The sequence below is a fragment of the Streptomyces sp. CRN 30 genome (genome assembly GCF_034105845.1).
The window spans coordinates 1-54,994 of sequence record NZ_JAVRHI010000218.1 but is presented as its reverse complement, the minus strand read 5'-3'; the positions used below and the strand labels follow the sequence as shown (position 1 = coordinate 54,994).

General features: G+C 70.7%; 49 protein-coding genes, 1 tRNA gene and 1 pseudogene. 29 read left to right on the top strand and 22 right to left on the bottom strand.

Translation table 11 applies throughout. The features are described from left to right. The 4 genes from UW392_RS23530 to fxsT all read left to right on the top strand — a co-directional run. A partial coding sequence (locus UW392_RS23530) for an SAV_2336 N-terminal domain-related protein (protein WP_320777076.1) occupies positions 1 to 2,923 on the top strand: 2,923 nt, incomplete at its 5' end. Between the two features lie 91 nt (positions 2,924 to 3,014). Beyond that, entirely contained in the window at positions 3,015 to 3,287 is a 273-nt protein-coding gene (locus UW392_RS23525) for a hypothetical protein (protein WP_320777075.1), read from the top strand. Continuing rightward, positions 3,284 to 4,573: an aKG-HExxH-type peptide beta-hydroxylase gene (locus UW392_RS23520; RefSeq protein WP_320777074.1), complete on the top strand. Its 1,290-nt coding sequence runs from the start codon at positions 3,284 to 3,286 to the stop codon at positions 4,571 to 4,573. Before UW392_RS23525 ends, UW392_RS23520 begins: the two co-directional genes overlap by 4 nt. Before the next feature lie 79 nt (positions 4,574 to 4,652). Next, positions 4,653 to 7,655 (top strand): FxSxx-COOH system tetratricopeptide repeat protein, encoded by a 3,003-nt coding sequence (gene fxsT, locus UW392_RS23515; RefSeq protein ID WP_320777073.1) that lies wholly within the window; start codon positions 4,653 to 4,655, stop codon positions 7,653 to 7,655. 94 nt (positions 7,656 to 7,749) lie between these two features. Here the strand turns inward: fxsT and UW392_RS23510 are convergent, their stop codons facing one another. The 4 genes from UW392_RS23510 to UW392_RS23495 all read right to left on the bottom strand — a co-directional run bounded on the left by UW392_RS23510 (position 7,750) and on the right by UW392_RS23495 (position 14,744). Beyond that, positions 7,750 to 11,595 (bottom strand): multifunctional oxoglutarate decarboxylase/oxoglutarate dehydrogenase thiamine pyrophosphate-binding subunit/dihydrolipoyllysine-residue succinyltransferase subunit, encoded by a 3,846-nt coding sequence (locus tag UW392_RS23510; RefSeq protein ID WP_320777072.1) that lies wholly within the window; start codon positions 11,593 to 11,595, stop codon positions 7,750 to 7,752. A gap of 364 nt (positions 11,596 to 11,959) precedes the next feature. Beyond that, positions 11,960 to 13,096: a HAMP domain-containing sensor histidine kinase gene (locus UW392_RS23505; RefSeq protein WP_320777071.1), complete on the bottom strand. Its 1,137-nt coding sequence runs from the start codon at positions 13,094 to 13,096 to the stop codon at positions 11,960 to 11,962. 111 nt (positions 13,097 to 13,207) lie between these two features. Further along, the gene (locus UW392_RS23500; RefSeq protein ID WP_320777070.1) at positions 13,208 to 13,945 is read right to left on the bottom strand and encodes a response regulator transcription factor; all 738 of its coding nucleotides are present in this window, start codon (positions 13,943 to 13,945) and stop codon (positions 13,208 to 13,210) included. Between the two features lie 121 nt (positions 13,946 to 14,066). Next, a complete protein-coding gene (locus UW392_RS23495) occupies positions 14,067 to 14,744 on the bottom strand; it encodes a spermidine synthase (RefSeq protein ID WP_320777069.1) in 678 nt (225 codons plus the stop codon). Positions 14,745 to 14,898: 154 nt separating this feature from the next. Here UW392_RS23495 and lon point away from each other — a divergent pair, with 154 nt between their 5' ends. After that, complete coding sequence (gene lon, locus UW392_RS23490) at positions 14,899 to 17,307, top strand: endopeptidase La (protein ID WP_320777068.1); 2,409 nt, start codon at positions 14,899 to 14,901, stop codon at positions 17,305 to 17,307. Positions 17,308 to 17,391: 84 nt separating this feature from the next. Here lon and UW392_RS23485 read toward each other — a convergent pair whose 3' ends face one another. Next, positions 17,392 to 18,255 (bottom strand): lysozyme, encoded by an 864-nt coding sequence (locus tag UW392_RS23485; protein WP_320777067.1) that lies wholly within the window; start codon positions 18,253 to 18,255, stop codon positions 17,392 to 17,394. A 453-nt stretch (positions 18,256 to 18,708) separates the two neighbouring features. Here UW392_RS23485 and UW392_RS23480 point away from each other — a divergent pair, with 453 nt between their 5' ends. Further along, on the top strand, positions 18,709 to 19,140 hold the full coding sequence (locus UW392_RS23480) for a MarR family winged helix-turn-helix transcriptional regulator (protein WP_320777079.1): 432 nt from the start codon (positions 18,709 to 18,711) through the stop codon (positions 19,138 to 19,140). Positions 19,141 to 19,182: 42 nt separating this feature from the next. Here the strand turns inward: UW392_RS23480 and UW392_RS23475 are convergent, their stop codons facing one another. Beyond that, the gene (locus UW392_RS23475; protein WP_320777066.1) at positions 19,183 to 19,968 is read right to left on the bottom strand and encodes a protein phosphatase 2C domain-containing protein; all 786 of its coding nucleotides are present in this window, start codon (positions 19,966 to 19,968) and stop codon (positions 19,183 to 19,185) included. Between the two features lie 368 nt (positions 19,969 to 20,336). Between UW392_RS23475 and UW392_RS23470 the strand changes: the two genes are divergently transcribed. The 6 genes from UW392_RS23470 to UW392_RS23445 all read left to right on the top strand — a co-directional run bounded on the left by UW392_RS23470 (position 20,337) and on the right by UW392_RS23445 (position 26,748). Then, the gene (locus tag UW392_RS23470; RefSeq protein ID WP_320777065.1) at positions 20,337 to 23,297 is read left to right on the top strand and encodes a nitrate- and nitrite sensing domain-containing protein; all 2,961 of its coding nucleotides are present in this window, start codon (positions 20,337 to 20,339) and stop codon (positions 23,295 to 23,297) included. Next, positions 23,294 to 23,860 carry a roadblock/LC7 domain-containing protein gene (locus UW392_RS23465; RefSeq protein WP_320777064.1) on the top strand — a complete coding sequence of 189 codons (567 nt, stop codon included), beginning with the start codon at positions 23,294 to 23,296 and terminating at the stop codon, positions 23,858 to 23,860. Before UW392_RS23470 ends, UW392_RS23465 begins: the two co-directional genes overlap by 4 nt. Further along, positions 23,857 to 24,360 carry a DUF742 domain-containing protein gene (locus UW392_RS23460; protein ID WP_320777063.1) on the top strand — a complete coding sequence of 168 codons (504 nt, stop codon included), beginning with the start codon at positions 23,857 to 23,859 and terminating at the stop codon, positions 24,358 to 24,360. The genes UW392_RS23465 and UW392_RS23460 overlap by 4 nt, the downstream gene beginning before the upstream one ends. After that, positions 24,341 to 24,997, top strand: coding sequence for an ATP/GTP-binding protein (locus tag UW392_RS23455; RefSeq protein WP_320777062.1), 657 nt, complete (start codon positions 24,341 to 24,343; stop codon positions 24,995 to 24,997). Before UW392_RS23460 ends, UW392_RS23455 begins: the two co-directional genes overlap by 20 nt. 67 nt (positions 24,998 to 25,064) lie before the next feature. Next, on the top strand, positions 25,065 to 26,324 hold the full coding sequence (locus tag UW392_RS23450; RefSeq protein ID WP_320777061.1) for a styrene monooxygenase/indole monooxygenase family protein: 1,260 nt from the start codon (positions 25,065 to 25,067) through the stop codon (positions 26,322 to 26,324). Between the two features lie 211 nt (positions 26,325 to 26,535). After that, positions 26,536 to 26,748, top strand: coding sequence for a hypothetical protein (locus UW392_RS23445; RefSeq protein WP_320777060.1), 213 nt, complete (start codon positions 26,536 to 26,538; stop codon positions 26,746 to 26,748). A gap of 103 nt (positions 26,749 to 26,851) precedes the next feature. Here the strand turns inward: UW392_RS23445 and UW392_RS23440 are convergent, their stop codons facing one another. The 6 genes from UW392_RS23440 to UW392_RS23415 form a co-directional block, all read right to left on the bottom strand. Then, positions 26,852 to 27,940 carry an NlpC/P60 family protein gene (locus UW392_RS23440; RefSeq protein ID WP_414496643.1) on the bottom strand — a complete coding sequence of 363 codons (1,089 nt, stop codon included), beginning with the start codon at positions 27,938 to 27,940 and terminating at the stop codon, positions 26,852 to 26,854. 181 nt (positions 27,941 to 28,121) lie between these two features. After that, on the bottom strand, positions 28,122 to 28,484 hold the full coding sequence (locus UW392_RS23435) for a hypothetical protein (protein ID WP_320777059.1): 363 nt from the start codon (positions 28,482 to 28,484) through the stop codon (positions 28,122 to 28,124). 10 nt (positions 28,485 to 28,494) lie between these two features. Then, entirely contained in the window at positions 28,495 to 29,220 is a 726-nt protein-coding gene (locus tag UW392_RS23430; protein ID WP_320777058.1) for a TetR/AcrR family transcriptional regulator, read from the bottom strand. Between the two features lie 89 nt (positions 29,221 to 29,309). Further along, positions 29,310 to 30,773: a penicillin-binding transpeptidase domain-containing protein gene (locus tag UW392_RS23425; protein WP_320777057.1), complete on the bottom strand. Its 1,464-nt coding sequence runs from the start codon at positions 30,771 to 30,773 to the stop codon at positions 29,310 to 29,312. A gap of 7 nt (positions 30,774 to 30,780) precedes the next feature. Next, positions 30,781 to 32,265: an FtsW/RodA/SpoVE family cell cycle protein gene (locus UW392_RS23420; RefSeq protein ID WP_320777056.1), complete on the bottom strand. Its 1,485-nt coding sequence runs from the start codon at positions 32,263 to 32,265 to the stop codon at positions 30,781 to 30,783. 156 nt (positions 32,266 to 32,421) lie between these two features. After that, a complete protein-coding gene (locus UW392_RS23415) occupies positions 32,422 to 32,940 on the bottom strand; it encodes a protein phosphatase (protein WP_320777055.1) in 519 nt (172 codons plus the stop codon). A gap of 99 nt (positions 32,941 to 33,039) precedes the next feature. Here UW392_RS23415 and UW392_RS23410 point away from each other — a divergent pair, with 99 nt between their 5' ends. After that, positions 33,040 to 33,843 (top strand): nuclease-related domain-containing protein, encoded by an 804-nt coding sequence (locus tag UW392_RS23410; RefSeq protein WP_320777054.1) that lies wholly within the window; start codon positions 33,040 to 33,042, stop codon positions 33,841 to 33,843. Between the two features lie 70 nt (positions 33,844 to 33,913). Here the strand turns inward: UW392_RS23410 and ligD are convergent, their stop codons facing one another. Beyond that, positions 33,914 to 34,813 (bottom strand): non-homologous end-joining DNA ligase, encoded by a 900-nt coding sequence (gene ligD, locus UW392_RS23405; RefSeq protein ID WP_320777053.1) that lies wholly within the window; start codon positions 34,811 to 34,813, stop codon positions 33,914 to 33,916. Positions 34,814 to 34,870: 57 nt separating this feature from the next. Here ligD and UW392_RS23400 point away from each other — a divergent pair, with 57 nt between their 5' ends. Continuing rightward, positions 34,871 to 35,911, top strand: a complete 1,041-nt coding sequence (locus UW392_RS23400) for a Ku protein (protein ID WP_320777052.1) — start codon at positions 34,871 to 34,873, stop codon at positions 35,909 to 35,911. A 525-nt stretch (positions 35,912 to 36,436) separates the two neighbouring features. Here the strand turns inward: UW392_RS23400 and UW392_RS23395 are convergent. Continuing rightward, positions 36,437 to 36,901, bottom strand: a complete 465-nt coding sequence (locus tag UW392_RS23395) for a hypothetical protein (RefSeq protein WP_320777051.1) — start codon at positions 36,899 to 36,901, stop codon at positions 36,437 to 36,439. Between the two features lie 110 nt (positions 36,902 to 37,011). Then, positions 37,012 to 37,392 (bottom strand): hypothetical protein, encoded by a 381-nt coding sequence (locus UW392_RS23390; RefSeq protein ID WP_320777050.1) that lies wholly within the window; start codon positions 37,390 to 37,392, stop codon positions 37,012 to 37,014. A gap of 178 nt (positions 37,393 to 37,570) precedes the next feature. Here UW392_RS23390 and UW392_RS23385 point away from each other — a divergent pair, with 178 nt between their 5' ends. The 7 genes from UW392_RS23385 (at position 37,571) to UW392_RS23355 (ending at position 44,120) form a co-directional block, all read left to right on the top strand. Further along, complete coding sequence (locus tag UW392_RS23385) at positions 37,571 to 37,867, top strand: hypothetical protein (RefSeq protein ID WP_320777049.1); 297 nt, start codon at positions 37,571 to 37,573, stop codon at positions 37,865 to 37,867. 194 nt (positions 37,868 to 38,061) lie between these two features. Then, entirely contained in the window at positions 38,062 to 38,445 is a 384-nt protein-coding gene (locus UW392_RS23380) for a TIGR03618 family F420-dependent PPOX class oxidoreductase (protein ID WP_320777077.1), read from the top strand. Positions 38,446 to 38,801: 356 nt separating this feature from the next. Then, positions 38,802 to 39,497, top strand: a complete 696-nt coding sequence (locus tag UW392_RS23375) for a hypothetical protein (RefSeq protein WP_320777048.1) — start codon at positions 38,802 to 38,804, stop codon at positions 39,495 to 39,497. Next, complete coding sequence (locus UW392_RS23370; protein WP_320777047.1) at positions 39,484 to 41,223, top strand: GH3 auxin-responsive promoter family protein; 1,740 nt, start codon at positions 39,484 to 39,486, stop codon at positions 41,221 to 41,223. The genes UW392_RS23375 and UW392_RS23370 overlap by 14 nt, the downstream gene beginning before the upstream one ends. Beyond that, a complete protein-coding gene (locus UW392_RS23365) occupies positions 41,220 to 42,095 on the top strand; it encodes an SAM-dependent methyltransferase (RefSeq protein WP_320777046.1) in 876 nt (291 codons plus the stop codon). The genes UW392_RS23370 and UW392_RS23365 overlap by 4 nt, the downstream gene beginning before the upstream one ends. Position 42,096: 1 nt before the next feature. Beyond that, complete coding sequence (locus UW392_RS23360) at positions 42,097 to 43,299, top strand: hypothetical protein (protein ID WP_320777045.1); 1,203 nt, start codon at positions 42,097 to 42,099, stop codon at positions 43,297 to 43,299. Next, the gene (locus UW392_RS23355) at positions 43,296 to 44,120 is read left to right on the top strand and encodes a DUF6182 family protein (protein WP_320777044.1); all 825 of its coding nucleotides are present in this window, start codon (positions 43,296 to 43,298) and stop codon (positions 44,118 to 44,120) included. The genes UW392_RS23360 and UW392_RS23355 overlap by 4 nt, the downstream gene beginning before the upstream one ends. Positions 44,121 to 44,338: 218 nt before the next feature. Here UW392_RS23355 and UW392_RS23350 read toward each other — a convergent pair whose 3' ends face one another. Both UW392_RS23350 and UW392_RS23345 read right to left on the bottom strand, forming a co-directional pair. Next, positions 44,339 to 44,743: a hypothetical protein gene (locus UW392_RS23350; RefSeq protein ID WP_320777043.1), complete on the bottom strand. Its 405-nt coding sequence runs from the start codon at positions 44,741 to 44,743 to the stop codon at positions 44,339 to 44,341. Further along, positions 44,743 to 45,078 (bottom strand): hypothetical protein, encoded by a 336-nt coding sequence (locus tag UW392_RS23345; RefSeq protein ID WP_320777042.1) that lies wholly within the window; start codon positions 45,076 to 45,078, stop codon positions 44,743 to 44,745. Before UW392_RS23345 ends, UW392_RS23350 begins: the two co-directional genes overlap by 1 nt. 151 nt (positions 45,079 to 45,229) lie before the next feature. Here UW392_RS23345 and UW392_RS23340 point away from each other — a divergent pair, with 151 nt between their 5' ends. Next, a complete protein-coding gene (locus tag UW392_RS23340) occupies positions 45,230 to 45,469 on the top strand; it encodes a winged helix-turn-helix domain-containing protein (RefSeq protein ID WP_320777041.1) in 240 nt (79 codons plus the stop codon). A 122-nt stretch (positions 45,470 to 45,591) separates the two neighbouring features. Here the strand turns inward: UW392_RS23340 and UW392_RS23335 are convergent, their stop codons facing one another. Then, positions 45,592 to 46,047 (bottom strand): ATP-binding protein, encoded by a 456-nt coding sequence (locus UW392_RS23335; RefSeq protein ID WP_320777040.1) that lies wholly within the window; start codon positions 46,045 to 46,047, stop codon positions 45,592 to 45,594. Between the two features lie 126 nt (positions 46,048 to 46,173). Between UW392_RS23335 and UW392_RS23330 the strand changes: the two genes are divergently transcribed. The 3 genes from UW392_RS23330 to UW392_RS23320 all read left to right on the top strand — a co-directional run bounded on the left by UW392_RS23330 (position 46,174) and on the right by UW392_RS23320 (position 50,622). Beyond that, positions 46,174 to 47,034, top strand: coding sequence for a helix-turn-helix transcriptional regulator (locus UW392_RS23330; protein ID WP_320777039.1), 861 nt, complete (start codon positions 46,174 to 46,176; stop codon positions 47,032 to 47,034). Further along, positions 47,031 to 47,225, top strand: coding sequence for a DUF397 domain-containing protein (locus tag UW392_RS23325; RefSeq protein ID WP_320777038.1), 195 nt, complete (start codon positions 47,031 to 47,033; stop codon positions 47,223 to 47,225). Before UW392_RS23330 ends, UW392_RS23325 begins: the two co-directional genes overlap by 4 nt. A gap of 781 nt (positions 47,226 to 48,006) precedes the next feature. Then, a complete protein-coding gene (locus UW392_RS23320; protein WP_320777037.1) occupies positions 48,007 to 50,622 on the top strand; it encodes an N-6 DNA methylase in 2,616 nt (871 codons plus the stop codon). 659 nt (positions 50,623 to 51,281) lie between these two features. Here UW392_RS23320 and UW392_RS67045 read toward each other — a convergent pair. Together UW392_RS67045 and UW392_RS23315 are read right to left on the bottom strand one after the other, a co-directional pair. Further along, complete coding sequence (locus UW392_RS67045) at positions 51,282 to 51,584, bottom strand: nucleotidyltransferase domain-containing protein (RefSeq protein WP_414496650.1); 303 nt, start codon at positions 51,582 to 51,584, stop codon at positions 51,282 to 51,284. A gap of 19 nt (positions 51,585 to 51,603) precedes the next feature. Continuing rightward, a complete protein-coding gene (locus tag UW392_RS23315) occupies positions 51,604 to 52,086 on the bottom strand; it encodes a hypothetical protein (protein ID WP_320777036.1) in 483 nt (160 codons plus the stop codon). Positions 52,087 to 52,352: 266 nt separating this feature from the next. Here UW392_RS23315 and UW392_RS23310 point away from each other — a divergent pair, with 266 nt between their 5' ends. Beyond that, on the top strand, positions 52,353 to 52,496 hold the full coding sequence (locus tag UW392_RS23310) for a hypothetical protein (protein WP_320777035.1): 144 nt from the start codon (positions 52,353 to 52,355) through the stop codon (positions 52,494 to 52,496). A 210-nt stretch (positions 52,497 to 52,706) separates the two neighbouring features. Here the strand turns inward: UW392_RS23310 and UW392_RS67040 are convergent. Next, positions 52,707 to 52,958: pseudogene (locus UW392_RS67040) on the bottom strand (HNH endonuclease); the annotation flags it as partial. Positions 52,959 to 53,397: 439 nt separating this feature from the next. Here UW392_RS67040 and UW392_RS23305 point away from each other — a divergent pair. Further along, the gene (locus UW392_RS23305; protein ID WP_320777034.1) at positions 53,398 to 53,676 is read left to right on the top strand and encodes a hypothetical protein; all 279 of its coding nucleotides are present in this window, start codon (positions 53,398 to 53,400) and stop codon (positions 53,674 to 53,676) included. Continuing rightward, on the top strand, positions 53,673 to 54,071 hold the full coding sequence (locus UW392_RS23300) for a PIN domain-containing protein (RefSeq protein ID WP_320777033.1): 399 nt from the start codon (positions 53,673 to 53,675) through the stop codon (positions 54,069 to 54,071). The genes UW392_RS23305 and UW392_RS23300 overlap by 4 nt, the downstream gene beginning before the upstream one ends. Before the next feature lie 151 nt (positions 54,072 to 54,222). Here the strand turns inward: UW392_RS23300 and UW392_RS23295 are convergent. Continuing rightward, a tRNA-Arg gene (locus UW392_RS23295) sits at positions 54,223 to 54,294 on the bottom strand. A 157-nt stretch (positions 54,295 to 54,451) separates the two neighbouring features. Between UW392_RS23295 and UW392_RS23290 the strand changes: the two genes are divergently transcribed. Next, a partial coding sequence (locus UW392_RS23290) for a response regulator (protein WP_414496636.1) occupies positions 54,452 to 54,994 on the top strand: 543 nt, incomplete at its 3' end.

The window sequence follows — 54,994 nt, the reverse complement described above, 5'->3', positions numbered from 1 at the left end:
CGCGGCCGGTGACCGGCGAGCGGGCACGGACCCTCCCTCCGCCACCGTGCCCCTGCACACGGCCGGCGGCACCCGGCCACCGGCGCGCCGCCCGCCCGGTGGCGGGCCCGACGGTACGCCGCCCGCCTTCCCGGTCCGCGTCCCCACCGCCACCGCGCTGCCGGGGCTCCTCGGCCTCGAGCGGGCGTTACGCATCCTCGGCCGCTACCGCGCCCCCTCCACGACCCCCCGGGACGACGGGATCGACGAGGAGGCGACCGCCGAGCGCGCGGCGGCGAGCGGCATCCTCCTGCCCGTCCCGCGCCACGGCCGCCGCCACCGCTGTGACGTCCAGCTGCTGGTGGACACGGGCCCCGCCATGGCCGTGTGGGAGGAGCTGGCCGAGGAGCTGCGGCAGGCCTGCCAGCAGTCGGGTGCCTTCGCCGCCGTCCGCGTCCACCACCTGTACGCCGACGGGTCCGGTGCCCCCCGCGTCGGCACCACCGCCGGCCCCGGCCGGCGCACCCGGCTGCGGACCGCCGACGAACTGCACGACCCGACGGGCCGCCGGCTGACCTTCGTCGTCAGTGACTGCGTCGGTCCCCTCTGGCGGAGCGGGAGCGCGCAGCGGCTGCTGCACGACTGGCCGCGCAGCTCTCCGCTGGCCGTCGTCCAGCCACTGCCACCCCGCCTGTGGGACCGCACCGCGCTGCCCGCCGAACCCGGACTGCTGGTCAGGGCCGCCGGACCCGGCGGGTCCGTCTCCTTCCAGCCGGACGAGGAGCCCTGGGACGGGCCCCTCGTCGGCGCCCGTCCCGTACCGGTGCTCCAGCCGACGCCGGAGGCCTTCGCCGCCTGGGCCCGGCTGCTGTCCGGCGCCGGTCCCACCAGCGAGCGCGCCTGGGCGGCCTGGACCACCCCCGGCGCCCTGCCGCCCGTCGACACCGCCCCGGCCGGCGACGAGGAACTGCTGCGCGCCTTCCGGGCCGACGCCTCGCCCGGGGCCCTGCGGCTGGCCGTGTACCTCGCCGCGGCACCGCTCACCCTGCCGGTCATGCAGCTGGTCCAGCGGGCCATGCTGCCGGACACCGGACCCATGGAGCTGGCCGAGGTGCTGCTGGGCGGAGTGCTGCGGCAACTGCCCGGGACCGAGGCGCAGCCCTGTTTCGCCTACCCGGGCCGGGTGCAGGAACTGCTGCTGAACTCCCTCGACCAGGACACGGCCTCACTGGTCCTCAAGCACTGCTCCGCCTACGTGGAACGCCATTTCGGCAAGGGCACCCGCAACTTCGCCGCGTTCGCCGCCGCCCGGCTCGCCGGCCACGGGCCCGCCACCGGCACCGGCGGTACGGCCGACGACCGCAGCGACGACACCGCCGGCGGCACCGAGGCCGAGCTGTTCGCGCGGGTGCCCGCCCGCGTCCTGCGCCACTACGTGCCCGACCTCGTCACACCCGAGCCCCTGGATGAGGCGGAGAGACTGCTCGGCCAGTGGCGGACCCTGGGGGACCCGGCGGTGCTGCACCGGGCGCGGGAACAGGCCGAGGCCGCCGCGCACGGCGCCCACACCGGCTCCGCACCGGACGACGGGAACCGCGGACGGGCCCGGCTGGTCCTCGGCCGGGTGCTGCGCGCCGAGGCCGGCACCGCGGTGGCACGCGCCGAAGGCCGCCGGACGCAGTTGCTGCGCGCGGCCGCCGAGGAGCTCGCGGCCGCCCACGGAGCCACTGCGGCGGACGGCCGCGAGCGGGCCGGCGCGGCACTGGAACTCGCCGCCTGCCGGCACGAGCTGGGCCGCCTCACCGGGGACGAGCGGCAGCTGACGGCCGCGCTCGAGGTGCTGGAGCGGGACGCCGCACACTGGCCCGCCGGCACGCACCCGGCCCGGCTGCTGCGCCGCGGGCAACTCCTCCTCGACCTCCGGCGGCCCGCGGAGGCCGCCCGGGAACTGCGCGACGCCTGCGCCCTCCTGGACCGGCAGGGCGCCCCGGCCGCCGTGCGCGGCCCGGCCCTGCTCGACCTCGTCCGGGCGCTGCGCGCCGCCGGCGCCGATGCCGCCGAGACGCGTGACACGCTCCTGCGCGCAGAGCGGGCCGCCGGTGACGATCCGGCGCTCCGGCCGGCCTTCCTCGCCGCCCGGGCCGCGTTCCACGACGCGGCGGGCGAGAGCCAGGAAGCCGACGAGGCGTACGGGACGGCCGTCGTGCTCGCGCCCGCCGACAGCCCCCGGCGGGGCGAACTCCTCATCGCCTGGGGGGAGTCGCTGCTCCGGCGTGCCTCCGCGCCGGACGGCGCGGGCACCGTCGACCGGGCCGAGAACGTGCTGCGCGAGGCGCTGCGGGCGGTGCCGGCGCGGTCCGCCCAGCGGGGCCGGCTGCAGGGGCTCGTCGGCAGCGCCCTCGCCCAGCGCTTCCGGCACCTGGGTTTCCTGCCGGACCTGTTCGAGAGCCGTCACCTGCTCGGCCAGGCGGCCCGGGTGACGGCCGACGCCGCCGTACGGGCCGAGACCTGGCTCCAGCTCGGGCGGGTCCGCCTCGAAGGGTGGCACCGCGCCGGCACACCGGTGCTCGTCGACGCCCTGCAGGCGTACCAGCAGGCGGAGCGGGAGGCACAGCTGGCCCACGGCACCGACCCGGGCTCGGTGACGGCGGCCAGGGCGCGGCACGGGTGCGGGGCGGTGCTCACCCTCATGGGGCGTCCCGGTGCGGCGCGGGCGGCGTACCGGTCGGCCGGGGAGCAGTGGCAGCGGCTGGCCGGTGAGCTGCGGGAGGCCGAACGGGACGACGCCGAGCTGACGCGCGCCAAGGAGGAGGAGCTGGCCGCGGGCTCAGGCCGGCCGGTGACGGCGTGGGCGCTGCCGGGGGAGGCGTGGGGCCGGACGGCACCGCCCTGGTACCCGTGGACGGAGTGGCGGGCCAACCAGGCCGAAGCTGACCGGAGTTGATCCGAACAGGGTTTCTGTTACCGGCGCGTCGGGAAGAACTGGGCAGCTACGGCGACTGCGCGGGGCGGGCGTCGGTGGGGAGGAGCGGACCGTGGGGGAGCAGGGGAAGAGGGCGGCCGGGAGCGGCGGACACGCCGGGCGGGCCGCGGCCACCTCGGGTGACCTCGCCGACGTCGACCTGCGGACCTTGCGTGCCATGAACGACCCGGAGCTCATCGACGCCGTCGACCGGGCGCTGGGGGACCCCCGCGCGTTGACGGACGTCTGGTACGTCGCCGGGGAGGTCGCCGGCGACGAGCCCGGCGACGGGTCGTTTTCGGCCGGACGTACGGCGCCCGGACATGGTGAGGACGCCCCGGGATGACTTCGGTGCCCGTCCCGCCCGCCGTCCTCGCGGAACTGGCGAGGACCCGGCCGACGCCCGGGTGCACCACGGCGCTGCGTGCCGCGCTGCACTCCCGTCGCCTGCTGCTCCTCAAGTCCCTGCTCGTCAGGCTCGCACGGATGAGCGATGTCACGCCGGGTGCGCGCCGGGAGTTCGCGGCGGACTGGGCCCTGCTGGAGCGGGCGGAACGGACCGACGCCGCCGCGGTCCGGGACGTCGTCGACTACCCGATGACCGGCTCCTGGCTCGCCGCGGCCCTCGGCGCGCCCGAGGGGCCGGCCTTCGAGAGGCATCTGGCGCACTTCCGCGGCGTCGCCGTCGCCGCGGCCGTCCGCGCGGGGTGCGTGGACGGGGACACCCGCACCGTACGGACGGGCGTGCTGTCCCTGCCGGGCCTCGGCGTACTGCGCTGCCCCACGGGCCGGGTCCGGATCAGCGGCCGGGCCGGTCTGGTGCGGATCGCGGACGCCGCCGGCCGCGATCACGTAGTACTGGCACCCCGTGCGGCACCGGCCGAGCCCCGGGCGCCCCGCCGGCCCGGCGGTGGTTCCGGATGGTCCGCGCTCCGCGCCCTGCCCGGCAGCGCGGTCGTCCTCGACGACCTGGACCCCTATCGGGTGCCGCCGCACGGTATCGGTCCCGGGGCCCTGCCCGCGGCCGGCCGTCCGCACTCCGCGGAGCGGGCCTGGGCCCAGCGATGGCGGGAGGCCCAGGCGCTGCTGACGGCGACCGACCCCGGGCGTGCGGCGGAGACGAGGACGGTGCTCCGGGCCGTCGTGCCGCTGGACCCGCCGACGTGCGACGGCGTCCCGATGAGCGCCACGCTCCGGGCGGCTCCGGGCGCCGTCCTGGCCCAGCTGCCGGCCGAGGCACCCGAGCTGACCGAGTCCCTGGTGCACGAGGCCCACCACACCAAGCTGGCCGCGCTCCAGGAGGTCCTGCCCCTGTGCCGCCCGGAGACGGGAGCGCTGCACCGTGTGGGATGGCGTCCCGATCCGCGCCCCGTCCCCGGGGTGCTCCAGGGGGTGTACGCGCACCTGGCCCTCACCGACCTATGGTCGCGTGCGGCGACCGGGCCGGGCATGCCCGCGGCGTGGCGGCGACGGGCCGACGAGCGGTTCGAGACATACCGAGGAGAGGTCGGCGAAGGCTTGTCGATCCTCCGTGAATCCGATGAACTTACCTCTGCCGGACGGGAGTTCGTCGGGGAGATGGGCAGGCGGCACGCACACCTCGGCAAGGCGGCGGCCCGGCACTCGCGGTGACGGTGGGTGGCGAGGTGGTTGCGCTACGTTGAGCAGGCGCGTGCGCGAGGGTGCGTGGACACGGGAACAGGGAGCGGCGATGGCGGAACAGCGGCGGTCGGGCGGGGACGGTGCGGCGGCCTCCGAGCACTTCCTGGTGGTCTTCCCCGGCTACCACCGCTCGTGGGCGGCGTGGATCGAACGGTTCCTGGAGCGGCAGGGCCACCGGGTCACGCTGCAACGCTGGGACCCACGGCGTGAGGTCCCGCTCGAGGACGCGCTCGGTGACCTGCTGCTGTCCAGCGGGCGGGTGCTGCTCGTGCTCAGCGACTGGTTCTTCGAACTCGGACCGCGTCCCGCGGGCGAGTGGAACGACGTGCTGCGCGGCCTCGTCGCCGCGCACGCCGACCGGTTCGCCGCGGTCAACCTCACCAACCGGCCGCTGCTGCCGGCCACCGCGGTCCTCGAGCCGGCCAGCCTCTGGGGCCTGAACGAGGGGGCCGCCGAGGAGCGCCTGCTGAGCCGGCTCGGCCTGGAGCGCCGCCGTGCCCCGCGGAACCTGCCCGGCCGGGCCCGCTACCCCGACACCCGCTGCGAGATCTGGGGCGAGGTCCCCCGCCGCAACCCGCGCTTCACCGGCCGCGACGACCTCCTCACCGAGCTGCACCAGCGCCTCGCCGACGCCGAACGCGACGCCTCCGTCTGCACGCTGCTCGGCATGTCGGGCATCGGCAAGACCCAGCTGGCGGCCGAGTACGCGCACCGGTTCAGCCCGGACTACGACGTCGTCTGGTGGGTCAACTCCGACGACCGCAACGTCCAGCGCGATCGCTTCGGCGAACTCGCCGTCGAGCTGGGCCTGCCCATCGGCAGCGAGCCGGGCGAGCGCATCCGCGCGGTGCGCGACGCCCTGCGGCGGGGCGAGCCGCACGGGAACTGGCTGCTGATCTTCGACGGCTGGGACGACACCGAGGGCATCGGTGCCCTGCTGCCGCAGGGCACCGGGCACGTCCTGGTGACCTCCCGCAACCGTGCCTGGAACGAGTACAGCGACATACTGGACATCCCCTCCTTCGTACGCTCGGAGTCCACCGGCTACCTGATGCGCCGGGCCCCCCACATCACGGCGGAGGAGGCGGACGAGGTCGCCGCCGAGTTCGGCGACGTTCCGCTGCCGCTCGTGCAGGCCGCCTCCTGGCTCGGCGAGTCCCGCATGGAGGTGCCCGAGTACCTGCGGATGGTGCGTGAGCGCAGGCTCTCCACCGTCGACGAACCCGCCACCGGCGAGGGCTTCCCGCAGTCCTCCATGACCTCGTGGTCGATACTGCTCAACCGGCTCCGCCGCGCCCAGCCGCAGGCCATCGACGTGCTCAGCCTGTGCACGTCCTTCGCCCCCGGCCGGATCCCGCTCGGCCTGATCCGCGGCTACCCGCGGGCGGACCTCCCCGAGGAGCTGCGGTGGATGGCCACCGACCTGCCCGCGTGGACCCGCGCCCTGGACACACTGGCCAACTACTCGGTGCTGACCCGTGAGACGCGCGGCCCCCTCGGCACCGAGACCGGCCCGCACCAGGACTCGGTGCACATGCACCGGCTGGTCCACGACATCGTCTCCAAGCTGACCAGCGAGGACAGCCGCGTCCTCCACCGCAGGGCGGTCCGTACGCTGCTCGCGGAGGCGGACCCGCGCAGCCCCGTGGACAGCCGCAGCTGGCCCCGGTACGCAGAGCTGCTGCCGCACCTGGAGCCGTCCGGCGCCCTGGACAGCAGCCAGCCCCGGGTGCAGGAGCTGGTGCTGAACTGCCTGCGGTACTGCTACCGCAGCGGCGAGTACAACGCCGGTCTGGAGCTGGCCCGGAAGATCCGCGACCGCTGGTCCCGCCTGCTGGATCCGCTCTCCCCGCCCATGCTCGAACTGAACACGCAGGAAAGCTACGTCCTGCGGGCCATCGGCAGGTTCCGGGACGCTTACGAACTGGACCGTTCCTATCTGCAGCGGCTCCAGGCCGCGCCGCAGCGCAACGAACTCGGCGAGCTGACCACCAAGAGCGCCATGGCCAACGGCCTGCGGCACCTCGGGCGGTACACGGAGGCCCACGCACTCCAGCAGGAGATCCTCGACGGCACCACCCGGCTCCTGGGCCCGGACGACGCCGCCACCCTGATCGCCCGGCACAACCTGGGCGTGGGGCTGCGTCTCCTAGGCCGGTACGCCGAGTCCTACGAGCTGGACCTGGAGACCCGCACCCGGCGGGAGAACGTGCTGCGGGCCCGGCACGTCAGCACGCTCAACTCGGGCAGCGCCGTCAACCACTGCCTGCGTCTGCAGGGGCGCTACCGGGACGCGCTCGCGAGCCAGGAGCCGGTGGTCCGCCTGCACGTACAGGTGCTCGGCGCGCAGCATCCGCAGACCCTGGAGGCGCGCGCGCAGCTGCTCATGTGCCGTCGGCGCGAGGGCAGCCACACCCAGGACACCGGGCCCGCGATGGCCGACCTGCTGGAACAGCTCGTGCGGCTGCACGGCCGGGAGCACTACCGCACCCTGGCTTTCCTCACGCAGTACGGCAACTACCTGCGCGAGCACGGCGACCTCAGCCAGGCGCGCGAGCTGATCGACGAGGCGGAGGCCGGTTACCGGGCGCTCCTCGGCCCCGCGCACCCCGTCGCCACCGGCATGGTCTCCAACACCGGGCTCGTCATGCAGTCCGCCGGGGAACGGGCCGAGGCCATGGCGATGTTCGAGGCGGCCCTCGCCGGTCTCACCGCGACCCTGGGCGAGGACCACCCGTGGGTCCTGGGCTGCGCGCTGAACGCCGCCAGCGCCCGGAACTTCAACGGCCGGATCGGCGACGCCGTCGAGCTGAGCCGGGACACCCTGCGCCGCAGCCGGCACATGCTGGGCGAGGAGCATCCGCTCACCCTCTCCTGCCAGGTGGCGCTCGCCGCGGACCTGCGGGCGGCCCGGGAGCAGGAGGAGGCGGGCAAGCTGGAGGAGGACGGGCTGCTGGCCCTGACCCGCACCCTCGGCGCCCAGCACCCGCACACCATCTCCGCCCGCCAGCGCACCCGGCCCTACTGGGACTTCGAGCCCTACCTGGCCTGACCGCCGTACGCCCGCGAGCCCGTACGCCCGTAACGCCAGGGGCCCGGTCCCGAGCCGAAGCTCGGGACCGGGCCCCTGGCCGTGCCGGTGGGACCTACGCCTCGAACACCTCACGCACCAGCTGCTCCTGCTCGGCCTGGTGGCGCTTCGCGGAGCCCACCGCCGGGGAGGAGGAGTGCGGGCGGGAGATCCGGCGCAGGCGCTCGCCGTGCGGGACGTCCGCGCCGACCGCCAGGTCGAGGTGGTCGATCAGGTTGAGAGCGATGAACGGCCAGGCACCCTGGTTCGCCGGCTCCTCCTGGGCCCACAGGTACTTCTCGGCGTTCGGGTACTTGGCGATCTCCGCCTGGAGCTCGGCACCCGCCAGCGGGTACAGGCGCTCGATGCGGATGATCGCCGTGTCCGTGACGCCGCGCTTCTTCCGCTCGGCGTCGAGGTCGTAGTAGACCTTGCCGGCGGTGAAGACGACCTTCTTGACCGCGGCCGGGTCGACCGACGCGTCGCCGATGACCGGACGGAAGCCGCCCGTCGTGAACTCCTCCGCCTTCGACGCGGCGGCCTTCAGGCGCAGCATCGACTTCGGGGTGAAGACCACCAGCGGCTTGTGGTGCGGGTTGTGCACCTGCCACCGCAGGAGGTGGAAGTAGTTCGCGGGGGAGGTCGGCATCGCGACCGTCATGTTGTTCTGGGCGCAGAGCTGGAGGAACCGCTCCGGGCGGGCGGACGAGTGGTCCGGGCCCTGGCCCTCGTAGCCGTGCGGGAGGAGCAGGGTGACGCCGGACGTCTGGCCCCACTTCTGCTCGGCCGACGAGATGAACTCGTCCACGACCGTCTGGGCGCCGTTGACGAAGTCGCCGAACTGCGCCTCCCACATGACGAGCGCGTCCGGGCGGGCCAGCGAGTAGCCGTACTCGAAGCCCATGGCCGCGTACTCGGAGAGGAGCGAGTCGTAGACGTTGTACCGGGCCTGGTCGTCCGCGAGGTAGAGGAGCGGGGTGAAGTCCTCGCCCGTCTCCCGGTCGATCAGGACCGCGTGGCGCTGGCCGAAGGTGCCGCGGCGGGAGTCCTGGCCCGAGAGGCGCACCGGGGTGCCCTCCAGGAGCAGGGAGCCGATCGCGAGCGTCTCACCCATGCCCCAGTCGATCGTGCCGTCCTCGACCATCGACGCGCGGCGCTGGAGCTGCGGCAGCAGGCGCGGGTGCACGGTGATGTGGTCGGGGATGTTGACCTGGGACTCGGCGATCCGCTTGACGACCTCCGTGGAGACCGCGGTCTGCACCGTGACCGGGAAGCCCTCCTGCGGGTCCCCGGAGTCGCCGGACGAGGGCTGCGAGGTGGTGGCCTCGCGGACCTCGGTGAAGACCTTCTCCAGCTGGCCCTGGTAGTCCTGGAGCGCCTGCTCGGCCTCTTCCAGGGTGATGTCGCCACGGCCGATGAGGGACTCGGTGTAGAGCTTGCGCACCGAGCGCTTCTTGTCGATCAGGTCGTACATCAGCGGCTGCGTGAACGCCGGGTTGTCCGACTCGTTGTGACCGCGGCGGCGGTAGCAGATGAGGTCGATGACGACGTCCTTGTTGAACGCCTGCCGGAACTCGAAGGCGAGGCGCGCGACGCGGACGACGGCCTCGGGGTCGTCGCCGTTCACGTGGAAGATCGGCGCCTCGATCATGCGGGCCACGTCGGTGGCGTACATCGAGGAGCGGGACGACTCGGGAGCCGCCGTGAAGCCGACCTGGTTGTTGATGACGACGTGCACGGTGCCGCCGGTGCGGTAGCCGCGCAGCTGCGACATGTTCAGCGTCTCGGCGACGACGCCCTGGCCCGCGAAGGCCGCGTCGCCGTGGATCGCCACCGGGAGGACGGTGAAGTCCGTGCCGCCCTTGTTGATGATGTCCTGCTTGGCGCGGGCGACGCCCTCCAGGACCGGGTCGACCGCCTCCAGGTGCGAGGGGTTGGCGGCCAGCGAGACCGTGATCTGCTCGCCGTCCAGGCCCGTGAAGGTGCCCTCGGCGCCCAGGTGGTACTTCACGTCGCCGGAGCCGTGCATCGACTTCGGGTCGAGGTTGCCCTCGAACTCGCGGAAGATCTGCGCGTACGACTTGCCGACGATGTTGGCGAGGACGTTGAGCCGGCCGCGGTGGGCCATGCCGATGACGACCTCGTCCAGGCGCGACTCGGCGGCCGAGTCGATGACCGCGTCGAGCAGCGGGATGACGGACTCGCCGCCCTCCAGGGAGAACCGCTTCTGGCCGACGTACTTCGTCTGCAGGAAGGTCTCGAAGGCCTCCGCCGCGTTCAGCCGGCGCAGGATGCGCAGCTGCTCCTCGCGCTCCGGCTTGGAGTGCGGACGCTCGATGCGGTCCTGGATCCACTTGCGCTGCTTGGGGTCCTGGATGTGCATGAACTCGACACCGGTGGTGCGGCAGTACGAGTCGCGCAGCACGCCGAGGATGTCGCGCAGCTTCATCATCGACTTGCCGGCGAAGCCGCCGACGGCGAACTCGCGCTCCAGGTCCCACAGGGTGAGCCCGTGTTCGGTGATGTCCAGGTCGGGGTGCTTGCGCTGCTGGTACTCCAGCGGGTCGGTGTCGGCCATGACGTGGCCGCGGACCCGGTAGGAGTGGATCAGCTCGAAGACGCGGGCGGCCTTGGTGACGTCGTCGTCGTGGCTGGCGTCGATGTCCTTGAGCCAGCGGACCGGCTCGTAGGGGATGCGCAGCGCCTCGAAGATCTCGTCGTAGAAGCCGCTCTCGCCGAGCAGCAGGTTGGCGACGATGCGCAGGAACTCGCCGGAGGCGGCGCCCTGGATGACCCGGTGGTCGTAGGTCGACGTCAGGGTCATCACCTTGGAGATGCCCAGCTTGTTCAGGGTGTCCTGGGAGGTGCCCTGGAACTCGGCCGGGTAGTCCATGGAGCCGACGCCCATGATGACCGACTGGCCGGGCATCAGACGCGGCACCGAGTGGACGGTGCCGAGGCCGCCGGGGTTGGTCAGGGAGACCGTGACGCCGGAGAAGTCGTCCATCGTCAGCTTGCCGTCGCGGGCGCGGCGGACGATGTCCTCGTAGGCCTGCCAGAACTCGAAGAAGTTCAGCGTCTCGGCCTTCTTGATGCCCGCGACGACGAGCTGGCGGTCGCCGTTGGGCTTCACCAGGTCGATGGCGAGGCCGAAGTTGACGTGCGCCGGCTTGACCAGGGTCGGCTTGCCGTCCTTCTCCGTGAAGGAGTAGTTCATCGACGGCATGGCCTTGATGGCCTGCACCATCGCGTAGCCGATCAGGTGCGTGAAGGAGATCTTCCCGCCCCGGGCGCGCTTCAGGTGGTTGTTGATGACGATGCGGTTGTCGAACAGCAGCTTTACCGGGACCGCGCGCACGGACGTGGCCGTGGGGACCTCGATGGAGGCGTTCATGTTCTTGGCGACGGCGGCGGAGGGGCCGCGCAGCGTCACGAACTCGGGGCCCTCGGGCGCCTCCTTCGCGGGCTCGGCCTTCGCCTTCGGCTTGGCCGGCGCGGCGGCCGGCTTGGCCGGGGCCGGCGCGGCCTGCTTGGGGGCGGGCGCGGCCTGCTTCGGGGCGGCGGGCTGCGCGGGGGCGGCGGCCTGGGCCGGAGCCTGCTGCGGAGCCGGTGCCTGCTGCGGCGCCGGGGCCTGGGCCGGGGCGGCCGGAGCGGCGGCCTGGGCCTGCTGCTGGGGCTGCGTGGTGGTCCCCGCGGCCCCCGCGGCCGTGGCACCCGCCGGAGCCGAGGAGGCAGCTGCCCCCGGCTTGTAGTCGGCGAAGAAGTCCCACCAGGCCCGGTCTACCGAGTTCGGGTCCTGGAGGTACTGCTGATAGATCTCGTCGACGAGCCACTCGTTGGCACCGAAGGCCGCCGCGGGGTTCTTGCCCGCTTGGTCGGTCTCGGTCGAGGTGCTGGAGTTACTGGGGGACTGTGGCGACACGGCGGCAACCGCCCTCTTCCGCTTCACAAGGTGATGGACAGCGGGAATAAAGGCTACGCCCCCGTGGCCGAGAAGGTCAGTCCGGGCCCGTTCATCGTCGTGTAAGTCACATCTCAGGCTGTGTTTCACGGCTCGAAATGGCGGGAAACAAGCGAGGTTCCGGTTGGGTGTGCGGATCCGGCGCATGCGTCGGAGGGGCCTGCGGCGACCCGCGCGCTGCCCTCCGCCCCACGACTGCCCCACGGCAGCCTGATCACACGTGTCCGGCGGCGCGGATCTCCGTCGATCTTGGTGCTCCGGTCGAACCCTACGTCAACCCGGCGTGCCGTGGAGCCCTCTCGGAGTGACGGATTCCGCCAGGCTCTCAGGACCGGACGGCCGAGGGGCGGCCCTGGCCGGTCCGCTGGTTCGGCGGGCCCGGCAGGGTGACCTGGATGCGGCAGCCCCGCGGGGACTCCGCCACGCCGATCCGGCCGCCGTGCAGGTCCACCGCCCAGCGGGCGATGGCGAGGCCCAGGCCGGTGCCGCCGTCGCTGCCCGGTCCGTGCGGGGAGCTGACCGCGCCCCGGTTGAAGCGCTCGAAGACGCGGTGCCACTCGGACTGGGGGATGCCCGGGCCCTCGTCCAGGACCTCCAGGCGCAGCGACTCCGGTGCGGTGCCGGGCCGCGCGGTGACCGTGACGCGGCCGTGCGGCGGGCTGTGCTTGACCGCGTTGTCGATCAGGTTGGCGACCACCTGGTGGATGCGCTCGGGGTCCGCGTGCGCGGTCAGGTCCGAGGGGTGCACGTCGAGGTGCAGGTGGACGTCGGTGCGGGTGTGCTTGCCGGACTCGGAGGCGACGCCCCCGCGCGCGGAGGCGACCATGTTGGCCTCCTTGAGGACGCCCGAGAGGTACGGCCACACCTCGAAGCGCCGTCTGCGCAGCGGGACGACGCCGTTGTCCAGCCGGGACAGGTCGAGCAGCGTCTCCACCAGGCGCCCGAGCCGTTCGGTCTGCTTCAGCGCCGTACGCATGGTCTCGGGGTCGGCGGCCGAGACGCCGTCGACGACGTTCTCCAGGACCGCGCGCAGGCCCGCGATGGGGGTGCGCAGCTCGTGCGAGACGTTCGCGACGAGTTCCTTGCGCTGGCGGTCCTGGGCCTCCAGCTCGTCGGCCATGAGGTTGATCGTGTGGGCGAGGTCGCCCAGCTCGTCCCTGCGGTTGTCGTTGACCCGGCGGGTGTAGTCGCCGTGCGAGATGGAGCGGGCGACCGCGTTCATCTCGTCCAGCGGCGCGGTGAGCGAATGGGCCACGAACTGTGTGATCAGCAGGGTGGCGATCATCGAGAAGATGGTGATGAAGCGCAGCTCGGTCTCGGTGCGCGCGGCGATCATCAGCAGACCGGTGGTGATGAGCACCGAGACGACGACGAGCGTGCCCAGCTTCGTCTTGATCGAGAAGGGGCGCACTCCACCCCAGGGATCCGCGCCCTTGCGCTTCCTGCCCGGACCGACCGTCACTGAGACCCCTCACGCACGCACTGGTTCGCCTGCCCGACGCGGACACCCGTCTGCCGCACGTCCGCGGGAGCGTCCGCCGCACCGGGGACGAGCCGGCCGTGCACGGGCTCCTCAGGGGTTCGGCGTCTCCAGCGCGTAGCCCACGCCGTGCACCGTGCGGATGCGCTCCGCGCCGATCTTCCGCCGGAGCGCCTTGATGTGGCTGTCCACGGTGCGCGTCCCGGACGCGTCCGCCCAGTCCCACACCTCGGCGAGCAGCTGCTCGCGCGAGAGTACGGCACGCGGGGTGTTCGCGAGGCAGACGAGGAGGTCGAACTCGGTGGGGGTGAGGTGCACGTCCTCGCTGCGCACCCGCACCCGGCGCTGCGCGTGGTCGATCTCCAGCTCGCCGAGGCGCAGGATGCCGCTGCGGGGCGTCGCGGCGGCCAGCGCGGCGCGCTCCATGCGGCGCAGCAGGACGTGCACGCGGGCGGCCAGCTCACGCATGGAGAAAGGCTTCGTCATGTAGTCGTCGGCGCCGACGCCGAGCCCGACCAGCATGTCCGTCTCGTCGTCGCGCGCGGTGAGCATCAGCACCGGCACCGGACGCTGGGCCTGCACCCGGCGGCACACCTCCAGGCCGTCGAAGCCCGGCAGCATGATGTCGAGGATCAGCAGGTCGGGCTGCCAGGCCTCCGCCGTGTCGACGGCCGCGGGGCCGTCGCCCGCGGTCTGCACGAGGAAGCCCTCCGCGCGCAGGCGGGCCGCGATGGCGTCGACGATCGTCGGGTCGTCCTCCACCACCAGCACCCGGCGCTGGGCGCCCGGGGTTGCCGTCGTGCCGTTGTGGGAGGTGTGTGTCTGCTCCATCGCCCGCCCCTGTGTTGCTTTCCGGAATCCGTGGGGTGATCCCTTGACTACGCATGACTGCGATTGACGCTTGAATGATCGGCGTCAGAGCAGCAGCGTACGGGCACTCACCGCGCCTTAGCTATCCAGGCCGGACCGCGAGGTGCACGACGTCCGGAACTCCCCGGGCAACCGGGATCTCTTCGGTACGCACCTGCTGGAACCCGGCATTCCCCAAGGTTTCCTCGAAATCCGCGGAAGGCCGGGCGGACCACACCGCGAGCACTCCGCCGGGCTTCAACACCCTTGCGCAGTTCGCCAGTCCGGTGGGCGCGTAGAGGCTCCCGTTGCCCTCGGTGACGGTCCAGCCGGGACCGTTGTCGATGTCCAGGCACAGGGCGTCGTACGTGGCGGATGTCTCATTGACGTACGTGATCAGATCCGCTTCGACGATCTTGGTGCGGGGGTCCGCGAGCGCGTCCGCGGACAGCTCGGACAGGGGTCCGCGCCGGTGCCACTCGATGACCGCCGGCTCGCGCTCCACCACCGTGACGCGCCCCCAGCGGGGGTTCGCGGCGGCGTGTGCGAGCGAGAAGCCCACCCCCAGCCCGCCGATGAGCACGCTCGGCCCCGGACGGTCGTCCAGCGCCCGCAGCGCCGCGTCGACGAGCAGCCGCTCGGAGCGCCCGTCGGAGGTGTCCATGAGGAAGCAGCCGTTGGCGATGATCTGCAGCAGCTCCCCGTGGCGCCGCAGCACTACCTCGCCGTACGGCCCCTCGCGCCGGTCGATGACTTCGGGGATCTCGTAGGTGGGGCTCATGAGGTCATCCTGGCAGTCGCGGTGCCGCATCCGAGGGGCCTTGCGGCCGGTCCCGTTTCCGTGATCGCTCACAGCGAACGGCCTCGGGGGAACATTCGGCGGCTCAGGGGCATTGAGTCGGCATAGCTCAACTTGACTGCCGAGGGAGAGACTCATGGCATCGACGTCCACACCGCTCACCTTGCCCGTGCTGCCGCTCGACGACGAGGTCGTGCTCCCGGGGATGGTGGTGCCGCTGGACCTGAACGACGCCGATGTGCGGGCCGCCGTGGAGGCCGCCCAGGCCGCCGCGCGGGCGGAGCCGGGCAAGCCGAGGGTGCTGCTGGTGCCCCGGATCGACGGGACGTACGCGAGCACGGGTGTGCTCGGCACCGTGGAACAGGTGGGCCGGCTGGCCGACGGCGACCCCGGTGCCCTGATCCGCGGGCGCGGCCGGGTGCGCATCGGCGCCGGGACCACCGGGCCGGGTGCCGCGCTGTGGGTGGAGGGGACGCGGGTCGACGAGACCGTGCCCGACCCCCTGCCCGGGCACGTCACCGAACTGGTGAAGGAGTACAAGGCCCTCGCCACCGCCTGGCTGCGCAAGCGCGGCGCCTGGCAGGTCGTGGACCGGGTGCAGGCCATCGACGACGTCTCCGCGCTCGCCGACAACTCCGGGTACTCCCCCTTCCTGACCACCGAGCAGAAGGTCGAGCTGCTGGAGACCGCCGATCCGGCGGCCCGCCTGAAGCTCGCCACCCAGCAGCTGCGCGACCACCTCGCCGAGCAGGACGTCGCCGAGACCATCGCCAAGGACGTCCAGGAGGGCGTCGACAAGCAGCAGCGCGAGTTCCTGCTGCGGCGCCAGCTGGAGGCCGTGCGCAAGGAGCTGCGCGAGCTCAACGGCGAGCAGGAGGGCGAGGAGTCCGACGACTACCGGGCCCGCGTCGAGGCCGCCGACCTGCCCGAGAAGGTCCGCGAGGCGGCCCTCAAGGAGGTCGAGAAGCTGGAGCGGGCCTCCGACCAGTCGCCCGAGGGCTCCTGGATCCGCACCTGGCTCGACACCGTGCTCGAGCTGCCGTGGAACGAGCGCACCGACGACAGCGCCGCGTACGACATCCAGGGCGCCCGGGCGGTGCTGGACGCCGAGCACGCGGGCCTGGACGACGTGAAGGAGCGGATCACCGAGTACCTCGCGGTGCGCAAGCGGCGCAGCGACCGGGGGCTCGGGGTCGTCGGCGGGCGGCGCGGCGGTGCCGTGCTCGCGCTCGTCGGGCCGCCCGGCGTCGGCAAGACCAGCCTCGGCGAGTCCGTCGCCCACGCAATGGGGCGCAAGTTCGTGCGCGTCGCGCTGGGCGGTGTCCGGGACGAGGCGGAGATCCGCGGCCACCGGCGCACCTACGTGGGCGCGCTGCCCGGCCGGATCGTCCGCGCGATCAAGGAGGCCGGGTCGATGAACCCGGTGGTGCTCCTGGACGAAATCGACAAGGTGGGCTCCGACTTCCGCGGCGACCCCGCGGCCGCCCTCCTCGAGGTCCTCGACCCGGCCCAGAACCACACCTTCCGGGACCACTACCTGGAGGTCGAGCTGGACCTGAGCGACGTCGTCTTCCTCGCCACGGCCAACGTCCTGGAGGCCATCCCGGAGGCGCTGCTCGACCGCATGGAGCTGGTCCGGCTCGACGGGTACACCGAGGACGAGAAGGTCGTCATCGCCCGCGACCACCTGCTGCCGCGCCAGCTGGAGCGGGCCGGGCTCGGCGCGGACGAGGTCACCCTCGACGAGGGCGCGCTGCGCAAGCTCGCCGGCGAGTACACGCGCGAGGCGGGCGTACGGAACCTGGAGCGCTCCGTCGCGCGGCTGCTGCGCAAGGTCGCGGCCCAGCACGAACTGGGCGAGCGGGAGCTGCCGTTCACGGTGACCGACGCCGACCTGCGCGGACTGCTCGGGCGCCCGCGCCACGTACCCGAGTCGGCCCAGGACCCGGCCGAGCGCCGTACGGCCGTCCCCGGTGTGGCCACCGGGCTCGCGGTCACCGGCGCGGGCGGCGACGTGCTGTACGTCGAGGCCTCGCTGGCCGACCCGGAGACGGGCGCGGCCGGCCTCACCCTCACCGGCCAGCTCGGTGACGTGATGAAGGAGTCGGCGCAGATCGCGCTGAGCTTCCTGCGCAGCCACGGCGCCGAACTGGAGCTGCCCGTGGGCGACCTGAAGGACCGGGGCGTGCACATCCACTTCCCGGCGGGCGCCGTGCCGAAGGACGGACCGAGCGCGGGCGTCACCATGACGACGGCGCTGGCCTCGCTGCTGTCCGGCCGGCAGGTCCGTACGGACGTGGCGATGACCGGCGAGGTCTCGCTGACCGGGCGGGTGCTGCCGATCGGCGGCGTCAAGCAGAAGCTGCTCGCCGCGCACCGGGCCGGGATCACCACGGTGGTCATCCCCAAGCGCAACGAGCCCGACCTGGACGACGTGCCCGCCGAGGTCCTCCAGAAGCTCGACGTGCACGCCGTGACGGACGTCCGCCAGGTGCTGGAACTGGCGCTGTCCCCGGCGGAGGTGGAGCTGCCGGCCGTGGCGTGACGGACACGGCCGGTCGAGGGAGGCCCGGACCCCGCAGGGGGTCCGGGCCTTCTCGCGACGGTGCGGAGATCCATCAGAAGCGCCCTAGCCGTTGGCGAGGGCCACCAGCCGGTCCAGCGCACCGTTGAACCGGTTGTGGTCGCCGACGATCGGGCCGGTGGCCGTGTACTGCCACATCGTGTAGCTGCCCCAGCCCGCCGGCAGGGCACCCACGGAGGAGGCGTAGCGCGCGACCCACAGCGGGTGGACCGCGCCGACGCCGGCGTGGCCGCCCGTGCACTGGTTCCACCAGTTGGCGGCCGTGTAGACGACGGCGTGGCGGCCGGTGTGCTGCTTGTACCGGTCCAGGAAGTCACGGATCCAGGCGACCATCGCGCCCGGCGACTTGCCGTAGCAGGGGCTCCCGTACGGGTTCCACTCGATGTCCAGCACACCCGGCAGCGTCCTGCCGTCCGCCGACCAGCCGCCGCCGTTGCTGACGAAGTAGTCCGCCTGGGCCGCGCCGGAGGAGGAGTTGGGCGTCGCGAAGTGGTAGGCGCCGCGCACCATGCCCGCGCCGGCGGAGCCGTTGTACTGCTGCGCGTAGTAGGGGTTCCGGTAGGACGTCCCCTCGGTGGCCTTCACGTAGGCCCAGCGGACACCGCTGTTCCACAGGGCGGGCCAGGCGACGTTGCGCTGGTGGCTGCTGACGTCCACGCCCTCGGTGTGCAGGGCCCGGTCCGTCGGGGCGCCGCCCTCTGCGGGCCGGGCGCCCCGGCCCTCGTGCAGGAGGACGCCCGCGCCCATGTACGCGGAGCCGGGGGCCACGACGGGGCCGGGGGCGGGGGCGGGGGTGGCGGCCGTGGCGGCGGCGGGGAAGGGCAGGAGCAGGGCGAACACGGCGACCAGCGCCGCGCGGAGGGGGAGGGCGGAGCGCGAGCGGGTGGAACGGAATCTGCGCGCGGGCATGACGGGCCTCCGAAGGGCTCGGTGATGCTCGGTGGGGGGTGCGAGGGGGGCGGAGACAGGGTGGGGTGACGAGGGGAGGGGAGACCGGAGGGAGCGCCGGTGCTCGGCCGGTGCGGCCGGTGCCTACGGACGCGGCGGGCCTGTCGGCACAGCGGGGCTTCACCCGGGGGAAGGGGAGAGAAGTGGGGGGAGTGGCGCGATCATGACAATGTGCGCCTGTCACGACGCTACGCGCGTCCGCGGCCACCGGGAAGGGGGGCCGGAGGACGCCGTTGGTCTACGCCTGCGAAATACTGGCCGAGCTGCGGCGATGGCTGCCTTTGACGGAAACTTTCAGAAACGGGAAACCGGAGCAGGGGTACGGACGTGCACGAGGACGGCAACAGCGGCGCGCATCGGCAGGACGGGTCCGGGGGCGGCTCCGGGGACGGATCCGAGGTGCCGGGCGGCGGCATGGACCTCGCCTACCTGGACCTCGAGCGGGAGCTGACGGTCCTGCTGCGCCGCGCCCGCGCCAAGTCCGGCGAGATGGCCCGCGCGGTCCACCCCGACCTGGAGTCCTCCGCGTACGGGCTGCTCGCCCGGCTGGAGACCGGCGGCGGGCTGCGTGCCACGGAGCTCGCGGCCTACTTCGGCGTCGGCAAGGCCACCATGTCCCGCCAGCTGCGCGCCCTGGAGGAGCTCGGCCTGGTGGCCCGCGAGCCCGACCCCGCGGACGGCCGCGCCTGGCTCGTGCGCCTCACCGAGGAGGGGCGGGAGCGCTTCCGCCGGGTGCGGGACGCCCGCCGCGAGCGGTACGTGCGCCGGCTGACCGGCTGGGACCGGACGGAGGTCGCCGAACTGGCCCGGCTGCTGCACCAGTTCAACGAGGGCGACGACGCCTGAGAGCCTGTGAACGGACTCCGGCCGGGGATGTGGCACAGGCGATCACGGCTCCACGTACACCACCGTCGCGTCGTCGTGCCGCTTGGCCCGGCCCAGGTGCGTCCGGGCGGAGTCGGCGCGTTCCAGGGCCCGTACGCGCCGCACCAGCTCCGGCGCCCCCTCCTCGCGCACGACCCAGAAGCAGTCGGCCCAGTCGCCCTGCCGGAACCGGTCCACCCAGCGCGTCGCCCCGTCCGTCAGCGCGGCCAGGGCGTGCACCCGCCCGCGCGGCAGGGTGCCCGTCACCGCCCGCCGGGCCACCGACGGGTCGGCCGCCGCCGTGAAGAAACCGCCCTCCCGGTTCCGCAGCGTCGTGTCCGTCACCGCGGCCGAGGTCAGGGACGCGCGCGGCAACCGTGCGAGGCGGTCGTCGAGGACCGCGGTCACCGCCCCGTCCACCCCCTGGAGCAGCAGCGCCGCGTCCGACAGCACCAGGTACTCCACGGACTGCGGGGACCAGCGCGCCAGGGCCACGGTCGCCTGCGGGGTACGCGGGTGAGAAAGATCACAGGTTGAGGCGTGCGAGCTCGCGGTACGGGCGATCGCCTGCGCGAGCACGCCGGGCAGGGGCAAGTCCGTACGGGAAACGGACAGTTCGGTCAGGGCGCCGCCGAGGCGCGAGGTGAACCACGCGACCGTGTGCCGGCATCCGTACGCCTCCCGGGGCGGAGTCACGCCGTCCAGTACGACGAGTGAACCGCCTTGCCCCGAAACGGGAACCGCGACCGCGGCGAAGTCCTCGTTGGCGAGGTCGGGGCTGCCGGGCTCGGAGATCACTTCCGTACGCATCCCGTCAGTCTGCACGAGCCGTTCACCCGTTCCGCGAAGGCCCGGCAACGGGCGTCCGGTGGATGCGAACCGCAGGTCAGGCACCGGATGCGGCGTGCAATGATCAAGCTCGGCGACGGGTGGCGGCGAATATTGCCAAAGCCCGCCGTCCACGTCCAACCGGCCCACCGAGTACCGTCCTGGCACGGGCCGGAGGAACTTGCCCGCCAACTCCCCTCCGGGGTTCACTCCTTCGGGTGGCGGGTCTGGCGATGGGGGACCACCGCCCACCGGCACTGGGAGGGTCGGGAGCCGTACCGGGGAAGACGTCGAAGTTGACGGGGCGTCACCCGGGTTCATGCGTACACGAGTCAGGAATGCGAGCACCGGTGCAGAAGAAGCGGCCTCGGCGCACAGGCAAGCAGTCGGCCTCCAAGGCCGCTCCGGAGCAGGGCGGACCCAACGACGACAAGCAGCAGCAGCCCGCCGTCGGCACCGGCCGTCCCGCGCGCGTGCGCACCCGGCTCATCGGTGCCGTCGCCGTCGTGGCGGCCGCCGTCGCCGCCGCCGGGGCGCCCTCGGTCATGGCCGCGTCCGAGCAGTTGCACGACTCCCAGAACCTGGTGACGCTCGCCGAGCGGACCCAGCAGGCGCTCACCCTCGCCCACGCCCTCGCCGACGAGCGGGACGAGGTCACCTCGTACATCGCCGCGGGACGGCCCGAGGCGGAGGCCCCCGGCGAGGAGAGCAGCGCGCGCGTCGACCGGCAGGCCGAGGAGCTGGAACAGGACGCGGACGCAGGCCTGCGCGAGGACCTCGCCGGCCTCGCCGGGGTGCGCCGGGCGGCGCTGACGGGGGAGGGCACCGCGCTCGAGGCGCACGAGGCGTACTCGGCCGTCATCGCCGAGCTGCACGCCCTCGCCGAGGACCTGGCCGAGCGACTGCCGCCCCGCGCGGGCGCCGGCGCGTACGCGCTCGCCGACCTCGACACCGCCGTCCAGCAGGCCGCCGCGGCCCGCGGACTGCTGCTCGCCGCGCTGCACGTGCCGACGTCCACACAGACCGTCTACGACCCCCTCACCGGCCTGCCCACCACCCAGAACACCGCGTCGGAGGCCGACGCCGCGCAGCGCGACGCCCTCAGCGCCGCCGCCCAGCAGGCCCGGGTCCGCTCCGACGCGGCCCTCGCCGGCTTCCGCGAGACGGCGCCGGAGCGCGCCCGCGACGCGTACGACTCCACGGTCACCGGGCCCGAGGCCGCCGACGCCGACGACCACCTCGGCGAGCTCACCGACCGGCCGGAGCTCTCCGACGGCGAGCTGGGCACCGCCACCGACGAGCTGGACGCGGCGCTCACCGCGCGTGTCGAGCTGATGCGCGGCGCGGAGGCCTCCCTCTACGACCGGCGCACCAAGGACCTGGCCCAGCTCCGCGACGAGGACGTCACCGCGCTGGAGATCCGCATCGCGCTCCTCGGCGGCCTGCTGCTCGTCGCCGTCGGCATCACCACCGCCATGGCCCGCACCCTCACCCGCCCGCTGGCCGTGCTGCGCATCGGCTCGGCCCGCGTCGCCGCCGACCCGGTCACCGAGGAACCCGTCAAGTTCACCGGCCGCAACGACGAGTTCGCCCAGGTCGTCCGCTCCGTCAACGCGCTCCAGGCGCACGCCGTCGCGCTGCACGAGCGGCTCACGCCCCTGGAGGGCGACCGCAAGCACCTCATCGGCCAGCGCCAGCGCATGGCCGACGAACGCGACCGGCTGCGCACCGAACTCGCCGAGGCCGCCGCGCAACTGGAGCGGGTCCGCACCGGCAGGAGCGACGCACTCGTCAACCTCTCCCTGCGCACCCTCGACCTCGTCGAGCGCCAGCTCGCCGTCATCGAGCAGATGGAGGAGCGCGAGCAGGACCCCGACCGGCTCGCCACCCTCTTCAAGCTCGACCACTTCGCCACGGTCATGCGCCGCCACAGCGAGAACCTCCTCGTCCTCGCGGGCGCCGAGCACGGCCAGCAGCACGCGGGTCCGGTACCGCTCGTCGACGTCGTGCGCGCAGCCGTCAGCGAGATCGAGCGCTACGACCGGGTCCGCATCGCCGCGCTGCCGCCGCACGCGCACGTCACCGGGTCCGCCGCCGACGACCTCAGCCACCTGATCGCCGAACTGCTGGAGAACGCCGCCTCCTTCTCCCCGCCCGACGCGCCCGTCGAGATCTCCGGCTGGCTGCTGGAGAACGGCGAGGTGATGCTCTCCGTCCAGGACGAGGGCATCGGCATCACCGCCGACCGGCTGGAGCGGGTCAACGCCCGGCTGAAGCACTTCGACCCTGATGAACCGTTCGACCAGGAGAGCGGCGACGGACTCGGGCTCGGGCTGTACGTGGTGGCACGCCTCGCCCACCGGCACGGCGTCCGCGTACGGCTGCGCGAGCAGAAGCAGAGCGGTATGGCGGCCGTCGCGGTACTGCCCAAGCCGCTGCTCGCCGCCGCCTCCGCGACCGCGGTCCCCAGCACCGGCGCGGTGGGCGCGGACAGCCCGTCGATGCCCCTGCCGGGCGCCGACGCCGAGGCCAACTCCAACGTCCTGCCCGCCCGCTCGACCGTCGTCGTGCGCGAGCCGGACGGCACCGGCGACCCGCTGATCGAGGCGGCGGAACGGGCCCTGCGTGAGCGGGGGGCCACCGGGGGCGATGGCGCTGCCGTACGGGAGGGCGACGCCGTACGGGAGGACGACGCGGAGGACGCCGGGGAGGCGCCCGCGGCCGAGGAGCATGCGGCCGAGCAGGAACATACGGCCGAGCAGGCCCCCGAGCGGGTCTCCGAGATGACGATGGAGCTGGTCCCCCCGGCACCGCCCACGGAGTCCGAGGCGTCCGAGACAGCGCCGGAAGCACCTGGAGCTCCCGGTGCCCCCGAAGTCCCCGGTGCCCCCGAAGCCCCCGAAGATCCTGCGGCGCGGCCCGTCGACCCGTTCGCCATCGGCCCGGACGCCCACGAGCGTGCGGCCGACGAGGGGGAGGCCACCCCCGGTACCACCCCTGACACCACCCCTGGCACCGGCACCACCACCGAGACCCCCCGGCTGACCGACAAGGGCCTCCCCAAGCGCACCCCCAGGATCAACGCACCCGCACCGGCCGCCCGGCCCCGCGCGGGTGGCGTGAACGCCGAGGAGCTGCGGCGCCGGCTCGGCGGCTTCCACCAGGGCGCCCAGGACGGCCGGCGCGACGTCGCCGCGGAGATCGCCGAGAAGACGGGCGAGACCAAGGTGCCCGCTCCACGCCGGCACGAGCAGGACGAAGTCGAGACAGTCGAGACACCGGGGGGCACTTCCGAGGAGGCAAGCAGTTGACAGCGCCCAGCACCACCTTCGGACTGAGCCATGAGGCCCGCAACCTGCACTGGCTGCTGACCAACCTCGTGGAGGAGGTGCCGGGCCTGTTGTCGGTCGCGGTGGTCTCCTCCGACGGTCTGCTGCTGCTCTCCTCCGACCCCGGCAGGAACGCGGAGGCGCGGGAGGGGCGGGCGGACTTCTCCCGCGGGCCCAGGGGCTCCGCCGCCGACCTCGCCACGATCGTCTCCGGCATCGGCAGCCTCACCATCGGTGCCGCCAAGCTGATGGACGTCGGCGCGGTCAAGCAGACGATGGTCGCGATGGACGAGGGCAGCCTCTTCGTCATGTCGATCAGCGACGGCTCACTGCTCGGCGTGCACGCCGCCCCGGAATGCGACATGAGCGTGGTGGCGTACCACATGGCGCTCTTCGTGGGCCGCGCCGGACACGTCCTGACCCCCGAACTCCGCAGCGAACTGCGCGCGTCGCTGGAGACGGAGACGGAGACGGATACGCAGACGGCGACGGCGACGGCGACGGCGACGGCGAGGGTGACGGGAAGGGCGGGGAACGCGCGATGAGCTCGTCCAGAGCGTCGCGGAAACCGCGCGGGCCGGGGCGGACGCCCTCCCCGGCCGGCGCGGGTACGGCGGCGCAGAAGAGGCTGCCCGTCCGCGGCGGCGACCGCAGACCCGCCCGGGTCCGCCCGTACTCCCTCACCGGCGGCCGCACCCGCACCGGCCACGTGCTGCTCGTCGAGACGTTCGTCGCCGCCCTGGAAGCCCCGGACGGGCGGCAGGAACTGGCGGACGGGACCGCCGGGACGTTCACCGCCGCCGGGAGCGGCCCGCTCGCCGCCAAGGTGATGCCGGAGATGCGGGCCATCGTCGAACTCTGCCGCCGCATGCGGACGGTGGCCGAGATCGCCGCGCTGCTGAGGATGCCGCTGGGCGTGGTCCGCGTCCTCCTCAGCGATCTCGCGGACCAGGGGAAGATCCGTGTGTACGGAACAGGTCACGGCCCGGGACAGCCGGACCGCGCACTGCTGGAAAGGGTGCTGAGTGGACTCCGTCGTCTCTGACGCCGCCCGGGCGGGCCGCCGCGCCGCCCCGGCCTTCCCGCGCGTCGCGCTGGAGGAAGAGCTGAAACCCTGGCAGGCCGACATCACCCGCGCCCCCATCGCGACGAAGATCGTGGTCGCGGGCGGCTTCGGGGCCGGCAAGACCACCCTCGTCGGCACCGTCTCGGAGATCGAGCCGCTGCAGACCGAGGCGCTGATGACCGAGGCGAGCGAGGCCCACGACGACCTCTCGGCCACCCCGGACAAGATCACCACCACGGTGGCCATGGACTACGGCCGCATCACGCTCGACGACGACCTGGTGCTCTACCTGTTCGGCACGCCGGGGCAGCAGCGGTTCTGGTTCATGTGGGACGACCTGATCCGCGGGGCGATCGGCGCGGTCGTCCTCGCCGACACCCGGCGCCTCGCGGACTGCTTCCCGGCGCTCGACTACTTCGAGAGCTGCGGGCTGCCGTACGTCGTCGCCGTCAACCACTTCGACGGCAGCGAGCTGTACGAGCCCGAGGACGTGCGCGAGGCCCTGACGGTGCCCGCGCACATACCCGTCGTGATCATGGACGCGCGGCGCCGCATATCCGTCGTGGAGACCCTCCTCGCGCTCTGCGCGCACGCCATCTCCGTCAGCCCCGAGTAGTTCCGAGTAGTTCCGAGTAGTTCCGAGCATCGACCCCGAGCCGTCGCGAGCAGGAGAACACCCCCGGATGCGGAAGATCCTCGTCGTCGGAGCCGGCCAGTCCGGGCTCCAGCTCGCCCTCGGCCTCCAGTCGCACGGGTACGAGGTCACCCTGATGTCCAACCGGACGGCGGACGAGATACGCACCGGCCGGGTCATGTCGACGCAGGTCATGTTCCGCACGGCACTGCGGCACGAGCGCGACCTGGGGCTGGGCTTCTGGGAGTCCCGGGCCCCGCGGATCGAGGGCCTCGGCGTGTCCGTCACCGGCCCCGGCCCGCAGCGCGTCGTCGACTGGGTGGGCCGGCTCGACGGGTACGCGCAGTCGGTCGACCAGCGCGTGAAGATGGCCGGCTGGCTGGACACCTTCGCACAGCGCGGCGGCCGGCTCGTCGTCCACGGCGCGGCGGTCGGCGACCTGGACTACTTCTCCCGCGCCTACGACCTGGTGCTGGTCTCGGCGGGCAAGGGCGAACTGGTGTCGATGTTCGGCCGCGACGCCGCCCGTTCCCCGTACCGCGCACCGCAGCGCGCCCTCGCCGTCTCCTACGTGCACGGGCTGGGCCCGCGCCCGGAGCACCCGGACGTCGAGGCGGTGCGCTGCAACCTGGTGCCGGGCGTCGGCGAGCTGTTCGTCATCCCGACGCTCACCACCTCGGGCCGCGCCGACATCCTGTTCTGGGAGGGCGTGCCCGGCGGCCCCGTCGACGCCTTCCAGGGCCTCAAGGACCCGGCGGAGCACCTCTCCCTGACGCTCGGGCTGATGGAGCGGTACACGCCCTGGGAGTACGCGCGCGCCACGAAGGTCGAGCTCACCGACGCGGGCGGCACCCTCGCCGGCCGCTACGCCCCGACCGTCCGCCACCCCGTCGCCCACCTCCCGGGCGGCGGACTCGCCCTGGGCGTGGCCGACGTGGTCGTGGCGAACGACCCCGTCACCGCCCAGGGCGCCAACTCGGCCGCGAAGTGCGCCGCCGCCTACCTGGCCGCAATCCTGGAACACGGCGACGAGGAGTTCGACGAGCCCTGGATGCGGGCCACCTTCGACCGGTACTGGGAGACCGCGCGGCACGTCACCAGGTGGACCGGCACCATGCTCGGTGACCTCCCGGAGCAGGTGCTGCACCTGATCGGCGCGGCGGGCGCCCTGCCCCCGGTCGCGGACCGCCTCGCCAACGGCTTCGACGACCCCGCGGACTTCGAGGACTTCTTCTACGAGCCGGAGCACACGGAGGCGTACCTGACCTCGGTCACCGGCACCGGCACCGGTACTCCGGCCGGTACCTGACCGCAACACGGCCGGGACCCGTACGGGTGCCGCAGTGGGCCGTTCGGGTGCGGGCGTGTGGGCAGTTCGTGCTAATTGGCGCCGCTCGTCGAGCGCGGAGCTCACCGATCGCGACGCTGCGGGGACATCCTCTCGTTCGGGCGTCGGGAGCTCCGTCACGGGACCCCGGTCCGCCCACGCTTGTCATGCAGCGCCTACAGGAGGTTGTGGTATGCGTTCTCTCGTGCGTTCGGTTCTCGTCGGCTGTGCCGTGACGGGTCTGGCCCTGGCGGGTTCCGCCTCGGCCCAGGCCGGTGACGAAGGTGGCAACGACACCCGCGTCGGCGTCAACAAGGAGGTCTCGGACTCGGGCTGGGGATCGGGCAACGACTCCGTCATTCCGGCAGCCGGATCCCAGATCTTCGGATCCCTGGTGCAGGACTGACCCTGCGGCAACCGGCGGGCGGGCGCACCACGAGGTGCACCCGCCCGCCGTCGTATCGTCCTGTCGTCCGCCGCGTCCCATGCGGGGCGTACCACTCGTTCCCCTAGTTCCCCCCGTATCCGTCGTCCGGCCCGTCCAGTGCCCCCTCGGGCAGTTCCGGGGGCGTGTACCGCGCCCGCGCCAGGGGCCTCTCCTCCGGGTCCGGGCGCACCGCGCCCAGCACCGGGTTCGCCGCGAGCGGGGACACCTTCACCTCCGCCCCGGGGCGCGGCGCGTGCAGGACCAGCCCGTCGCCGAGGTAGACGGCCACATGCGTGGCCTCGGGGAAGTAGACGACCAGGTCCCCGGGCCGCAGCCGCCCGAGCGGCACCCGGGGCAGCCGCGCCCACTGCTCCTGGCTGGTGCGGGGGACGGCCCGCCCCGCGTGCGCCCAGGCCCGCGAGGTGAGCCCGGAGCAGTCGTACGCGTCCGGCCCCGCGGCGCCCCACGCGTACGGCTTGCCGAGCTGCCGCACGGCGTACCCGAGGGCCGCGGCACCCCCTTCGGTGGGCGGCCGTACGCCGTCCAGCGCCCCCGAGGCGAGGAGCCTGCGCTGGGCTCCGGCCGCCTCCTCCCGCTCCAGCGCGGCGATCCGGCCCAGCTCCTCGTCGCCGATCGAGGCGAGCAGCTCCTCGACCCCGCGCAGCCGCTTCCGTACGCCGTCCCGCTGCGCCGCGCGCCGCCCGGCGAGCGAGAGCTGCGCGTCGAGGGCCCGCCGGGCCTTCCCGGCGAGCGCGTCGGCGCGCCGCTCGCCGCCGGTCAGCCGGGCCACGGTGGCGGCCCGTTCCAGGGACACCCGGCGGATGACATGGCCCTGGTCGAGCGCCTGCCGCGGGTCGCTGGCCAGCAGCAGCCGCAGGTAGGGGGAGAGGTCGGTGCGGCTCCGGTACTGCTGCCGGGCTAGCAGGCCGGCGGCGGTCCGGCCGTCCCGCAGCGACCGGCGGGCCGCGGCGAGCCGCCGGTCCAGCCGCCGTACCCTGGCGCGCTGCCGGTCCAGCTCCTCCCCGGTCGCGTTGTACGCCTCGGTAGCCGCCTCGGTCTGCCGGTACAGCCGCCGCAGCTCCGCCAGCAGCCCGGCCGTGGAGCGCTCGGGGACGGGTCGGTCGGCGACGGTCACGGCGACGGCGGGGGTTCCGGCCACGAGGGCCGTCACGGTCACGACCGTACAGACCAGGCGCGCCCGGCCTGCCCGTCCTGCCCGGGGGACCGGGCCTCTCGGCCTTGCTGACACGACATCACCTCCGGTGCGGCGATGGAGGGTCCACCGCGCACCGGCAGGATGGGGCGGGCGCGGCCGCGGCGCCTGCCGGGATGGTCGTCCGGGACCAAGGGCGTCACTCGTCGGCGGTGTCGCCCCGCGCGCCCGGCGTGTCAGCTGGCCCTTGTCCCTGTCCCTGTCCCTGTCCCTGCCCTTGTCCCTGCTCCGGCTCCGGCTTCGGCTTCTTGGACCAAGGCCACCGGGGGCCGCCGGCCCGGCCCTCCGGGTCGTACGCGTACTGCCACCTGTGGCCGAGGGCGAAGCGCCCGCTCTGCGGCCGTGGCACCCGCCGGTAGAACAGCACGGTCGGCGGCCCGCCCGCGGTGGCCGGCACCGGGACGCGGTACGTCTTCGGCGGGTGCCCGGTGATGCCGAGGAGCACGGGCAGGACGCGCCCGTCCAGGGGGCCGCCGACGAAGGGAGTGTCTTCGCTCTTCACGCCACCAGTGTCACAACAGATGACCCGCGTCCCCGACGACGGGCAGCACGCGCCGCAGAAGTCCGCCGACCGCCCCCTCGGCGTCCTCCAGCGCCAGCGCCTCGCGGATCACCTCGGCGGTCTGCTCGTCGCGCCCCGCGGTGACCACGAGACAGACGACGAACTGCTCGACCAGCCAGTCCCGCAGCTCGTCCCGCGCCGGCACCTTGCCCTCGTCCAGCCAGATCAGGGAGGCGGCCTCGACGGAACTTATCCACGTCCGCACGGTCATCCGCAGCCGCGCCCCGGGCTGCGCGGCCCCCAGGTGGAGCAGGATGTGCCCGGCGGCCGCCCGCCGCACCCCGTCCACGATGGCGTTCGTACGGGAGGTCTCCACCACGCTGCCGCCCTGGAGCAGCGCGCTGAACCCGGTGTCGTGCTCGTCGACGAAGGTCAGGTAGCGGTCGAGGGCCCGGGTGAGCCGCTCGGTGAAGGGCCCCTCGGGCGGCTCCGCGAAGCACTGCTCCAGCTCGTCGGCGGCGGACCGCAGGGCGGCCTCGTACAGCTGCTGCTTGCCGCCGGGGAAGTACCGGTACACCAGCGGCCGGGACACCCCGGCCGTCTCCGCCACGTCGTCCAGCGAGATCTCCTCGGGCGCCCGGTGCGCGAACAGTTCGAGCGACGCCGCGAGGAGCTGGCGGCGCCGCTGCTCGACACTCAGCCGCCGGTACGCGCGTGTGGGAACCTCCGAGGCCATGCCCGGCAGCGTAACGGCTGGAGTCGTGCCCGCGGCCGCGGCGGGTACGTCGCTCGCAGCGCGCAGACGGACGCCGTCGTCCCGCGCGCTCACGACCCGAGCACCGCCTCCATCACGGCCCTCGCGACGGGTGCCGCGTCCCCGCCCCCGCTGATCTCCCCGCGGTCGGCGTCGGCGTTCTCCACGACGACCGCGACCGCCACCGCGGGCGCCGCCGCGTCCCGGGCGCGGGCCCAGGAGATGAACCAGGCGTACGGCGTGCCGGAGTTGCCCACGCCGTGCTGGGCGGTGCCGGTCTTGCCGCCCACCGTGGCGCCCTCGACGGCCGCCCGCCCGCCGGTGCCCTCCGCCACCACGCCCGTCATCAGCTCGCGCAGCCGCGCCGCCGTGACCGGTGTCATCGCCTGGTGCGGCGGGCGGGGCACGGTGACCGACACCGTGCCGCCGGAGGCGTTCGTCGCCCGCTCCACCAGGTACGGCGCCCGGACCGAGCCGCCGTTCGCGACGGCCGCGGTGACCATCGCCATCTGCAGCGGGGTGGCCCGGGTGTCGAACTGGCCGATCGAGGAGAGCGCGAGCTGCGCCCGGTCCATGCCGGTGCCGGTGGCGAAGCTGCTCGGCGCCACGGGCAGGGGGATACGCAGTTCCGTGTGGTCAAAACCGAGGCCGTGCGCCGTGTCCGCCATCCGGTGCTGCCCGACCCGTACGCCGAGCCGGGCGAAGACCGTGTTGCACGACCACTCGAAGGCATAGCGCAGCGAGGCGTCCTCGCACCCGTCCACCTCGTTGGACAGCGCGGTCGACGTGCCGGGCAGCGTGTACGGGTCGGGGGAGCGGGTCGGCGCGTCGACGTCCCGGACCAGCCCCGCGTCCAGCGCCGCCGCGGCCGTCACCACCTTGAACGTCGACCCCGGCGGGTACGTCTGCCGGATCGCCCGGTTGAGCATCGGCCTGCTCGCGTCCCCGCTCAGCCGCTTCCACGCCGCGGTCGCCGACCGGCCGTTCCCGGCCAGCTCCCCGGGGTCGTACGACGGTGTCGAGACCAGCGCGAGGACGCGCCCGGTGGCCGGTTCCAGGGCCGCGACCGCGCCCCGGCGGGAGCCCAGTGCCCGGTAGGCCGCGAGCTGTGCGGCGGGGTGGACCGTGGTGACGATCCGGCCGCCCGGGGTGTGGGTCCGCGCCATGTCGTTCCAGGCCGGGAGGAGCGACAGCGTCGGCTCGGTGCCCGCGAGCACCCGGTCCTCCACGTCCTCCAGCAGCGTGGCCCCGTACTTCTGCGAGGCGAAGCCGGTGACGGGCGCGTACAGCGGGCCGTCCTCGTACGTCCGTTCGTAGCGGAGCTGTTCGCCGGTGTCGCGGGAGCCGGTGACCGCGCGGCCACCGACCACGATGTCCCCGCGCGGCTGGCCCCACCGGGCGATCGACGGCCGCCGGTTGGCCGCGTTGTCGTCGTACGAGGAGGCCTGGAACACCTGGATACGGGTGGCGTTCGCCAGCAGCGCGACGAACAGCAGGGCACACAGGGCGGCCGCCCTGCGGATGTACGTCGTCATGTCCCTCTTACGGCCCCTTCTCCAGGACGCGGCCCGCCGCGCCCGCATCCGCGCCCTTGTTCGCACGCGTACCGGCGCCCGCACCTGCACCCGCCCGTGCCCGCCGCCCCGCGGCCCGGCCCCGGATGTCCTGTCCGCGGGCGGAGTCGCTCATCCGGATCAGCAGGGCCACGATGATCCAGTTGGCGACCACCGAGGAGCCGCCCTGCGCCAGGAACGGCATCGCCATCCCGGTGAGCGGGATCAGCCCGGTCACCCCGCCCGCGATCACGAAGACCTGGAGGGCGACGATCGACGCCAGACCGGTGGCGAGCAGCCGCCCGAAGGGGTCCCGCAGGGCGAGGCCGGTCCGGTAGCCGCGCTCCACCAGCAGCCCGTACAGCAGGAACAGCGCCGTCAGCCCGGCCAGGCCCAGCTCCTCGCCCGCCGTCGCCAGGATGAAGTCCGACTTCACCGCGAACCCGATGAGCACGGAGTGCCCGAGGCCCAGCCCGGTGCCGAGCGCGCCGCCGGCGGCGAACGAGAACAGGGACTGCGCGAGCTGGCCCGGACCGCCCCCCGCCTCGATCGACGCGAACGGGTGCAGCCAGTCCTCGACCCTGCCGTGCACGTGCGGTTCCAGCCGGCCCACCGCGACGGCGCCCGCGACCGCCAGCAGCAGCCCGACCGCGATCCACCCGGTGCGCCCGGTCGCGACGTAAAGCAGCACGATGAACAGTCCGAAGAACAGCAGCGAGGTGCCGAGGTCCCGCTCCAGGACCAGTACGCCGACGCTCAGCAGCCAGATCGCGGCGATCGGGCCGAGCACGCGCCCGGTGGGCAGCTCGACCCGCTTCAGTCCCCACAGCCGGCGGCCCGTGTACGTGAGCGCGTGCCGGTTGCCCGCGAGGTACCCGGCGAAGAACACCGCGAGCAGCACCTTCGCGAACTCGCCCGGCTGGATGGAGAACCCGGCGATCCGGATCCAGATGCGGGCGCCGTTCACCGCGGGGAAGAGGATCGGCAGGGCCAGCATGACCAGCGCGGCGACCATCGACACGTACGTGTAGCGCTGGAGCACCCGGTGGTCACGCAGCAGCAGCACGGCCGCGGTGAACAGCCCCACGCCCAGCGTGGACCACACCAGCTGCGCCGGGGCCGCCCGGTCGCCGGGCGTCTCCAGGTCCAGGCGGTAGATCAGCACCAGGCCGAGCCCGTTGAGCAGGACGGCGATGGGCAGCAGCAGCGGGTCGGCGTACGGCGCCCGCAGCCGTACCGCGAGGTGCGCGAAGAGCGCCAGCACGGCGAGCCCGGCCCCGTAACCGGCGGCGCCGGGCGGGACGGAGCCGGTGCGGGCGAGGCCGACGGCGCAGTATCCGTACACGGGGAGCAGGACGGCGACCGTGAGGAGCGCGAACTCGACGCCACGGCGCCCGGGCAGGCGTACCGCCGGAGGTGACGGATCCGCCGCCACGGACGTTCCGGACGCTCCGGACGTTCCGGCCTTGGTCATGTCCGGAACATAGCAAGTGAGCTGCTCGATGTCCCGGTATGTCGCGACAATCGGCCCATTGCGGTGTACTTGGTGGTGCACTGGGCGGCGTGCGCGCCGCAGGCGGCGGCTGTGCCCCTACGCGACCGCGCATGCGGGACCGCCCATGCGGGACGGCTACTCCGGCACCTCCTCCGCGAGCTCCTCCAGCAGCCGGGCGGTGGCCAGACCCGCCCGCAGGTAGTCCACGAACAGCTGGTTGTGCAGCGCCCACGGCGAGCGGCGGGAGCGGATCAGCCGGATCGCCTCGTCGGGGGACCGCCCCCTGCGGACCAGCGAGTGCGCCACCACGAGCCCGGACCGGTTGTAGCCGTGGAAGCAGCGCACCAGTACGCGCCGCCGCCCCTCCAGCCCCTCGCACGCGGTCTGCGCGAGCCGCATCACGCCCGCCAGCTGGGTCCCGTCGAGCGGCCCGTCCGGTATGGGCCACACATGGTGCTCGACGCCCTCGTCCGGCCCGTGCTCCGGGAGCCGCAACAAGGTCAGGACCAGATCGAACTCCGCGTGTACGACCACGCGTTCGCGCTCACCGGCGCGTCCGGCGAACTCGTGCCCGCCCATCCACAGGCCGGGCACGATCTCGTTCCACGGACTGTCCGGGGCCGGTACATCGGGTTGCTTCCTGCGGGTCCGCAACGACGCCTCCCCCCAACTCCCCCCAACTGCCCTCAAAGGTAACCGGCTTCTTGCCCCTGGAGCACCCCGCCTGTTCCCATGGTCGTGGGGTGATGGTGCATGAACGGACTGCGCGTCATACCGACCTGGAAGCACGGGCAGGAACGGCTGTACGTCTGCCGCACCGACGGCAGGAACATCGCCTGGTACGACCGGCGGGCCGCCCGGGTGAACCTGCTCAGCGAGGACCGCCGGGAGGACGTGCTGGACGTGCTCGGCCCCTTCCTCACCGGCCCGGTCACCGTCGGCCCGCCCCCGGTGCCGACCTCCGCGGAACTGGCCCGCCTCACACTCCCCCCGGACGACGACCTGGCCCCGAACCGCCCCGGCGAGACCCTCCTGGTCGCCCTCGACCGCGACCCGGACCCGCCCCGCCGGCTGCGCCCCGACCCGCGCCGCCGCTCCCTGGCGGCGGAGCAGGCGGTGGGGGAGACGCTGGACGGCCTGGAGGCCGGGGGCTGGCGCACCCTGCACTCGATCGCGCTCCCCGGCGGCGACCGCATCCACCACCTGCTGATCGGTCCCGGCGGCCTCTACTGCGTGCGCGCCGTCCACGCCCACAAACAGCGTGTCCTGATCGACGACCCGATGGTCGCGGTCGGCCGCCGCCCGCCGCGCCCCCTGTTGCGGTACCTCCGGGCGGACGCCGACCGCGCCGCGTACGCGCTGACGGCGGACGTCCGCCCGGTACTGGCGCCCGTCGGCGCGTGCGGCATCGAGGTCACGGCACCGCTGCGGGAGGCGCGCGTCCTGCCGGCGGAGGAGCTGTACGGGCTGGCCCGCGCGGGCGGCGTCCTCAAGCCGGCCGAGGTGGAGGCGCTGCACGCGGTGGCACGGAACCGGCACACGTGGGCGCGGGTGTAGCGGGGCGCCTTACGGCCTCACGGGGTCGGGGTCTACGGGGCGCCTCGCGTCCTCGTCCTCGTTCTCGCATTCAGGAACTCGAGCTCTCGGGCAGCGGGCGAGAACGTGCGGGGTCGAACAGGGGCGCGAGCAGATCGCCGCCGTACGCCTCCAGCCGCGCCCCGATGTCGGACGCGAGGAAGGAGAGCTCGTCCGGGCCGCCGCACCCTGCCACCTCCTCCCAGGTGACCGGCGCGGACACGGTGGGCGCCGGGCGGGCGCGCAGGGTGTACGGGGCGGCGGTGGTCTTGCGGGCGGCGTTCTGACTGAAGTCGACGAACACCTTCCCCGGCCGCAGGCTCCTCGTCATCCGGTGGACCACCAGCCCCGGCATGGCCTGCGAGGCCTCCACGGCCAGCCCCTTCGCGTAAGCGCTGACCTGCCCGGACGGCGTGGGCACGAGGGCGGCCAGCAGATGCAGCCCCTTCGAGCCCGACGTCTTCGCGTACGCCTCGATCCCGTCCGCCGCCAGCCGCTCCCGCAGCCACAGGGCGACCTCGCAGCACTGCACGACGGTCGCGGGCGGCCCGGGATCGAGATCGAGGACGATCCGGTCGGCCACCTCCGGGTCCTGGACGCGCCACTGGTGCGTATGGAACTCGGTGGCGAGGTTCGCCGCCCACATCAGGCTCGGCAGGTCCTGGACCAGCACCATCCGCGAGGGCCCCTCCGAGCGCGGCACCTCGGCGGTCGTTACCCAGTCGGGCGTACCGGGCGGCACGTTCTTGACGAAGAAGAGCTGGCCGTCGGGCCCGTCCGGGTACCGCAGGAAAGACAGTGCCCGGTCCCGCAGGTGGGCCAGCAGGGCGTCCGCGGCCGTCGCGTAGTAGTGCAGCACCTCGGCCTTGGTGAAGCCGGTCGCGGGATACAGGACCTTGTCGAGATTGGTGAGGGTGACCTTCCGCCCCTCCACGACCGTGACAGTCGACATAAGATAAGGATTCCACACAAAGGGTGAAGAGGGGCGGGAGCGAGAGGGGCGACGAACGTGAGATCCATCTGGAACGGAGCCATCTCCTTCGGCCTGGTCAGCATCCCGATCAAGCTGGTGAACGCCACCGAGAGCCACTCGGTCTCCTTCCGCCAGATCCATACGGAGGACGGCGGCCGGATCCGTTACCGCAAGGTGTGCGAGCTGGAGGACCGCGAGGTGACCTCGGGCGAGATCGGCAAGGCGTACGAGGACGCCGACGGCACGATGATCCCCATCACGGACGAGGACCTGTCCGCGCTGCCGATCCCGACCGCACGCACCATCGAGATCGTCGCCTTCGTACCCGGCGACCGCATCGACCCCCTCCAGATCGACCGTGCGTACTACCTCGCCGCCAACGGCGTGCCCGCCGCCAAGCCGTACACCCTGCTCAGAGAGGCATTGAAGCGCAGCGGCAGAGTCGCGATCTGCAAGTTCGCGCTGCGCGGCCGGGAGCGCCTCGGCATGCTCCGCGTGGTGGACGACGTCATCGCCATGCACGGCCTCCTCTGGCCCGACGAGATCCGCTCACCCGACGAGGCCGCCCCGGACAGCAACGTCTCCGTACGCGACCAGGAACTCGACCTCGCCGACGCCCTGATGGACACGCTCGGCGACATCGACCTCGACGAGATGCACGACGACTACCGCGAGGCCCTGGAGGAGGTCATCGCCGCCAAGACGGCCGGCGAGGCCCCGCCCTCCGCACCCGCGTCGGCGCAGGGCGGCGGCAAGGTCCTGGACCTGATGGCGGCCCTGGAGAACAGCGTCCGCGCCGCCCGCGAGTCGCGCGGCGAACGGGTCGCCGAGGTGACCGCCCTGCCGCCTTCGTCGTCCCGCGGCACCGCCGAACGGAAGAAGCCGACGGGAAAGAAGTCGACGTCCACGACGAAGAAGACGGCGGCGGCGGGGGAGAAGAAGGCGGCGACGGCGACGACGAAGAAGGCGACGTCGGCGTCGACGTCATCCGGGACGGGGACGAAGAAGACGGCGTCCTCCGGCACCGGCACCAAGAAGACGGCGGCGAAGAAGACGACGAGGAAGCGCGCGTCCTGAGCCGAGCGCGCCTCACGACCTCACGGGTTCTCGATCCCGCTCCCGGTACCGGCACCAGCACTGGCACCGGTACTCACGATCACATCCCAGTCGCGGTCGAACACCTCCTCGCGCTCACCCGCACTGAGCGCCGACCGCACCGTCACCCGCACCAGACCGGGCCCTTCCGCCTCCGTACGCATCACGACGCACCACCGCCCCGCGACTACGTCCCGCGCGGAGAGGGCGAGCAGATCACCGGGAAGCAGCTCGCGGGCGGGAACGAGACGGGCGCCCGAACCTGGACTCGAGCGCGACCGCGAGTGCGAGTGAGAGTGCGAGCGCGAACCCGAACCCGTCTCGAAGCGGACGCGCGGTACACGGCTCATCTCATGCATCTCATGCCCCATCTCGGCAGAGGCCCCCTGAGATGCGGCCGACACCCGCCGTTCCGTCGTTCGAGAAATGGTTCCCCGTTCAATCTCCCAACTCACGCACGGACGCCAAACCTTGCGTGGTCGCTCCACCGCACGCACACAGCCGGGCTCAGCAGTGTTCCGAACCGTCGGCACTCGCGACGATCTCCGCGTACACGAAGCCGTCGTCCAGGCGCTCCACGCTGAAGTAGGCCGTCGTGCCTCCCACCGACTTGACGAAGCACTCAGGCACCGTCGCACCCCCGGCTGCGCCCCGCGTCCGCCAGCCATCAGCCAGCGCAGCTTCCCGGTAGCGCCCCAGATAGTTCTCGGGCGAGCCGCCGTACGGATACCGCGCCCCCACGACCACGAAGAGATCGTCCTCGTCGCACGACTGGGACCGCTCTTCCTGCCCCGCACCCTCCGGCGTCTCCACGTCCAGCACCGCCTCGTGGGCCATCACCTCGGCGAGCCGGTCCTCTTGCCCGCCGCAGCCGTAGGCGAAAAGAAAGAACGCAGCGGGCAACCCGACGAACAGCAACCCCAAAACACCTACAAGGGCGACCAGTTGGCGCCTCGACATGCCTGTCCTCATGCCGTCGGACGCTACCGCAGACCTCTTCTGACCGGCGCGAAACGGCCCGCCGACGAGGTCGACGGGCCGTCACGCACCATCAGCTCACCGCACGGAAATACGGGAGCCGATCAGTAGCAGGGGGTGCCGTCATCCTCGCGCCACGTCACGTCGGTGACGTGCATGGGCATCGTGAAGTAACTGCCCGAGACCTTGTTGACGCAGGTCGTGTACGTGCGCCCCTGCAGCTCGCCCTCGGCGACGACGTACGTCATCGTCACGTCCCGGGACGTGTGGTTGTAGAAAATGTGCCCGGGAGCGCTGCCGGACCATTCCTCGTCGGTCGTCAGCGACGGAGCCATGTCGGTGTCGCCGTACCAGAACTCGGGCCACACGCAGAACTGCCCGACCGGACAGTTCCCGGCGGACCACGCCGAAGCGCTGGGCGCGGAAGCCATGACACCGAGGAAGGCGGCGGGTATCGCGGCAAGGGCGATAGCCTTGAGACGCATGGGGGGACTCCATTCTTGGGACGTCCTGGGCACGCTAAAGCCGACGATGTTGAAAGGTCAAGCGTCCAATTCGGGGTGTATGCGGGGGGTATGCGGGTTATCAACCGCAGCGTTTGACCATTAGGTGGAATGCCTGCATTCGAGGGCTTATATATACCCACCCGATCCCGGAGGAGCCATGGACCTGCTCACCTCGCTCGACGAAGCGGTGGCAGCCCTCGAAGAACCGCTGACGCAACGCGACGTCGAGGAGGGCTGGACCGACGACCTCCGCCGCGAGGTGCAGGAGGAAATCTCGGTCAACCGCTCAGCCCTGCGCCGGCACGGACTCTGGATGGTGCACTACCTGCGGCCGCGCCTGGACGAGTGGATGGACCGTGAGGCGATACGACCGGGACGTTTACGGCAAGCGGTGCTGAACGCGCAGCAACGGCTGACGGACCACCGCGGCGGCGGATCGCAGGAAGGCGCTTGAGAAAAGGGCAGGACAAGCATCCGTGCTCTTCGCAAGATCAAGATCAAGATCAAGATCAAGATCAGGGTCAGGGGCAGGGCCGAACAACCGGCCTGACTGCCTCTGCATACGCTCGTGGGCGTCGAGCTGATTCTTCCGCGCCAAGGAGACCGACGTTGAACAGCAACGCACCGCAGGCTGCTGATGGGGACGACATGTTCTGGCGGGAGCGCCGCACATGCTTCCTGACCACGCTCAGGCCCGACGGCACTCCACATCTCACCCCGGTCGGCGTCACGTACGACTCCGAGACAAGAATCGCTCGCGTCATCACCGACGGCGGCAGCAAGAAGGCACTCAACATCCGCGCTGCCCTGGCCACCCATGCCGAAGCGCGTGTGTCGGTCGGCCAGGTCGAGGGCCGACGCTGGTGCACGCTCGAGGGCACCGCCGTGATCAAGGACGATCCCACCTCCGTCACCGATGCCGAACGCCGGTACGCCGAGCGGTACAAGACCCCGCGAACCAATCCGAACCGGGTGGTCATCGAGATCACCGTCACCCGCGCCATGGGTACCGCGAAGCCCTCCGGGTGGTGACCGACGCGTTCGCCGGCCGGGGCCGGCCCTCCCGCGCGCGATTGCTCGTCATCCACGGGCCCCTCCTGCTTTTCGTTTCACGGCCCGGGGGAGCAGCGATTTATCAGGTCGCCGGCTTCCAACGGCCACCGTAATCCTAGACAAGGCTTGATCCGCAACGAAAGGCGAACTAATGTCTGGCGGGTCGGGCAATTCTAGGGGGGCAACGTGTCGACTTCGGTAGATCACGATTTACCGTTCTTAGCTGTCCCGGCCCCGGGCGCAGCTCCGTCAGATGTTCGGAAGTGTCCCGGAAATCACGCGCGACCTGCTGAGCGCGGAGTCGGGGAGTACTGTACCGGCGCGGTGATCCGCCGATGAGCGGTGGCACCACAGAATTCAGTGATTTCCCTAGTCTCGGGGCCGGTGCGCCGCGCGCCACGACCCCGTTCGTCGTACTCCTCGGCACCGACTACGCCGGTAAATCCACCGCGCTGACGGAAATCACCGAGCTCGCGCCCTCCTGGCACGTCGTCTCCCTGGACGACGAGTTCCTGGATTCCCGCCACTCCCTGATCGGGAGACTACGCCGCGACCTGGTCAGCGACGTACTGCCGGATCTGCGCCACGGCTATTCGCTCGACTTCATGGTGACCCTCCTGCAGACGGCGACGGTCCATTTACGGGACAGCATCGAGCGCAGCCCGGCCGGCGCACCGGTCCTGGTCGACTCCTACTACTACAAGATCCTCGCCAAGTGCCGACTGGCCGGAGCCGACAGCCACCCCATGTTCGACTGGTGGCGCACCTTTCCCCAACCCCGCCAGGTGCTCTTCCTCGAAGTGTCGCCGGAGACGGCCTGGAAGCGCTGCGGCGAAGGAGCGGCGGCCAACGCCCTGGAGTTCTACGGCCAGGAGCCGGACCGGCCTGCGTTCGAGAAGTTCCAGTCCGACCTGCGCCAGGCCATGTGGGAGGAGGTCCAGCACCTCCCGGTCACCGTCGTCGAGGAGCAGGATCACGTCTCGCGGACCGTACGGATACTAGGAGAGGTGATGGGCCGTGAACTCGGCTGAGGCATGGAACGATCCCGCCCGGCTGCGCAGCTACCGGGAGCGGGTCCTCGGTGAACGCGAGAACCTCCGCGCCGCGCTCGCCGATGTGGACGGCCACCAGCGCCGCGTCCTGGCCGAGCTGCTGGAGCACAACGCCGGCACCGAGTACGGCCGTGCCCACTCCTTCGGCGCGATCCGGACCCTGGACGACTTCCGCAAAGCGGTGCCGATCAACGACTACGCGGCGCTGGCACCCTGGATCGAGCGGACGGCCGCGGGCGAGGGCAACCTGCTGAGCGCGGACGACCCGGCGGTGTACTTCACCAGCAGCGGCACCACCGGCGCCCACAAGAAGATCCCGGTCACCCCGAGCTTCATGCGCCGCACCTTCTTCCCGTTCTACCTGGCGGCCTGGGCCCCGCTGATCGAGCACTACCCCGACGTACTGGACCGGGCCGACGCGGTGCTGAACCTGAAGCACGATCCGCGTCCCGCGCCCCCGACCACCGCCTCGGGCCGGCCCCACGTCGGCGCCAGCCAGGTCGACCTCGGCACCCGGTTCGGCGAGCCGCTCTCCGCCGAACCCGGCACGTTCGCGCCGTGGGGCACGCTCCGGGTGCCCGTCGACGAGGACGACCACCTGGAGAAGACGTACCTGCGGCTGCGCCTCGCGGCGCAGAGCGACGTCCGCTGCGTCATCGGGATCAACCCGGCGATGGTGGCCGCCCTGCCGTACCAGCTGAACCTCTGGTGGCCCCGGCTGGTCAAGGAGATCCGCGACGGCACGCTCGGCGGGGTGCCGTACGCCAGCCCCGACCCGGAACGGGCGGCCACGCTGGAGCGGCTGGCCGACCACTTCGGCACGGTGCGCCCGGCCCACGTCTGGCCCCGCATGCGGGCCCTGTTCCTCTGGACGACGGGCATGGCCTCGCTCTACCTGCCGCGGCTCCGCGAGGAGTTCGGCCCCGGCGTGGCCACCCTGCCGGCGCCCGTCACCGCGTCCGAGGGCCCGGTCGGTGTCGCCCTCGACCGGCACACCTCCGCCGGCTCCCTGGTGGTGACCGCCTCGGCCTACGAGTTCCTGGACGCCGACGCCGACATCGCACCCGACTCCCCGACCCTGACCCTGCACGAACTGGAGCCGGGCCGCGACTACCACGTGGTCTTCAGCCACATCGGCGGCCTGTACCGGTACGCGGTGGGCGACGTCGTCCGGGTCGTCGACCGGGTCGACGGCGTACCACGGGTGGAGTACGCGGGCCGCAGCACCCGGTCGGACGCCGCCGGCGAGCGACTGCGCGACGCCCAGGTCATCCGCGCGCTCGCCACGGCCGCCCGGGCCACCGGCCTCGACGTCCGCAACGCCGCCTGCCGGGTGACGGACCGCACCGGGGCAACCGTGGCGCACTACGAGGTCGCCGTCGCGGCGCACGGCACGTGGAGCGAGCGGGAGACCGAACGATTCGCCGCCGAACTGGACACGGCCATCGGCCGGGAGGCCGCGACCTACCGCACGGCACGCTCGGCCGGCCGCCTCGACCCCGTCACCGTACGGCGCCTGGACGGCGCGGCCTTCCTGCGCGACTGGCACACCACCGTCGCCACCGGCATCCGGCCGACCCAGGTCAAGGACCGGCTGTTCCGCCAGGACGACACACTCTGGGCACGACTGACCGGCACCGGCCCGGCCGAGGCCGGGGTCGGGGTCGGGGTAGGGATCGCGGCTGGCGGGGAGGGCAGGCCATGACCGGGCACCTGGTCGCCGTGGAGCGGACCGCCCTCCTGACGGCAGCGTTACGCGCGGCGGAGACCGCGCGGGAGGACCGGCTCTACGAGGACCCCTACGCGGCCCGGCTGGCCGGCGAGGAAGGTATGCAGCTGCTCATGCAGATCCGCGAGGCATCCCACCCCAAGAGCGCGGACGCCGACACAGGCACGGACCGCGATCTGCCGAGCACCCCCGACTACAACGCCATCCGCACCCGGTTCCTCGACGACTTCCTCCGAAGGGCCGCCCAGGACCCGGCGATGCGCCAGATCGTCCTGGCCCCCGCCGGCCTGGACTCGCGCGCCCACCGCCTCGACTGGCCTTCCCACATCCGCTACTTCGAGGTCGACCGGCCCGCGGTCCTGGCCCACAAGGAGGAGCGGCTGAAGGACGTGGAGCCCCGCGTCGACCTCCGTACGATCGCCGTCGACCTCACCGCGCCCGACTGGGAGCAGGAGCTGATCGCGGCCGGCTACGACCCGGAACAGCCGTCCACCTGGCTGCTGGAGGGACTGCTCTACTACCTCACCGGCGACGACACGCACCGCATCCTCGACCGGGTGGCGGCCCTCATGGATCCGGGCAGCCGGATCGCCGCGGACCTCGTCAACGAGGCCGCGCTGACCTCGCCGGACATGCGCGGTCTGCTCGACGTGTTCGCCGGCTGGGACTGCCCGTGGCTGTTCGGCACGGACGAGCCGGAAGCCCTCTTCGCCGCCCACGGCTTCACCGTGGAGGCCACCCAGCCCGGCGAACCGGCGGCCGACCACGGACGCTGGCCCGACCCGGTGCCGGACCGTTCCGTGACCGGCGTACGCCGGGTGTTCTTCGTCCACGGACGGCGGAGCTGAGATGCCGGGAGCGACGACAGCCGGCGGGAACACCACCGGCCCGGCCACCACTCTCCCGCACCCACCGCAGGCCGGAGCCGTACTCCCCGACCCCCCGCGGCGCCGGGTACTGCTCGCCCCGATCACCGTGACCCCGTCCAAGCCCCTGACCCCGAGCCACCTCAAGGGGCTGCTCTGGACCGACGTGATGTACCGGGCAACGGCACAAGTGGCCGACGTGACCTACCGCTACAGCCCCACCACCTACCACCTCACGGAACAGGTACTCGGCTTCTGGGAACACCTCGACCGCACCCACGGCGACACCGACTACTCCGGCCTCACGGAGGAGGACATCGGCGAGCTGTACGTGGGCTACCGGGCCGAGGACCGGCGGGCCCGCCTCGCCGCCCTGCGCCCGTACGCGGAGGCGGTCGAGGTGCACGGCTGGGTCCACCCGGCGAGCGCCCGCGTCCTGGAACTGTGGGAGGCGCACTACGCCCGCCTCGGCATGCACGACCCCGGCCTGCTCGCCCACCAGCCGCCCGAACTGGGCCTGGAGGAGACGATCGACCGTCTCCGCGCCGTCGGCATGTGCCTCGACCAGCGTGCGTACGGCAGCTCCGTCTTCCTGGACGCCACCCGGTACGGGCTGCCGCTGCGCAGGATCGTCGACGCCGAGGGCCGCCCCAACTACCTCGCCTGTGCCCTGCGGGAACTCCTGCTGCTGGCACCGCGCTTCGACGAGACGGTCCTCCTGTACGACCGTGAGCTGGAACCCGACTACCTGCTGCTGGAGCGCACGCTGACCGAGTTCGGGGCGACCGTGCGCCGGGTCACCCTCGGCCGGGTGCCCATCGACGGACAGATCCGCTCGGCACGCCACGGGGGCTGGCACGACCACACCACCGGCGCCCTGCTGGAGCGGGCCGCGGCCGAGTACGACGACCCGGTGGTCCGCCTCGGTATGCGGCTGTACTTCATCGCCGGCCTGGGCCAGGGCCAGCAGCAGTCCTTCCGGCACGAGGCCCTCCACCAGTGCCTGACCCGCGCCGCCAAGCTGCTGACGAGCGAGAAGCCCACCGACCCGGCCCCCCTGCCGGAGGTCCTCTCCCGGCACCGCCGCGACCACCTCCACGTCAACCCGTACCGCCTGACGTCCAGCCTGCTGGCCCGCCACCGCCCGGCCCCGCCCCCCGAACTCCTGACGGCGGTCTACCTATGACCACGACCACCCCGAACCCCACTCAACCGCACCCCACCGAACCGCACACCCCTCAACCGCTCTCCACCGAGACGACCCAGCGACTGCTCCGCACGGAAGTGGCCCGACGCATCGCGACCTCCCGCCCCGACCTGGCGGAACGCCACGACCTGCTGACCACCGACGGTCTACTGGCCGCCCGACAGGAGATCACCCACGCCGCACAGGACGCCAAGGTGCTGGCCGTCTGCGTACTACGCGACTTCGACCTGCCGACCTGGACACGCGCCACCTGCGACTTCGCCGCCCGCATCGACCCGGCCACGGCCACCGCCTGGCGCCGCGACTTCACCCGCACCGTCTTCCTCGCCGGCAACCCCGACAACCTGAAGAACCGTTTCACCTTCAGCCACCTGGCCGCCGACGGATCAGCCGCCTGGCTGTCCCCGGCACCCCCCGACCAGACCGCCGCCCTACGCCGCCTCCTCAAACCCTTCGACGGCTCGGCCCCCGTACCGACCCGCCCCTCCACGACGCTGAGGGTCCCGCCCGACCAGGCCCCACGAGACCGCCCCCCGACCCGCCGCGACCTGCACGTGGCCACCGCCGGCGTAACCATCGCCGACTGCCTGATCCACCTCAACCACCTACTGGCCGAAGCCGTACTGGACGGCCTCATCGGCCCCGGCGACGAACTACGCCTCCGCCAAGCCCCATGGCTGCCGACCCCCGCCACCCTCCCCTTCGCCGCCGTACGGGCCGACGGCACCCCGGGGCACCCGGACCGGCTCCGCGCCTATGCCGCGCTGACGGAGGGGGCGGGCGATGCCCGAGGAACCTGACCCACCTTCATCTCATCCAGCCATCCAGCCATCCAGCCGTCTCGCTGGACGGTCACGGGAGGCCGGGTATCACCGAGTCGGCCTGATCCGGCTCATTTGCGGCGCATGCCGAGCGATCGCCTCGCGCAAGGCCTTCGCACTCCGCTCGGGCATGGCGGGTACGGCCGTTGTCGACTCGGCGGCGTGAGGGATCACGCCCGATGAGCTCCTTCGACGCGTCATGATGACGACCATGGTCCGCTCCCTGGGTCGCCGGTGAGCCGTTCGGAACGGGAGTCGCCGCTGCCGGCACCCCCCTCCCTCTCCTCGTCCGCGTTCGGCGCGGGCAGCCGCATGCCGCGGGACTCGGCCACCCGTAGTGCGTCCGCCAGGCATTCGGCGAGCCGGAGACCGGCATAGCGGACCTCGGTGTACGGCGAGGTCGGGTCGTCCAGCGTGGTGCGGGCGAGCCCCAGGAGGTCGGCGGCGGTGGCGAGCTGGACGGCTTCCATGTCGTCGGCGAGGCGGGAGAGATAGCCGCCGCTCTCGTCCGCGGACAGGTAGCAGGGTTTGCCGTCCGGAGTGGGCCACGGCAATAGGCGCAGGGTGGTCGGCGGCGTGCGGTGGTGGGCCGATGGGTTCATCAGACGGCCACCCCCTGGGCGCCGACCAGGTGCTGGTCGAGGTCAATACCGAAGTCGGCAGCGAGGACGAGGGCGATACGGCGACGTTCCTGGAGAGCTGCTTCCTGCTCGTGCGCGAGGAAGTACGGACGAACGATGCGGTTCTCGGCGCCGTCGAGGAGAGCGGGAAGGCCATAGGGGGAGCGGGGGCGAGGAAGAGCCGCCTGCGCCCATGGCGGCGGCGTGAGGTGCCCACCGTTGGAAGGCGGACAGGAGGCGGTACGACGGTGCCTCCCCGTGCCGGGTGCAAGGAAGAGGGCCAGTCGGCGGGCGGCACGGCGGATAAGGTTACGCATGTCGGTCTGCTTCTTTCAGATCGGCCACGCCCCCGGACGGCTCCACCCGTCGCGGGGGTCTTTCGGACAGATACCACGGTAGACCATGGCAGCACACGGTATGCCATGTACCGCCAATCCGGACACTGGTGCACCAGGCGAAGCTGGAGACATGGCCCAGTACGAATGGCAGCGCATCGCGAACGACATCGAGAAAGAGATCGAGTCGGGGCGCATCCCGCCCGGCGGAGCACTGCCCGGCATCACGCGGCTCGCCGAGGCACACGGCGTCGCTGACCGAACCATCCGGCGCGCACTGCGGGACCTGCGCGAGCGAGGACTTATCGAGACCCTGCCTCACAAGGGTTCGTTCGTGGTTGACGTGCTGCCACCTCGGCCGGTTGAGGACTGACCCTTCCGTTCTCCCGCTACGGCTCCTTCGGCCGCTGAAGCCCTCGGTGACGGGGACGCGGCCGAACCCTCCGTCCTGCCCGCCTTCTGCGGTACGCCTCCCGTGGGGAGGCAGGCGAGCGATCACCCGCCAGGACACGACAGATCGATCATTGCCCACACGGCCTTCCCGGACGGCGGCCATGGCGCACTGCCCCACTGGACGGCCAGCGCTCCGACGACAGACAGCCCACGACCGGACTCGGCCGTGAGGTCGGATGCAATACGGCTACAGGGCCGCCGCTCGCCCCGCGCGTCCGCAACCTCGATACGCAGCGTGTCCACAGGCTCCACTGCAACCGCGAGCCGGAACGCGCGCCCACGCACCCGCCCGTGGGTCACCGCGTTGGCGGCCAGCTCGGCCACGACCAGGGCGGCGGCCTCACTACCCGGGGAATCCGGTGGCCAGCCCCACTCGGCGAGGTGCCGCACCACCAGTTGCCGGGCAAGACGCGCACCGTGAGCCGTGGCACCGATGAGCTGGGTGAACTGCAGAACAGGCACGGCATCGACCCGAGCGTCGGCATTTCCTTGCTTCATGTCACTGAGCGTGGTCGGCTCGCCCTACCCTGACTAGGCACCTGTCCGGTACGGAGGGTGCGTGTACCGGTACGGACGGTGTCCTGTACCGGGCGTCGGCCGTAACCTCGACCGGGGGGACAGAAGGTGTCGGACACATCGCAGCCAGCGGACACGAACGAAGAGGGCGAGCCGAGCAGCGACCTCAACCGAGTCGTCGGCAAGCAGGTCAAGCTCCTCCGCGAGCGCGCCGGCCTCACCCAACGGGAGTTGGGAGACCAACTCGGCTACAGCGAAGACCTCGTCTCCTCGCTCGAACGGGGAAGACGGACACCACAACGCGACTTCCTGGAGACCGCCGACGACCTGCTGAAAGCCGGCGGCCTCCTGAAGGCCACGGCCGAGGACGTGGAGAGGGCCAAGGCGAAGTCGAGGGTCCGGCATCCGGCTTGGTTCCGGGACTATGCGCGGCTGGAACGGGAAGCCGTCGAGATCAGCTTCTACAACAATCACGACGTGCCGGGCCTGCTGCAGACCGAACGGCGAGCCAGGGCGCTGTACGAGATGCGCACGCCGCTACTGGGCGAGGACACCATCGACCAGCGTGTGGCATCCCGACTGGATCGACAGGACATCCTTACGCGGTGGCCTCCGCCCATGGTGACCGCTGTAGTCGAGGAAGTGGTCCTGCAGCGACCGATCGGTGGGCGGGAAGTTCACAAGGAACAGCTGGAGCGACTGATCACGCTGGCTCGGCTGCGCAACGTAGAGCTCCAGGTAATGCCGACGGATCGCATGGAACATGCCGGTATGGGCGGCGCGTTCGTCCTCCTGACCCCGAAGGGCAAGTCACAGGTGGCCTACACAGAGGCGCAGAACAGCAGCCGTCTGGTCACGGACTCCGAGGAAGTACGTATCCTGGCCGCACGATACGGCAGCATCAGAGCCCAGGCGCTCACCCCCAGGGAGTCCCTGGCCCTGATGGAGGACTCGCTGGGGGAACGATGAGCACTGCGGGACCAGAGCAACGCACGTGGTTCAAAAGCAGTTACAGCGGCAACGAAGGCGGCGAATGCCTGGAGGTTGCAGCAACACCTGTAACCGTCCACGTCCGCGACTCCAAGGAACCTACCCGTGCGTGCCTCGGCATCGGTCTCACGGAGTGGGCCGCGTTCGTCCGATACGCCGCCCAAAGTTGACGCCAAGGCGGGAGCCAGTCTGGCTGACTCCCGCTCCATGATGTCGGCGCGTGCCTCGGCCAAGGCAGGCAATTCTGCGCAGGCAGGCTTCGCGTACCTCAGGTAGGTACTTCCCCTGGATGCGCGCACACGACTCCGGAGGCCGCCTGGTTCTTAGGGCAAGCCGCTGGTCAGCGTGCTACGGGCGCTCGACCGATTGAGGTCCGTCCACAGATAGTCCATGGTGCCCACAACCTCCGTTCCGCGATCGCACCGCGTCCGCGGCTTGGCGGTTGGTGAAGTCTCGGCGAGACTGTAAGACGCTGACCAGCACCAACTGTGACGTGGGCAACGAGGGACAGCCGCTGACCGGATACCAGTCGGCACACTGCTCGTTCCCGAACAGCTCGCCCAGCCGGTCTCGCACCAGCATCGCGGGAGCACTCCTTGGGCGGCTCCCCTATGCCGTCTACCTAGTCTTGGCCGGGATGCTCATGCTCTTCCGCGGATGCAGCGACACGGCTCTCACCTTTTGATTCGACAGTCAACCACCGTGTCACCGAAGCGGACGTGCCACCTCGAAGCCCTCAAGATCGCCAGACGAGTCACGATGTTGCTGGCCCGCCCTTGCGCGAGCGAGGGCGGAGCCGGCACGTCCTCCCGAGCCCTGAGTTGGCGTTCCACCTGTCGGCTACGGGGCAGTTCGCTGCTGTCCTGTGTGACGGGAGGGACGCGGGGTGACAGGGCGTCAACTCGCAACGTACGCTCCTAGTTCGAGGTTGATCATGTGGGAGGGTGCCAAGTGTCGAGTGTGCGAACAGAGACAGAGACCGTTATCAAGCGGATCCTCCCCTACCTCGAACGACGCGGTTACTCAGTCACAAGCGACATCGACTTCGAGACTCCTGTAAAGCTGGAGGAGCGTCAGAAGCGGGGATTCGTCGACCTCTTTGTGACATGTGGATCGAGGAAGCCCAAGTTCCTGATTGAAGCAAAGAAGCTGGCTAAGCCGCTCTCGGACAGGGATCGTGAGCAGGTCCTGGAGTACGGCAGGGCGGCGCAGGTTCCGTTCGTCGTTGTGACTAACGGTCGAGCAATCCAATGCTTGAACGTTAAGAATGGGTCCCTTATCCGCTGGGATGGGCAAAGCGTGGATAAAATTCCAAGCAAAGCTCAGCTTGCACTTGTGATGAGAACCTTGAATGCGGATCCTACGGCCACAGAGGTTCCGTTGGAGCGGCGTGGTGATGATACAACGTTGCCCTTCCGGCCGGGTCTTTCCCTGAAGCAGCTCAATGCCCTTTTCTCGCGCTGCCATAACAAGATCAGGAACATAGAGAAGGATGAGGAGAACGCCTTCGCTGACTTCTCAAAGCTCCTGTTCTTGAAGCTGATTGAGGAAAAATCTGAGGATCCGTACGAGAATTTCCCCCTGCCTTACAGCTACAGGTTCCACAGGTTGGCTGCTATGCAGGAGTCTGACAGCGACCAGGTGCGCAATGCTATTGAAAGCATGCTAACCAGTATTAGGAAGGATAAGAGTTACGGTGATGTGATGGCGGAGCCAATCCGCCTCAAAAATCCGCGCACGTTCCATGAAATCGTGAAGGAGTTGTCCTCCGTATCATTTACTGATAGTGGCCTCGATAGCAAGGGGGCCGCATTTGAGTACTTTGTGCGCGCCACGCTGAAGGGGAAGCGCCTAGGGCAGTACTTTACGCCGAGGCCGCTCGTCGAGATCATGAGCGAAATCGCCGTAGGTTCAAAGGTTGTCAACGCTTTACTCGCTTCCGAGGAAGTTAAGCTTCTCGACCCTGCTTGTGGCACTGGCGGTTTCCTGGTTTACCTCCTGAAGGACTCCACGGAACGACTCAGGCAGAGACTCGATGACGGCCAGATCCTCGACAGTACTTACAAGAGGATCGTCGAGAAGATTCGTAAAGAGGTCTTCCATGGTGGCGATGCCAATGAAGGCGTTGCGTCCGCCGCTAAAATGAACATGATCATTGCGGGAGACGGCCACACCAACATCACTGCTGGCGATAGCCTGTCATCGGCTTCCACTATTTGGTCCTTTGTCGATCCTAAGTATGACCTGATACTGACTAATCCTCCGTTCGGCACCTCGGAAGCTTCCACGCTCACACCATCGGATCGCGGGGCCTACCCGGTGGGCACCACCACACGCGGCCAATATCTGTTCCTTCAGAGGATGACACTGGCTACGAAGCCTGGTGGAATCATCGCCACTGTCATCGATGAAGGGCTTCTCAACACCGAGACAGGATCCGAACTGCGCCGCTGGATTCTGCAGAAGAATCGAATAATCAGCGTACTGCGGCTCCCGGACGAGACCTTTAAACCCAACAAGATCACGGTTCGTTCAAGCGTCTTGTTTATGCAGCGGCGTGAGACGGACGATGTGGATCTGCAAGACGACTACTCGATCACCTTCTGTGATCTCGATAGTCTTGGGTACACGGGTGCTGGCGATAAGCTTCGCGGATTTGATCTACCTCGCCTCAAAGCTGAACTGGCGGCGAGGATTGGGATGCGAAATTCTGACAAGATCGACCGTGGATATCACTGGAAAGCCTACGATGTCTCGTCTTCGTTGATTGCGGCAAGTCCGTCTTACCGTCTCGACCTGAAGCATTGGGACCCGCTGGCTAGAGGGCATGCGCAGGAGTTGAAGGCTGCGGGGGCGCTAACGCTCGGTGAGTTGAATCGCATAGAGACGAGGAGAGGCAAAAGCCCTTCTCCGGAGAGCTATGTGGATGATTTCGACGGGTATGCGGTCGTTATCAAAGCTGGCTCGTGTATTACAAAGTACGGAACGCTCTCTCTGTCCGGCGCCGATTACGTCGAAAAGGACACGTACGATGAGATGCCCGGTCGGGCGAAGGTGCAGGCTGGTGACGTACTGCTAGCTTCCACGGGTGAAGGTACTTTGGGCAAGGCTACGGTCTACGACCTATCTGCCCCCGCTATCGCTGACGGTCACGTAACTGTTCTGCGTGTCGATCATGAGGTTATCGACCCCTACTATCTGGCCGACTATCTGAGGTGCGGATTTGGGGCAGTGCAGATAAGGCAGCTGTTCACCGGTGCGACTAACATGATTGAATTGACACCGGATCATGTCACTTCGATTGTTGTCGACATGAAGTCCACAGTGAGTGAACAGAAGGAATACTCTGACCGTCTGCGAAGTGCTGAGAATGCTTATCTGGCATCTCTAACGTCGGCTACTGAGAGGCTCGACCTAGCGCGGTCGACCTTCACCGGGAGTATGACCTTCGAAGAGGTTAAGGCCGCTCTTCCGTATGTTGCTCAGCAACGAACGGCGCTCAGCCAGAACGTCGATGCTGTGGACGTGGTTACGCATTGGCAGGAAGCTCTGCCCGACGCGCCATAGTCGACTGGATGAAGGCACGCCATCGGCGCAGCGGCTTTGCCCGGTGGCCTGCCCGGTCTGGGGTCGAGCATAACCAGGGGGCCGTACGCGGGTTGGCGATTTGGGCAGGCTTTGGGCCTGACCGCAATTAGCACGAGTGGCTTCCTGGTCTTGCTCGACGCGGGACCCGGACTGGGAAGGTGGGTGTAGCCGTGGAGCCCCCGGCCACGACGTACCCCTTCCCTAACGGTGGGCGACTGTCTGCTGTGCGTGCGGCGCGGGCGCCGGCCGAGCTGGAGCGGGGCGGAGACAAGAGCGCAGGCCCGGGGGCCGGGCCGCTCGCGGTGAACGGAGCGAGCCGCCTTGAGTTCGGCTGGGGGCCGGGATCCCACTAGTGCAGACTCATGACTTCATCTCGACTGGTCTGCCGGCTTCCTCGTGCTCCCTTATCTCAATCGACGACACCACTAGAATTCGCCTGAGCCGCGAATCACCCTGCGCGAAATCTGAGCTCGCGTGAGCTTGAGCCTCAGCCGACGAACGTCAGCCACGATGGTGGGTGCGTCGATCGATCAGGCGCGCGTATGCCTCGCTAAACCCCCGCCGGCCTCAGCCACGCTGCCTCGGTGTACCGCGTTGACCACAGTAATCTACGACGGTCGGTCCGCGGCGGCGAACGGTCATGGATGTTGGTTGCCGGTTCTCTGCAGCTCGGGCCAGATCTTCTCAGCTCTGACGCCACAGATGAAGTCTGTTTCGCTTTCCTCGTCCGTGCTGAGGGCCAATACATCAAGCGGTGGGAATGTTGCAAGTGCCCGCAGTTGGCTACAAAATCGGTGCGCCGAAGGTAGCTCGCTGCAATCATACAGAACTAGGATGTCAATATCGTTAGGTTGATGACCGCCGGGATGTATTGCGGACCCGAAAACGTAGACTTGAGTGTTCGATGAAAGCCTCGAGCAGCATGCAAGGACTTGCTGAATGACTCCCTCAAGGTTCTCCCTAAAGATTTTTCAAACCTCCCATAAGGGAGCTGAGATTGAGGATGTGAACCCCGGCATTATCCGCGTGCTCCAATGCTGCAGACGTGGCCCTCCCGAGGGAGTTTGCGTTCAGCACGACGTCAACGTCTGGATGTCGTTCCAGAGCTTCAACTAGGGCCTCTTCGCCGAACTCGTATCCGTACTCGATCGAGATTACGACGTCCGGCATGCGTCCCGATCTGACCAGCCTCATCGAGGACTCGCAGATCATCTCAACTCGTTGGATATTCGAATGTTGCCGCAGGATTCTTCTGGTGGATTCCACATTCTTAGACAAGAATCCTTGGGGATTATCTTCGGCCATTGACCAAAATACTTCACTCATCGTCTGCACGTCAGACCCCAACTCGTTTGCGCGCTCTCTGGCAGGCCAGAGATAGTGAGAGGCCTTCGGGACTAGGCAGATGATTGTGGCAGTTTCATTGCGGAGTATCTCTTCCACGGTGTCTTCAGTCAGAGTGCCAACGTGTACGGGTGCAATGGTTAGCGAGCTGCCATCGGTGCGCTGTACGTTCACTCGGTTAGCGGACGCCTTACTCGCCGACGTTACTCCGTGGTGCTCAGCGAGCTTAGGTGCGAACCAGTCAGTAAGATAACGAATGGACATCACTGCTCGCCGTCCCTGAAAAGCGCTTCAACTTGTTTGGGGAATCTAGGGGCAGGGCCAAGTAGAGGCTCTCCCCTGTGCTTACTCTCTAGGGCGTTGGTGTGCTGCCGAAGCAGTTCGATTACTTCCATCTCGTCGGCGGTGGCCAAATCTTCGTTTACTTCAACAAGGGCGACGAGAAGGCGGTTATTCGGCACTATCTCGTTGAGGACCGCATTCGACCAGGCTGCGGCTCGATCCCGTGATGCGATGGCCCCAGTCTCAGGATCCGGCCCCTTCTCGCGGAAGAGAGCCCTGTTCCGCAGCAGTATGCGCTGTGCCGCTTTCCGAACGTCGGATCGAGTAGAGAACGAGGCAGTGCCGCCGATAGCGTATACAGCCTGTTGCCGTGCCTTTTTGGCTCTGATCAGACCTTCAGGCGGGTAACTTCCTGGCGCTTTATCTACTTTCGTGTGGCAATTTGGGCATAGGAGAACTATGTTGGCTGGATCGCTGCGCGATTCTTGCGCAACTTCAGTGTTGGCGCGGGGCCCCTTATCGCTATGAGCCACAATGTGGGCTCGCTCTGCGATCGAAATCGATTTCTTACGCTTCGGATCCGAGGGGAAAAGGGTGGTATTGCAGAGAAGGCAAGTTCCAGCTGACTCGGCGAATAGAGCTCGATCGACATCCTGGGCGAAGCTCGGACGACCTTGGGTGCAAACCACTGGCGACCTCCCCCGTGGAGATTAGGTGTAGATAGGGATCATGACAGAGTTCGCGGCGTCCTGACCACTGCGTCCCGTCGCCGCTCCGACTGGGTTGGTAGAACGGCTTCGGGCTGACGCTGCTGTAAGACAAGCGATCAATGCCCCGTAGCCCTCGGTGTGTCGGGCAATGCGCTGGCGAAGCGAGGGTGCTCTGTGGTGGCTGCACGAGCGGTGAAGTCGACCGCCTGGGCCACGGGATACTCCTTGCTCGAAAGCAGGTGGCTGTCTGCTGTGCGCGCGGCACGGGCGTCGGCCGGGCTGGAGCGGGGCGGAGACATGAGCGCAGGCCCGGCCGGGGGCCGGGCCGCGCGCGGCGAGCGTGAGCGAGCCGCCTTGAACCAGTAGGGAAAGTTTGAATCACTCGTGCTATGGCATTCGAAGTGCCATACTGTGGGGCATGACTGATGATGCCGACTTCCTGCCCGGTGGCGGTCCCACCAGCGGGATCTCTGTCACGCTCACAGCCGGCACCCTGCAGGCGATCCGCGAGCGGGTCGGTAGGCGGGGGGTGTCCGCCTATCTGGAGAAGGCGGCTCAGCGGCAGATCGAGCGTGACAACCTCGACGAGTTGATCGAGAGTTTTGAGCAGGTCCACGGGCCGGCTGACGCGGCGGCCGTGGAGGCCAAGCGGGCTCGGCTCACCGGCGGGGCCTCCGGAGCAGGGGCTGCTGCGTGAGTGGCGCCCTGGTCCTGGACAGTGAGGGGCTGGCGAAGGCCGTGCGGCGGGACCGGGAGGTGCACGAGTGGCTGGTGGCTGCCCGTGACGCGGATATGCCGGTCGTCACTTCGGCCGCGGTCCTCGTCGAGGTGATCCATCCGAAGATCAATGACGCGGCATTGAAGTGGACCCTGTCGCGCCTGCGCGTTGAGCCGGTTACTCAGGCTGTTGCGCAGACCGCTGCGGCCTTGTTGCGCGGGGCGGAGTTGCACGGGCACAAGTACGCCATCGACGCCATGCTTTGCGCGACCGCCCTGCATCAGCAGGGGCGGGTGACTGTTCTGACGTCGGACGTGGAAGACATCAGCTTGCTGACGGCGGAGCACCCACGAGTCATCGCCGAGAAGGTCTGAGTGCGGATCGCCATCGGTGCCGGGCCAGTCCGCGCATAGTCCACAGCGCCCGGCATGCGCTCGCTCCAAGCGGCACACGTCCGCACATACGCGAAGACCCCGGCCTCAGCGTTTCCGCTGGTGACGGGGTCTTTGGGCACTTCTTGCGAAGTGCCCCCGGCAGGATTCGAACCTGCGCACACGGCTCCGGAGGCCGTTGCTCTATCCCCTGAGCTACGGGGGCGTTGTCGTCGCGGTGTGTGCGGCGACGGGTAGAACCCTACCAGCTCTCGGAGGGAGGTCATGAACGGGTTTCCGGCAGGGAGAGGTGGAGGGGCAGGGGCAAGGGAGGGGGACGGCCGGCGGGCTGACCTGGGGGGCGGGGCACGGACGGGGGAGAAGTGGGGAAAAGCCGGACGGGACGGTGGGCGCCGACCTACTCTCGAGTTGTGCCAGGCGCGTCCGGCCGGGTCCTTGTCGTGGACGACAACAAGGTCATCCGGCAGCTGATCAGGGTCAATCTTGAGCTGGAGGGGCTCGAGGTCGTGACCGCCGCCGACGGTGTCGAGTGTCTGGATGTGGTCCACCAGTTCCGACCCGATGTCATCACCCTCGATGTAGTCATGCCCCGGCTCGACGGGCTGCGTACGGCTGCCCGGCTGCGCAGTGATCCACGGACCAGGCAACTGCCCCTCGCCATCGTCAGCGCGTGCAGTGAGTACGAGGTCGAGGCCGGGCTCGATGTGGGGGTGGATGCCTTCCTTGCCAAGCCCTTCGATCCCGCCGACCTCATCCAGCTCGTGGGGGAGTTGGTGCAGCGGCGGCGGGCGGGTGTGGCCGTGGGTGGCGATGCGCCCGGTGGTGGCCGTGGTGGTGGGGACAGTGCCTCCGCAGTACCCCCTGTTTCCCTTGGTGCCGAAGGGGGCGGCGGTACCGAGCCCGCC

What these genes read in the sequence shown, in the direction of transcription:
- UW392_RS23520 (WP_320777074.1), top strand. Translation starts at nt 3,284, where the DNA reads ATGACTTCGGTGCCCGTCCCGCCCGCCGTCCTCGCGGAACTGGCGAGG.
- fxsT (WP_320777073.1), top strand. Translation starts at nt 4,653, where the DNA reads ATGGCGGAACAGCGGCGGTCGGGCGGGGACGGTGCGGCGGCCTCCGAG.
- UW392_RS23500 (WP_320777070.1), bottom strand. Translation starts at nt 13,945, where the DNA reads ATGGAGCAGACACACACCTCCCACAACGGCACGACGGCAACCCCGGGC.
- UW392_RS23495 (WP_320777069.1), bottom strand. Translation starts at nt 14,744, where the DNA reads ATGAGCCCCACCTACGAGATCCCCGAAGTCATCGACCGGCGCGAGGGG.
- lon (WP_320777068.1), top strand. Translation starts at nt 14,899, where the DNA reads ATGGCATCGACGTCCACACCGCTCACCTTGCCCGTGCTGCCGCTCGAC.
- UW392_RS23485 (WP_320777067.1), bottom strand. Translation starts at nt 18,255, where the DNA reads ATGCCCGCGCGCAGATTCCGTTCCACCCGCTCGCGCTCCGCCCTCCCC.
- UW392_RS23480 (WP_320777079.1), top strand. Translation starts at nt 18,709, where the DNA reads ATGGACCTCGCCTACCTGGACCTCGAGCGGGAGCTGACGGTCCTGCTG.
- UW392_RS23475 (WP_320777066.1), bottom strand. Translation starts at nt 19,968, where the DNA reads ATGCGTACGGAAGTGATCTCCGAGCCCGGCAGCCCCGACCTCGCCAAC.
- UW392_RS23460 (WP_320777063.1), top strand. Translation starts at nt 23,857, where the DNA reads ATGAGCTCGTCCAGAGCGTCGCGGAAACCGCGCGGGCCGGGGCGGACG.
- UW392_RS23450 (WP_320777061.1), top strand. Translation starts at nt 25,065, where the DNA reads ATGCGGAAGATCCTCGTCGTCGGAGCCGGCCAGTCCGGGCTCCAGCTC.
- UW392_RS23445 (WP_320777060.1), top strand. Translation starts at nt 26,536, where the DNA reads ATGCGTTCTCTCGTGCGTTCGGTTCTCGTCGGCTGTGCCGTGACGGGT.
- UW392_RS23430 (WP_320777058.1), bottom strand. Translation starts at nt 29,220, where the DNA reads ATGGCCTCGGAGGTTCCCACACGCGCGTACCGGCGGCTGAGTGTCGAG.
- UW392_RS23425 (WP_320777057.1), bottom strand. Translation starts at nt 30,773, where the DNA reads ATGACGACGTACATCCGCAGGGCGGCCGCCCTGTGTGCCCTGCTGTTC.
- UW392_RS23420 (WP_320777056.1), bottom strand. Translation starts at nt 32,265, where the DNA reads ATGACCAAGGCCGGAACGTCCGGAGCGTCCGGAACGTCCGTGGCGGCG.
- UW392_RS23410 (WP_320777054.1), top strand. Translation starts at nt 33,040, where the DNA reads ATGAACGGACTGCGCGTCATACCGACCTGGAAGCACGGGCAGGAACGG.
- ligD (WP_320777053.1), bottom strand. Translation starts at nt 34,813, where the DNA reads ATGTCGACTGTCACGGTCGTGGAGGGGCGGAAGGTCACCCTCACCAAT.
- UW392_RS23395 (WP_320777051.1), bottom strand. Translation starts at nt 36,901, where the DNA reads ATGAGGACAGGCATGTCGAGGCGCCAACTGGTCGCCCTTGTAGGTGTT.
- UW392_RS23390 (WP_320777050.1), bottom strand. Translation starts at nt 37,392, where the DNA reads ATGCGTCTCAAGGCTATCGCCCTTGCCGCGATACCCGCCGCCTTCCTC.
- UW392_RS23385 (WP_320777049.1), top strand. Translation starts at nt 37,571, where the DNA reads ATGGACCTGCTCACCTCGCTCGACGAAGCGGTGGCAGCCCTCGAAGAA.
- UW392_RS23380 (WP_320777077.1), top strand. Translation starts at nt 38,062, where the DNA reads ATGTTCTGGCGGGAGCGCCGCACATGCTTCCTGACCACGCTCAGGCCC.
- UW392_RS23375 (WP_320777048.1), top strand. Translation starts at nt 38,802, where the DNA reads ATGAGCGGTGGCACCACAGAATTCAGTGATTTCCCTAGTCTCGGGGCC.
- UW392_RS23365 (WP_320777046.1), top strand. Translation starts at nt 41,220, where the DNA reads ATGACCGGGCACCTGGTCGCCGTGGAGCGGACCGCCCTCCTGACGGCA.
- UW392_RS23360 (WP_320777045.1), top strand. Translation starts at nt 42,097, where the DNA reads ATGCCGGGAGCGACGACAGCCGGCGGGAACACCACCGGCCCGGCCACC.
- UW392_RS23355 (WP_320777044.1), top strand. Translation starts at nt 43,296, where the DNA reads ATGACCACGACCACCCCGAACCCCACTCAACCGCACCCCACCGAACCG.
- UW392_RS23350 (WP_320777043.1), bottom strand. Translation starts at nt 44,743, where the DNA reads ATGAACCCATCGGCCCACCACCGCACGCCGCCGACCACCCTGCGCCTA.
- UW392_RS23345 (WP_320777042.1), bottom strand. Translation starts at nt 45,078, where the DNA reads ATGCGTAACCTTATCCGCCGTGCCGCCCGCCGACTGGCCCTCTTCCTT.
- UW392_RS23340 (WP_320777041.1), top strand. Translation starts at nt 45,230, where the DNA reads ATGGCCCAGTACGAATGGCAGCGCATCGCGAACGACATCGAGAAAGAG.
- UW392_RS23335 (WP_320777040.1), bottom strand. Translation starts at nt 46,047, where the DNA reads ATGAAGCAAGGAAATGCCGACGCTCGGGTCGATGCCGTGCCTGTTCTG.
- UW392_RS23325 (WP_320777038.1), top strand. Translation starts at nt 47,031, where the DNA reads ATGAGCACTGCGGGACCAGAGCAACGCACGTGGTTCAAAAGCAGTTAC.
- UW392_RS23305 (WP_320777034.1), top strand. Translation starts at nt 53,398, where the DNA reads ATGACTGATGATGCCGACTTCCTGCCCGGTGGCGGTCCCACCAGCGGG.